51 protein-coding genes and 1 tRNA gene (2 of these 52 only partly in view) are annotated in these 57,210 nt (G+C 73.6%); 36 read left to right on the top strand and 16 right to left on the bottom strand.

Annotated features, from left to right (window positions below; genetic code table 11):
* Positions 1–760, top strand: partial view of a carbohydrate-binding protein gene (locus NFX44_RS18405; RefSeq protein ID WP_262284784.1) — the 3' portion only. Its footprint begins 665 nt before the window's first position; 760 of the gene's 1,425 nt are visible here — the last part of the coding sequence; its start codon lies beyond the left edge, outside the window; its stop codon occupies positions 758–760.
* 136 nt (positions 761–896) lie between these two features.
* The gene (locus NFX44_RS18400) at positions 897–2,462 is read left to right on the top strand and encodes a cellulose binding domain-containing protein (RefSeq protein WP_262284783.1); all 1,566 of its coding nucleotides are present in this window, start codon (positions 897–899) and stop codon (positions 2,460–2,462) included.
* Between the two features lie 13 nt (positions 2,463–2,475).
* Here the strand turns inward: NFX44_RS18400 and NFX44_RS18395 are convergent, their stop codons facing one another.
* Together NFX44_RS18395 and NFX44_RS18390 are read right to left on the bottom strand one after the other, a co-directional pair.
* Positions 2,476–3,138 (bottom strand): DedA family protein, encoded by a 663-nt coding sequence (locus NFX44_RS18395; RefSeq protein ID WP_262284782.1) that lies wholly within the window; start codon positions 3,136–3,138, stop codon positions 2,476–2,478.
* A gap of 93 nt (positions 3,139–3,231) precedes the next feature.
* Positions 3,232–3,831: a DUF1349 domain-containing protein gene (locus NFX44_RS18390; protein ID WP_262284781.1), complete on the bottom strand. Its 600-nt coding sequence runs from the start codon at positions 3,829–3,831 to the stop codon at positions 3,232–3,234.
* A 72-nt stretch (positions 3,832–3,903) separates the two neighbouring features.
* Here NFX44_RS18390 and NFX44_RS18385 point away from each other — a divergent pair, with 72 nt between their 5' ends.
* Both NFX44_RS18385 and fabG read left to right on the top strand, forming a co-directional pair.
* On the top strand, positions 3,904–5,556 hold the full coding sequence (locus tag NFX44_RS18385; RefSeq protein ID WP_262284780.1) for an alpha-amylase family protein: 1,653 nt from the start codon (positions 3,904–3,906) through the stop codon (positions 5,554–5,556).
* Between the two features lie 55 nt (positions 5,557–5,611).
* Positions 5,612–6,370: a 3-oxoacyl-ACP reductase FabG gene (fabG, locus tag NFX44_RS18380; protein ID WP_262284779.1), complete on the top strand. Its 759-nt coding sequence runs from the start codon at positions 5,612–5,614 to the stop codon at positions 6,368–6,370.
* A 28-nt stretch (positions 6,371–6,398) separates the two neighbouring features.
* On the opposite strand, the gene NFX44_RS18375 is transcribed toward fabG, so the two are convergent.
* Positions 6,399–6,803 (bottom strand): hypothetical protein, encoded by a 405-nt coding sequence (locus NFX44_RS18375; RefSeq protein ID WP_091262250.1) that lies wholly within the window; start codon positions 6,801–6,803, stop codon positions 6,399–6,401.
* Positions 6,796–7,191 carry a hypothetical protein gene (locus NFX44_RS18370; RefSeq protein WP_262284778.1) on the bottom strand — a complete coding sequence of 132 codons (396 nt, stop codon included), beginning with the start codon at positions 7,189–7,191 and terminating at the stop codon, positions 6,796–6,798. The genes NFX44_RS18375 and NFX44_RS18370 overlap by 8 nt, the downstream gene beginning before the upstream one ends.
* A gap of 168 nt (positions 7,192–7,359) precedes the next feature.
* Here NFX44_RS18370 and NFX44_RS18365 point away from each other — a divergent pair, with 168 nt between their 5' ends.
* Both NFX44_RS18365 and erm read left to right on the top strand, forming a co-directional pair.
* Positions 7,360–8,259, top strand: coding sequence for a Gfo/Idh/MocA family protein (locus NFX44_RS18365; RefSeq protein ID WP_262284894.1), 900 nt, complete (start codon positions 7,360–7,362; stop codon positions 8,257–8,259).
* A 368-nt stretch (positions 8,260–8,627) separates the two neighbouring features.
* Positions 8,628–9,446, top strand: coding sequence for an ErmE/ErmH/ErmO/ErmR family 23S rRNA (adenine(2058)-N(6))-methyltransferase (gene erm / locus NFX44_RS18360; protein WP_262284777.1), 819 nt, complete (start codon positions 8,628–8,630; stop codon positions 9,444–9,446).
* 6 nt (positions 9,447–9,452) lie between these two features.
* On the opposite strand, the gene NFX44_RS18355 is transcribed toward erm, so the two are convergent.
* On the bottom strand, positions 9,453–9,644 hold the full coding sequence (locus NFX44_RS18355; RefSeq protein ID WP_262284776.1) for a DUF2795 domain-containing protein: 192 nt from the start codon (positions 9,642–9,644) through the stop codon (positions 9,453–9,455).
* Between the two features lie 90 nt (positions 9,645–9,734).
* Between NFX44_RS18355 and NFX44_RS18350 the strand changes: the two genes are divergently transcribed.
* Positions 9,735–10,991, top strand: coding sequence for an erythromycin esterase family protein (locus tag NFX44_RS18350; RefSeq protein WP_262284775.1), 1,257 nt, complete (start codon positions 9,735–9,737; stop codon positions 10,989–10,991).
* Between the two features lie 21 nt (positions 10,992–11,012).
* Here the strand turns inward: NFX44_RS18350 and NFX44_RS18345 are convergent, their stop codons facing one another.
* The 3 genes from NFX44_RS18345 to NFX44_RS18335 all read right to left on the bottom strand — a co-directional run bounded on the left by NFX44_RS18345 (position 11,013) and on the right by NFX44_RS18335 (position 14,247).
* The gene (locus NFX44_RS18345; RefSeq protein WP_262284774.1) at positions 11,013–13,193 is read right to left on the bottom strand and encodes an MMPL family transporter; all 2,181 of its coding nucleotides are present in this window, start codon (positions 13,191–13,193) and stop codon (positions 11,013–11,015) included.
* 32 nt (positions 13,194–13,225) lie between these two features.
* The gene (locus NFX44_RS18340; protein ID WP_262284773.1) at positions 13,226–13,771 is read right to left on the bottom strand and encodes a TetR/AcrR family transcriptional regulator; all 546 of its coding nucleotides are present in this window, start codon (positions 13,769–13,771) and stop codon (positions 13,226–13,228) included.
* 80 nt (positions 13,772–13,851) lie between these two features.
* Positions 13,852–14,247, bottom strand: a complete 396-nt coding sequence (locus NFX44_RS18335) for a helix-turn-helix domain-containing protein (RefSeq protein ID WP_262284772.1) — start codon at positions 14,245–14,247, stop codon at positions 13,852–13,854.
* 81 nt (positions 14,248–14,328) lie between these two features.
* Here NFX44_RS18335 and NFX44_RS18330 point away from each other — a divergent pair, with 81 nt between their 5' ends.
* Positions 14,329–15,819 (top strand): MFS transporter, encoded by a 1,491-nt coding sequence (locus tag NFX44_RS18330; RefSeq protein WP_262284771.1) that lies wholly within the window; start codon positions 14,329–14,331, stop codon positions 15,817–15,819.
* Between the two features lie 45 nt (positions 15,820–15,864).
* Here NFX44_RS18330 and NFX44_RS18325 read toward each other — a convergent pair whose 3' ends face one another.
* On the bottom strand, positions 15,865–17,265 hold the full coding sequence (locus tag NFX44_RS18325; RefSeq protein ID WP_262284893.1) for a PLP-dependent aminotransferase family protein: 1,401 nt from the start codon (positions 17,263–17,265) through the stop codon (positions 15,865–15,867).
* Between the two features lie 53 nt (positions 17,266–17,318).
* Between NFX44_RS18325 and NFX44_RS18320 the strand changes: the two genes are divergently transcribed.
* The 3 genes from NFX44_RS18320 (at position 17,319) to ligD (ending at position 19,648) form a co-directional block, all read left to right on the top strand.
* Positions 17,319–18,107 (top strand): isocitrate lyase/phosphoenolpyruvate mutase family protein, encoded by a 789-nt coding sequence (locus NFX44_RS18320; protein ID WP_262284770.1) that lies wholly within the window; start codon positions 17,319–17,321, stop codon positions 18,105–18,107.
* On the top strand, positions 18,104–18,583 hold the full coding sequence (locus NFX44_RS18315; RefSeq protein WP_262284769.1) for a cupin domain-containing protein: 480 nt from the start codon (positions 18,104–18,106) through the stop codon (positions 18,581–18,583). The genes NFX44_RS18320 and NFX44_RS18315 overlap by 4 nt, the downstream gene beginning before the upstream one ends.
* A 105-nt stretch (positions 18,584–18,688) precedes the next feature.
* Positions 18,689–19,648 (top strand): non-homologous end-joining DNA ligase, encoded by a 960-nt coding sequence (gene ligD, locus NFX44_RS18310; RefSeq protein WP_262284768.1) that lies wholly within the window; start codon positions 18,689–18,691, stop codon positions 19,646–19,648.
* 44 nt (positions 19,649–19,692) lie between these two features.
* Here ligD and NFX44_RS18305 read toward each other — a convergent pair.
* From NFX44_RS18305 to NFX44_RS18290, 4 genes are all read right to left on the bottom strand, one after another.
* A tRNA-Arg gene (locus tag NFX44_RS18305) sits at positions 19,693–19,764 on the bottom strand.
* 60 nt (positions 19,765–19,824) lie between these two features.
* On the bottom strand, positions 19,825–20,520 hold the full coding sequence (locus NFX44_RS18300) for a winged helix-turn-helix domain-containing protein (protein ID WP_262284892.1): 696 nt from the start codon (positions 20,518–20,520) through the stop codon (positions 19,825–19,827).
* Positions 20,521–20,699: 179 nt separating this feature from the next.
* Positions 20,700–21,374 (bottom strand): DUF305 domain-containing protein, encoded by a 675-nt coding sequence (locus NFX44_RS18295; protein WP_262284767.1) that lies wholly within the window; start codon positions 21,372–21,374, stop codon positions 20,700–20,702.
* A 10-nt stretch (positions 21,375–21,384) separates the two neighbouring features.
* A complete protein-coding gene (locus NFX44_RS18290; protein ID WP_262284766.1) occupies positions 21,385–22,191 on the bottom strand; it encodes a DUF3105 domain-containing protein in 807 nt (268 codons plus the stop codon).
* Positions 22,192–22,289: 98 nt separating this feature from the next.
* Between NFX44_RS18290 and argS the strand changes: the two genes are divergently transcribed.
* From argS to NFX44_RS18240, 10 genes are all read left to right on the top strand, one after another.
* Positions 22,290–23,954, top strand: coding sequence for an arginine--tRNA ligase (gene argS / locus NFX44_RS18285; protein WP_262284765.1), 1,665 nt, complete (start codon positions 22,290–22,292; stop codon positions 23,952–23,954).
* On the top strand, positions 23,954–25,339 hold the full coding sequence (gene lysA, locus NFX44_RS18280; RefSeq protein WP_262284764.1) for a diaminopimelate decarboxylase: 1,386 nt from the start codon (positions 23,954–23,956) through the stop codon (positions 25,337–25,339). The genes argS and lysA overlap by 1 nt, the downstream gene beginning before the upstream one ends.
* Positions 25,336–26,646 (top strand): homoserine dehydrogenase, encoded by a 1,311-nt coding sequence (locus NFX44_RS18275; protein ID WP_262284763.1) that lies wholly within the window; start codon positions 25,336–25,338, stop codon positions 26,644–26,646. Before lysA ends, NFX44_RS18275 begins: the two co-directional genes overlap by 4 nt.
* 114 nt (positions 26,647–26,760) lie before the next feature.
* Entirely contained in the window at positions 26,761–27,810 is a 1,050-nt protein-coding gene (gene thrC / locus NFX44_RS18270; protein ID WP_262284762.1) for a threonine synthase, read from the top strand.
* A 121-nt stretch (positions 27,811–27,931) separates the two neighbouring features.
* Complete coding sequence (locus NFX44_RS18265) at positions 27,932–31,189, top strand: efflux RND transporter permease subunit (protein WP_262284761.1); 3,258 nt, start codon at positions 27,932–27,934, stop codon at positions 31,187–31,189.
* 169 nt (positions 31,190–31,358) lie between these two features.
* Complete coding sequence (locus tag NFX44_RS18260; RefSeq protein WP_262284760.1) at positions 31,359–32,180, top strand: polysaccharide deacetylase family protein; 822 nt, start codon at positions 31,359–31,361, stop codon at positions 32,178–32,180.
* A gap of 9 nt (positions 32,181–32,189) precedes the next feature.
* On the top strand, positions 32,190–33,434 hold the full coding sequence (locus NFX44_RS18255; protein WP_262284759.1) for an MFS transporter: 1,245 nt from the start codon (positions 32,190–32,192) through the stop codon (positions 33,432–33,434).
* 70 nt (positions 33,435–33,504) lie between these two features.
* Positions 33,505–34,449, top strand: a complete 945-nt coding sequence (gene thrB, locus NFX44_RS18250) for a homoserine kinase (protein ID WP_262284758.1) — start codon at positions 33,505–33,507, stop codon at positions 34,447–34,449.
* 294 nt (positions 34,450–34,743) lie between these two features.
* A complete protein-coding gene (rho, locus tag NFX44_RS18245; protein ID WP_262284757.1) occupies positions 34,744–36,837 on the top strand; it encodes a transcription termination factor Rho in 2,094 nt (697 codons plus the stop codon).
* Between the two features lie 139 nt (positions 36,838–36,976).
* Complete coding sequence (locus tag NFX44_RS18240) at positions 36,977–40,423, top strand: phosphodiester glycosidase family protein (RefSeq protein ID WP_262284756.1); 3,447 nt, start codon at positions 36,977–36,979, stop codon at positions 40,421–40,423.
* Positions 40,424–40,525: 102 nt separating this feature from the next.
* Here the strand turns inward: NFX44_RS18240 and NFX44_RS18235 are convergent, their stop codons facing one another.
* Positions 40,526–41,422: an AAA family ATPase gene (locus tag NFX44_RS18235; RefSeq protein WP_262284755.1), complete on the bottom strand. Its 897-nt coding sequence runs from the start codon at positions 41,420–41,422 to the stop codon at positions 40,526–40,528.
* A 240-nt stretch (positions 41,423–41,662) separates the two neighbouring features.
* Here NFX44_RS18235 and rpmE point away from each other — a divergent pair, with 240 nt between their 5' ends.
* A complete protein-coding gene (gene rpmE, locus NFX44_RS18230; RefSeq protein ID WP_091262200.1) occupies positions 41,663–41,887 on the top strand; it encodes a 50S ribosomal protein L31 in 225 nt (74 codons plus the stop codon).
* Positions 41,888–41,999: 112 nt separating this feature from the next.
* Positions 42,000–43,088 carry a peptide chain release factor 1 gene (gene prfA, locus NFX44_RS18225; RefSeq protein WP_262284754.1) on the top strand — a complete coding sequence of 363 codons (1,089 nt, stop codon included), beginning with the start codon at positions 42,000–42,002 and terminating at the stop codon, positions 43,086–43,088.
* 21 nt (positions 43,089–43,109) lie between these two features.
* Here prfA and NFX44_RS18220 read toward each other — a convergent pair whose 3' ends face one another.
* Positions 43,110–44,663: a diguanylate cyclase gene (locus tag NFX44_RS18220; protein WP_262284753.1), complete on the bottom strand. Its 1,554-nt coding sequence runs from the start codon at positions 44,661–44,663 to the stop codon at positions 43,110–43,112.
* 73 nt (positions 44,664–44,736) lie between these two features.
* On the opposite strand from NFX44_RS18220, the gene prmC reads away from it, so the two are divergent.
* The 4 genes from prmC to NFX44_RS18200 all read left to right on the top strand — a co-directional run bounded on the left by prmC (position 44,737) and on the right by NFX44_RS18200 (position 49,164).
* On the top strand, positions 44,737–45,684 hold the full coding sequence (prmC, locus tag NFX44_RS18215) for a peptide chain release factor N(5)-glutamine methyltransferase (protein WP_262284752.1): 948 nt from the start codon (positions 44,737–44,739) through the stop codon (positions 45,682–45,684).
* The gene (locus NFX44_RS18210) at positions 45,684–46,328 is read left to right on the top strand and encodes an L-threonylcarbamoyladenylate synthase (protein WP_315974608.1); all 645 of its coding nucleotides are present in this window, start codon (positions 45,684–45,686) and stop codon (positions 46,326–46,328) included. Before prmC ends, NFX44_RS18210 begins: the two co-directional genes overlap by 1 nt.
* The gene (locus NFX44_RS18205) at positions 46,329–46,940 is read left to right on the top strand and encodes a phosphotyrosine protein phosphatase (protein ID WP_262284750.1); all 612 of its coding nucleotides are present in this window, start codon (positions 46,329–46,331) and stop codon (positions 46,938–46,940) included. It begins immediately after the preceding gene.
* Positions 46,941–47,052: 112 nt separating this feature from the next.
* Positions 47,053–49,164, top strand: coding sequence for a transglycosylase domain-containing protein (locus tag NFX44_RS18200; RefSeq protein ID WP_262284749.1), 2,112 nt, complete (start codon positions 47,053–47,055; stop codon positions 49,162–49,164).
* Between the two features lie 3 nt (positions 49,165–49,167).
* On the opposite strand, the gene NFX44_RS18195 is transcribed toward NFX44_RS18200, so the two are convergent.
* Positions 49,168–50,637, bottom strand: coding sequence for an SDR family oxidoreductase (locus NFX44_RS18195; protein ID WP_262284748.1), 1,470 nt, complete (start codon positions 50,635–50,637; stop codon positions 49,168–49,170).
* A gap of 35 nt (positions 50,638–50,672) precedes the next feature.
* Here NFX44_RS18195 and glyA point away from each other — a divergent pair, with 35 nt between their 5' ends.
* From glyA to NFX44_RS18150, 9 genes are all read left to right on the top strand, one after another.
* On the top strand, positions 50,673–51,962 hold the full coding sequence (gene glyA, locus NFX44_RS18190; RefSeq protein WP_262284747.1) for a serine hydroxymethyltransferase: 1,290 nt from the start codon (positions 50,673–50,675) through the stop codon (positions 51,960–51,962).
* On the top strand, positions 51,955–52,386 hold the full coding sequence (locus tag NFX44_RS18185; protein ID WP_262284746.1) for a hypothetical protein: 432 nt from the start codon (positions 51,955–51,957) through the stop codon (positions 52,384–52,386). The genes glyA and NFX44_RS18185 overlap by 8 nt, the downstream gene beginning before the upstream one ends.
* Positions 52,387–52,561: 175 nt before the next feature.
* Positions 52,562–52,798: an AtpZ/AtpI family protein gene (locus NFX44_RS18180; RefSeq protein WP_262284745.1), complete on the top strand. Its 237-nt coding sequence runs from the start codon at positions 52,562–52,564 to the stop codon at positions 52,796–52,798.
* Positions 52,799–52,809: 11 nt separating this feature from the next.
* Entirely contained in the window at positions 52,810–53,607 is a 798-nt protein-coding gene (gene atpB, locus NFX44_RS18175; protein WP_107075721.1) for a F0F1 ATP synthase subunit A, read from the top strand.
* Positions 53,608–53,675: 68 nt separating this feature from the next.
* Positions 53,676–53,912 (top strand): F0F1 ATP synthase subunit C, encoded by a 237-nt coding sequence (locus tag NFX44_RS18170; protein WP_151461930.1) that lies wholly within the window; start codon positions 53,676–53,678, stop codon positions 53,910–53,912.
* A 28-nt stretch (positions 53,913–53,940) separates the two neighbouring features.
* On the top strand, positions 53,941–54,480 hold the full coding sequence (locus tag NFX44_RS18165) for a F0F1 ATP synthase subunit B (RefSeq protein WP_262284744.1): 540 nt from the start codon (positions 53,941–53,943) through the stop codon (positions 54,478–54,480).
* Complete coding sequence (locus NFX44_RS18160; RefSeq protein ID WP_262284743.1) at positions 54,480–55,301, top strand: F0F1 ATP synthase subunit delta; 822 nt, start codon at positions 54,480–54,482, stop codon at positions 55,299–55,301. The genes NFX44_RS18165 and NFX44_RS18160 overlap by 1 nt, the downstream gene beginning before the upstream one ends.
* An 85-nt stretch (positions 55,302–55,386) precedes the next feature.
* Positions 55,387–57,039 carry a F0F1 ATP synthase subunit alpha gene (gene atpA, locus NFX44_RS18155; RefSeq protein ID WP_262284742.1) on the top strand — a complete coding sequence of 551 codons (1,653 nt, stop codon included), beginning with the start codon at positions 55,387–55,389 and terminating at the stop codon, positions 57,037–57,039.
* A 2-nt stretch (positions 57,040–57,041) separates the two neighbouring features.
* Positions 57,042–57,210: the beginning of a F0F1 ATP synthase subunit gamma gene (locus tag NFX44_RS18150; RefSeq protein WP_262284741.1), read on the top strand. The gene runs 761 nt beyond the window's last position; the window shows 169 of its 930 coding nt (coding positions 1–169); it begins with the start codon at positions 57,042–57,044; the stop codon falls past the right edge of the window.

Below are 57,210 nucleotides of genomic sequence, written 5' to 3'. Positions count from 1 at the left end.
CGCCTGCCCGGGCAGCACCTGCCAGTCGGCGTTCCACACCTACCGCTTCGAGTGGGACGCCTCGACCAGCCCGCAGCAGTTGCGCTGGTACGTCGACGGCCAGCTGTTCCACACGGTGACCCAGAACCAGGTCGGCGAACCGTACTGGGGTCAGATGACCAACCACGCCGGTTACTTCCTGCTGCTCAACGTGGCGATGGGCGGCGGTTTCCCGGACGGGGTGGCCGGCTCCGCCACGCCCACCGCCTCGACCGTCTCCGGCCGGCCCATGGTCGTCGACTACGTGGCCGCCTACACCCGCGGTGGTGGCGGCACGCCGTCGCCGACCCCGACCACGCCCCCGCCCGGCGGAGTGGTGGACGCGTACTCGACCATCCAGGCCGAGGCGTTCACCGGGCAGAACGGGGTGCAGGTGGAGACGTGCGCCGAGGGCGGCCAGGACATCGGCTGGCTGGCCAACGGCGACTGGGCCCGCTACGACAACGTCGACTTCGGCGCCACCCCGCCGAAGGACTTCGTGGCCCGGGTCGCCTCCGGCGCGCCCGGCGGGGTGAGCGGGCTGGTCCAGGTGCGGGTGGACAGCCCGACCAACGCGCCGATCGGCAGCTTCGCGGTCGCCAACACCGGCGGCTGGCAGAGCTGGCGCTCGGTGCCCGGCAACGTCGCCGCCGTCACCGGCCGGCACACCGTCTACCTGACCTTCAGCAGCGGCCAGCCGGCCGACTTCGTCAACGTCAACTGGTTCACCTTCCGGCGCTGACCGGCCGGCCCGGGGGTCCCCGCGGGGGACCCCCGGTCTGCCTCTGGACAGAAACAGTTAACAGTCTTAATAATGAGCGCACGTCGACGGTCGTAAATGCCCACCCTCCACCACAACGGTCCCCCTGGAGGACGCCGTGAGACTCCGCTCCACCCGCCTGGCGACATTCGCCGTCGCGCTCGCCACCGCCCTGGTCGCCGGCACGGTGCTGGCCGCGCCGCCCGCCTCCGCCGCCACCGCGGCCTTCGTCCGCACCTCCAGCTGGAGCAGCGGGTACGAGGCCAAGTTCACCGTCACCAACGACAGCTCGGCCAGCATCTCCTCGTGGAACGTCCAGTTCGACCTGCCCGCCGGCAGCACCCTCGGTTCCTTCTGGGACGCCCGGCTGACCACCTCCGGCCAGCACGTCACCGCCGTGAACCAGACCTGGAACGGCGCACTCGCCCCGGGCGCCAGCACCAGCTTCGGCTTCATCGTCAGCGGCACCGGCGACCCGGTCAACTGCACGGTCAACGGTGGCTCGTGCAGCGGCGGGGGCGGCGGCAACCCGGGCGCCCCGGCCACCCCGGGCGGCCTCCGGGTCACCGGCACCACCAACACCTCGGTCGCGCTGGCCTGGAACGCCGTCTCCGGCACGGTCACCGGCTACCGGCTCTACGAGGGCGGCACCGTGAAGGCCACCGTCACCGGCACCTCGGCCACGGTCTCCGGGCTGGCCGCCTGCACCGGGCACAGCTACACGGTGGCCGCGTACAACGCCAGTGGTGAGTCGGCGAAGTCGCCGGCGGTGTCGGCGACCACCACCGGCTGCACCGGCGGCGGTGGCGGCGCCATGGCCGCCGCGCCCTACCTCTACCCGGGCTGGGGCGACCCGCCCGCGCCGTCGACCGTGATGGGCGCGACCGGGATCAAGTGGTTCACCATCGCGTTCGTGCTCTCCGGCGGCGGCTGCACGCCGGCCTGGGACGGCAGCGGCCCGCTCACCGGCGGCGCGCACGCCAGCACCATCGCCGCGATCAAGGCGGCCGGCGGCGACGTCATCCCGTCCTTCGGCGGCTGGAGCGGCAACAAGCTCGGCCCGAACTGCTCCTCGGCGAGCGCGCTGGCGGGCGCCTACCAGCAGGTCATCAACGCGTACGGCCTCAAGGCGATCGACATCGACATCGAGAACAGCGACGAGTTCGAGAACGAGGTGGTGCAGGACCGGATCCTGGACGCCCTGAAGATCGTCAAGCAGAACAACCCCGGGATCAAAACGATCGTCACCTTCGGCACCTCGACCACCGGGCCGTCGTACTACGGCACCCGGCTGATCAACCAGGCCGCCGCGAAGGGCGCCAACATCGACGTCTTCACCATCATGCCGTTCGACTTCGGCGGCGGCGCGAACATGTACCAGAGCACGGTCAACGCGGCCGAGGGCCTGAAGAACGCGCTGAAGACGGCCTTCGGCTGGTCCGACGCCACCGCCTACGCCCACATGGGCATCTCCGGCATGAACGGCCTCTCCGACCAGCAGGAGCTGACCTCCCCGGCCACCTGGACGCAGATCCGGGACTGGGCCAAGGCCCGCGGCCTCGCCCGGTTCACCTTCTGGGCGGTCAACCGCGACCGGCCCTGCCCGGGTGGCGGCGTGGTCTCCAACTGCTCCGGCATCGCCCAGAACACCTGGGAGTTCACCAGCATCACCGCGGGATTCTGATCCCGCGTCGCGGTCAGCGCCCGGCGGTCACCGACTGCCGGGCGCGCCGCCGGCGTACCTTCTTGACCACCCAGGCCGCGATGGTCACGCCGAAGACCGCGAAGATCGCGTAGTTGAACCAGTGGCTGTAGCGGTCGACCTCCTGCCAGCGGGAGCCCAGCGCGAAACCGGCCCCGACGATCAGCGCGTTCCACACTCCGCTGCCCAGCGTGGTGAGCAGGACGAACTCGCCCAGCGGCATGCGGTTGGCGCCGGCCGGCACGGAGACCAGGCTGCGCACCACCGGCACCACCCGGCCGAACAGCACCGCCCACCGGCCGTGCCGCTCGAACCACCGGTCGGCCTTCTCCAGGTCCTCCCGGTCCACCAGCGGGATGTGGTCGAGCCAGCGCTTCAGCCGTTCCTCGCCGAGCGCCGCGCCCAGCCAGTAGAGGACCAGCGCGCCGAGCAGCGAGCCGGCCGTCGCGGCCAGCACGATCAGCACCACGTTGAACCGGCCCTCGGCGGCGAGGTAACCCGCCATGGCCAGCACGACCTCGCTCGGGATCGGCGGGATGATGCTCTCCAGGGCGACCAGCAGGGCCACCCCGACCGCGCCGAACGAATCGATCACGGTCGCCACCCAGCCGGTCAGCCCGGTGAACTGATTCGGGTCGACGTCTTGGGCGAGTGCCATGGGCGTCCTTCCGTGCGGTGCCGGGGATCCGGAACAGGTACCCCGACCCGGGCCGGTCACACCTGCCGGTGATCCGCCCCACGGACCGTGGGCTCAGCCCTCCGGGTGCAGCGCGGCGTCCGCCGGCCCCCGCCGCCAACCGGTGAAGCGGACCACCAGGCCACCCCGGCTCGGCGAGCAGCAGTACGGCCCGGCCGCCGCCCCGGCCCCCGGGTCCAGCGGGGCCACGCGGACCAGCCGCCACGGCTCGGCGTCCACCCGCGCGCGGACGGTCAGCGCGTCCCCGGCCCGGCTGACCCGGACCGTCACGTCCCGCCCGGACCACTCCGGCACCGGCGCCACCGACCAGTCCGACCGCTCGTCGGTGACCACGGCGCCGACCTGCGGCTGCCCGTCACTGACCTCCACGCCGGCCTTGGTCCACCGCCGCTCGTCCACCCGGACCAGCACCCCGGCCTGGTCGAACTGGGCGGCGTAGTCGAGCCGGAAGCTCACCTCCACGGCACTGTCGACGGGGAACGGGGCGAGCAGCGCGGAGCCATCGTCGTGCACGAAGCCGTAACTGGTCCGCCGCCAGAAGTCGCTGCCGCCGCGCGGCTGCACCAGCAGCGCGTCACCGGCGGACTCGGCCCGCTCCGGCGGGTTGAGCCAGGTGCCCACGGACCAGTCGAGGACGTGCGCTTCGGCGTTCATGCGGGCACCGTACCGGCCGGGCGGCGGGCCGTGGGGTTTGCCGCAGCCGCGTACCGGAGAAGTAGACGCAGCATGGGTGACAGGTGGTACCAGGAGGCGGTCGTCTACTGCCTCGACGTGGACACGTTCGCGGACTCCGACGGCGACGGGGTGGGTGATTTCCGGGGCCTCATCGGCCGGCTGGACTACCTGGCCCGGCTCGGGGTGACCTGCCTATGGCTGCACCCGATCCACCCGTCGCCGAACCGGGACGACGGCTACGACGCCACCGACTTCTACAACGTCAGCCCGAAGCTGGGCACCCTCGGCGACTTCGCCGAACTGCTGCACCAGGCGAAGAACAAAGGCATCCACGTGATCATCGACCTGGTGGTCAACCACACCTCGGACGAGCACCCCTGGTTCCAGTCCGCCCGCTCCTCGCCCGACTCGCCGTACCGCAACTGGTACGTGTGGAGCGACGAGGCGCCGCCGGACCGCCACCAGGGCATGGTCTTCCCCGGCGAGCAGAACGAGACCTGGAGCTACGACCGGACCGCGAAGGCCTGGTACTACCACCGCTTCTACAAGTTCCAGCCGGACCTCAACGCGGCAAACCCGGAGGTTCGCGCCGAGATCAAGAAGATCATGTCGTTCTGGCTCCAGCTGGGCGTCTCCGGATTCCGGATGGACGCCGTGCCGTTCATCATCGAGCTGACCGAGCCGGGCAACCCGGACTCGCCCAAGGATCTGGACTTCCTCACCGAGCTGCGCCAGCACGTGCAGTGGCGGCGGGGCGACTCGGTCCTGCTGGCCGAGGCCAACGTCGAGCCCGACCAGCTGCCGGTCTACTTCGGTGACAGCGGCGGCTCGGCCAACCGCATCCACATGCTCTTCGACTTCATGATGAACGGCCGGCTCATGCTGGCCCTGGCCCGGCAGGACCCGGAGCCGGTCATCGAGGCGCTGCGGGACACCCCGGCCCTGCCCGAGGGCGGGCAGTGGGCCACCTTCCTGCGCAACCACGACGAGATCGACCTGTCCCGGCTCACCGCCGAGCAGCGCAACCAGGTGTACGAGCAGTTCGGCCCGGACGAGGACATGCGCCTCTACGGCCGGGGCATCCGCCGCCGGCTGGCCCCGATGCTCGGCAACGACCGCCGCCGGATCGAGCTGGCGTACGCGCTGCAGTTCTCGCTGCGGGGCACGCCGGTGCTGCGCTACGGCGAGGAGATCGGGATGGGCGAGGACCTGTCGCTGCCCGGCCGGGAGGCGATCCGCACCCCGATGCAGTGGTCGTACAAGGAGAACGCCGGCTTCTCCACGGCCGACCCGGAGAAGCTGGTCCGCCCCGTGATCGACAAGGGCGAGTACGGCTACCAGAAGGTCAACGTGACCGCCCAGCGCAAGGACCCGAGGTCGCTGCTGGGCTGGTTCGAGCGGATGATCCGTACCCTGCGGGAGGCCCCGGAGATCGGCTCGGGGAGCACCAGCCACATCGACGTGCCGATGCCGCCGGGGGTGCTCGCGCACCGGGCCGACGGGCCGACCGGGACGATGGTCTTCCTGCACAACCTCGGCACCGAGGACGCCGAGGTCGACCTGAGCGTGCTCGCCCCCGAGGCCGACCTGCCGATCGACGTGTTCACCGACCGCAACTACGAGGAGGTCGGCAAGCTGGACCGGCTGAAGCTCGCGGGCTACGGCTACCGGTGGATCCGCATCCGCCGGGGCAGCGGCCTCTGACGGCCGGCCCGGCGTTAAGCTCCTTCGATCGAGCCCAAGTTACCGGGAGGTAATCATGTCGGAGGAGCCCCGCGTCGCCATCGTGACCGGAGCCGCGCGCGGCATCGGCGCGGCCACCGCCCGCCGGCTGGCCGCCGACGGCATGGCCGTCGCCGTGGTCGACATCGAGGAGTCGGCGACCAAGGAGACCGTGGACGCCATCGCCGCCGCCGGCGGGCGGGCTCTCGGCGTCGGCGCCGACGTGTCCGACCGGGCCCAGGTGGAGGCCGCCGTGGAGCGGGTCGCCGCCGGGCTGGGCGCGCCGACCGTGCTGGTCAACAACGCCGGCGTGCTCCGCGACAACCTGCTGTTCAAGATGACCGACGCCGACTGGGACACCGTCATGGGCGTGCACCTGCGCGGGGCGTTCCTGTTCAGCCAGGCCACCCAGAAGCACATGGTCGAGCGGAAGTGGGGCCGGATCGTCAACCTCTCCAGCACCTCGGCGCTGGGCAACCGGGGCCAGGCGAACTACTCGGCGGCCAAGGCCGGCCTGCAGGGCTTCACCAAGACCCTCGCCATCGAGCTGGGCCCGTTCGGGGTGACCGTCAACGCGGTCGCGCCGGGCTTCATCGTCACCGACATGACGGCCGCCACGGCGGCCCGCATGAAGGTCGACTTCGAGGCGCTCCAGCAGCACGCCGCCGCGGAGATCCCGGTGCGCCGCACCGGCCGGCCGGAGGACGTCGCCCACACCATCTCGTTCCTGGCCAGCGAGGGCGCGTCCTTCGTCTCCGGCCAGGTCATCTACGTCGCCGGCGGTCCCAAGGACTGACCCGGGCGGGCGCGCCCGGCACGGCCCCTCAGGCGGGATCGTGCCGGGTGCGCCAGAGCCAGAACAGGCCGAGCACCGGCAGCACCAGCGGGATGTAGCCGTAGCCGCTGCCGAAGCCCGACCAGACCGTCTCGTCCGGGAACAGCTCCCGGTCGGCCAGGCTCAGGATGCCGACGCCGACCACCCCGACCAGCTCCACCGAGCAGCAGGCCAGCGCGACCCGGCGGCCGGTGTGCCCGGCCCGGGCCAGCCCGACCGCCGCCACGATGTAGATGAGCGCGGCCAGCGCGGAGAGCAGGTACGCCACCGGCGCCTCGTCGAACTTCGTGGCGATCTGGAGCCCGGCCCGCGAGGTCGCGGCGATGGCGAAGAGGATGTAGACCGCGATCAGCAACCGGCCCGGCCCCCGGTTCGTCGCCCGCTGCTCAGCCACCGACGACCTCCCAGGTCTGCTGCAACCGGACCACCACCACCGGGGTGACCAGGCAGACGGCGCAGACGATCGCCGAGCCCCACCGGGTCGGCTCCATCCGGGCCAGCACCCAGGCGAGCGGCGGCAGGCAGACCAGCGTCACCAGGTAGCCGAAGAACGCCCCCGGCTCGCCCGGCCGCTCGCCGCCGCCGAGCGCGACCAGCGCCACCACGGTGAGCGCCAGCAGGCCCACCTCCAGCACGGCCAGGCCGACGAACTGGAGCCGGTCGGGCGCGCGGTGGCGTACCGCCGCCACCAGGGCCCAGACCGCGATGAGGAGCGACAGCACGATCGAGGCCGTCGCGAGGATCCCGTCCACCGGCGAGCCCGCCGCCGCGGCGGTGGTCATCGACGCCGTTCCGGCGCAGTCGAGTTCACCGGCACAGCCTACTAATCCTCGTAGTAGCCACCGTCGCCCGGCTCTCCGGCGGGGTCGCGGCGCGCCGGGCGGGCCGGGCGACTAGCGTGGATCACGGCCACCGGCGTACGCCGTGGCGGAGGACGACAGCAGGGGGTCCTGGTGCGGTTCGGCTTGTTCGGCACGGGTCACTGGGCGGCGGAGACGCACGCCGCGGCCATCGACGCGCACCCGCGGGCCGAGCTGGCCGGGGTCTGGGGGCGTGACCGGGCGAAGGCCGCCACGCTGGCCACCCGGCACGGCGTACCGGTCTTCGAGGACGTGGACGCCCTGCTCGCCGCCTGCGACGCGATCGCCGTGGCGCTGCCGCCGGACGTCCAGGCCGAGATCGCCGTCCGGGCCGCCACCGCCGGGCGGCACCTGCTGCTGGACAAGCCGCTGGCGCTGAGCCTCGCCGACGCCGACCGGGTGGTCGCCGCCGCGCAGGCGTCCGGGGTGGCCTCGGTGGTCTTCTTCACCCAGCGGTTCCACCCGAACGTCACCGGCTTCCTCGCCTCGACGGCGGCGGCCGGCGGCTGGCAGCACGCCCGGGCGACCATGTTCGCCTCGATCTACCAGCCGGGGAACCCGTACGGGAACTCGCAGTGGCGGCGCGACCGGGGCGCGCTCTGGGACATCGGCCCGCACGCGCTGTCGCTGATCCTGCCGGTGCTCGGCCGGGTCAACCGGGTCGCCGCCATGGACGGCCCGAGCGGCCTGGTGCACCTGCTGCTCACCCATGACGGCGGCGCCACCAGCACCCTCTCCCTCACCCTCGACGCGCCGGCCGAGGCGGTCACCCGGGACTTCGTCTTCTTCGGCGAGAACGGCACCGAGACCGTCCCGCCCGGCGACGGCAGCGTGCTCCAGGCGTTCGGCACGGCCATCGACCAGCTGCTGGAGGAGGTCGACGCGGGCACCCGCGACCACCGCTGCGACGTCCGGTTCGGGCGTGAGGTGGTGGCGGTGCTGGACGCCGCCGAGACCGCCCGCAGCGAGCGGCGCACCGTCGACCTCTGAGGAATTCCGTCGCGGGCCGGCCGGGCCGCCGCTAGCCTGGCCGGCATGTTCACGCATGCCCTGATCGACGTGGCCGTCGCGCCGGCCGCGCGGGGGCTCCTCCTGGTCGCCCGCCCGCGGGTCCGGCGCCCGGCCCTGGCCGGCCGGGACGCCCACCGCGCCTGACCTGACCGTCCGCACCGCCGGCCCCTGAGCGGGCCGGCCGCCGCCGGCTGCCCGGTGCGCCGCCGTCCGCCCCGACCCGGGGTGTGGCCGCCGCGTCCCCGCCGAATCTCCAGGGTCGTCCGAGTCCCGATCCGCTCGGACAGGCCCGCCTCCGCGCCGCCTGTCCGTTCCCGTCGCCGTCCGGCGACAGACAGGACGATCCCGTGGCGCCCCGCCGATTCCGTACCACCGCACGCGACCGGTCCCGTCGCGCGCTGTCCCAGAACTTCCTCGCCGACCCGGCCGCCGTCGCGCGGGTGCTCCGGGCCGCCCGCCCCGGCCCGGACGACCTGCTGCTGGAGGTGGGCGCCGGGCGCGGCCAGCTGACCCGGCCGCTCGCCGCCCGGTGCGGCCGGCTGCTCGCGTACGAGGTGGACCCGGCCGTGCTGCCGGAGCTGGCCGCGGCCTGCGCGGACCTGCCGCACGTCGAGGTCCGGGCCGCCGACTTCCTGGCCGCCGTCCCGCCCGCCGAGCCGTTCGCGGTGGTCGGCAACATTCCCTGGTCGCTGACCGCCGCCGTGGTCCGCTGGTGCCTCGCCGCTCCCGGCCTGCGGTCGGCCACCCTGCTCACCCAGCTCGACTACGCGCGCAAGCGCACCGGCGACCACGGCCGGTGGAGCCGGCTCACCGTGCTCACCTGGCCCCAGCACCACTGGCGGCTGGCCGGCCGGGTGCCCCGGGGCGCGTTCCGGCCGGTGCCCGCCGCCGACGGCGGGCTGCTGCGTGTGGACCGCCGCCCGGAGCCGCTGCTGCCCCGGGCGGCGCTGCCCGCGTACCGGCGGATGGTGGAGCTGGGCTTCGGCGGGGTGGGCGGCTCGCTGGCCGCCTCGCTGCGCACCGGCCACCCGCGCCGGCGGGTCGACGGTGCGCTGCGGGCCGCCCGCCTCGCGCCGGACACCCCGGTCGGGCTGGTCTGGCCCGAGCAGTGGCTCGTGCTGTTCCGGCTGCTGCACGCCGGGCACCCCGGCCGGGACGGGTGGTGACCCGGCTCAGACCAGGGTGTTGAGCGCCTCGCCCAGCTCGGCGGGGGTGTCGAACTCCTCCGCCGGCAGCGCCCTGAGCATCTGCAACATCTCGGTGCTGGCGCCGTTCTCCTGGCCCCAGCGGACCAGGTCCGCGCGGGAGACCGGGTAGTCGAGCCCGGCCAGGAACTCCTGCAACTGCGCCCCGGTGACGGTCATGCCGGCGGGCTACCCGCTGTGCGGGGCGCCATGCCCGCCGGCCCGGCCGTGGCGACGGTTTGCCCGGACGGGTCCCGGGTAGCCGCTCGCATGCTGGTACAGCGGCTCGGCGCGCCGAGCGACTTCGACCCGCTGCTGGAACGCGTCCGGGACGCGCGGATCGTCATGATCGGCGAGGCGACGCACGGCAGCTACGACTACTACCGGCTACGCGAGCAACTGACCCGGCGGCTCATCGCCGAACAGGGCTTCGACTTCGTCGCGGTGGAGGGGGACTGGCCGGACTGCGACCGGGTGAACTGCTCGGTGGTGGGCGTACCGGGCGCGTCGGCCGATCCGCAGGCCGCGCTGGAGGGTTTCGAGCGCTGGCCGACCTGGATGTGGGCCAACGCCGAGGTGGCCCGGTTCTGCCGCTGGCTACGGGCGTGGAACCTGGAACGCCCCGAGGGGGAGCGGGCCGGCTTCCACGGCCTGGACGTCTACAGCCTCTGGGAGTCGATGCAGGCCATCTTCGACTACCTGGGCGAGGAGGAGCCGGCCTCCCTGGAGGCGGCGCAGGAGGCGTACCGGTGCTTCGAGCCGTACGGCAAGCGGATCGAGGACTACGCCGCGGCCAGCCGGTTCGTCTCGGCCCGGTGCGAGGAGGAGGTGGTCCGGCTGCTGGCGCGTACCCGCGAACAGGCCGCCGCCGACGGCGCGGACCGCTTCGCGGCCTGGCAGAACGCGGAGGTGGTGGCCGGCGCGGAGCGCTACTACCGGGCCATGGTCGGCGGCGGCCCGGAGTCCTGGAACATCCGCGACGTCCACATGACCGACACGCTGGACCGGCTGCTCGACCGCTACGGCCCGCAGGCGCGCGGAATCGTCTGGGCCCACAACACGCACGTCGGTGACGCCCGCGCCACCGACATGGCGGCGGACGGGTTGGTGAACATCGGCCAGCTCGGCCGGGAACGGCACGGCCGGGACGCCGTGGTGCTGGTCGGCTTCGGCAGCTACCGGGGCACGGTGGTCGCCGCGCCGCGCTGGGGTTCGCCGGCCGAGGCCATGACGGTGCCGCCGGCCCGGGAGGGCTCGGTGGAACGGCGGCTGCACGAGCTGATGCCGGAGCGGGCGGTGCTGGTCTTCGGCGGCGAGGACCAGCCGGAGTGGGTGACCGGCGAAGCCGACCACCGGGCCATCGGGGTGGTCTACGACCCGAGCTTCGAGTCCTGGGGCAACTACGTGCCGACCCGGCTGGGCGAGCGCTACGACGCGTTCATCTGGTGCGACGAGGCGACCGCGCTGCACCCGCTGCCGGCGCTGGCCACCCCGGGCGAGATGGAGACCTACCCGGCCGGCGTCTGACCGGCCGGGCAGGTCCCCGCGTCACACCTGGGCGGGCTCGCGCTCGGCGAGGTGGGCGCGCAGGCCCTCGCCCTCGACGTCCACGTTGGGCAGGATCCTGCCGAGCCAGCGCGGAAGCCACCAGGCGGCGTTGTCGAGCAGCGACATCACCGCCGGGACGATGGTCATCCGGACCACGAAGGCGTCGATGGCGACACCGATCGCGAGCGCGAAGCCCATCGACTTGATGACCGGGTCGTCCAGGAAGACGAAGCCACCGAACACCGAGATCATGATCAGCGCGGCGGCGGTGACCACCCGGGCGCCGTGGCCCATCCCGTTGATGGTGGCCTGGCGGGCGGTGTCGCCGTGGACGAAGTCCTCGCGCATCCGGGACACCAGGAAGACCTCGTAGTCCATGGCCAGGCCGAACAGGATGCCGATGAGCAGGATCGGCAGGAAGCTGACCAGCGGGCCCGGAGTGTCCAGCCCGACCAGGTCGGCCAGGTGGCCCTGCTGGAAGACCGCGACCGTGATGCCGAAGGTGGCCGCCACGGTGAGCAGGAAGCCCAGCGCGGCCTTCACCGGCACCAGGATCGACCGGAACACCAGCATGAGCAGCAGCACCGACAGGCCGACCACCAGCAGCAGGTAGACCGGCAGCGCGTCGGAGAGCTTCTCCGACACGTCGATGCCGATGGCGGTGACGCCGGTCAGCAGCACGTCGGCGTTCTGGATGTCGCCGACCTGGGCGCGGATGTCGTGCACGAGCGTCTCGGTGGCCGCGTCGGTCGGCCCGGTCTTCGGGATCACCCCGAGCAGCGCGGTGCGGCCGGTCTGGTCGAGCTGCGGCGGCGCCACCGCCAGCACCCCGTCGGTCTTCTGGATCAGCGCGGTCACCTGCGGCACGGCGGCCTGGGTGGCCTGCGGCGAGTCGGCGGTGACGACCACCGCGAGCCGGCCCGTGAAGCCCTCGCCGAAGCCCTCCCGGATGAGGTCGTTGCTGACCCGGGCCGGGCTGCCCTCGGCGGCCGTGGCCGCGTCCGGCAGGGCCAGCCGCATGTCCTGGGCGGGGATGGCGAGCAGGCCGAGGCCGAGCAGGCCGACCAGGATGACCGGGATGCGCAGCCGGGTCACCCAGTGCGCCCAGCGGAAGCCGAAGCCCGAGCGGTCCTCCGAGCCGGTGCCCGGATCCTCGACCGCCCTGCGGTCGCGCAGCTTGCGCGGAAGCACCTTCCGGCCGGCGAACCCGAGCAGCGCCGGAGCCAGGGTGATCGCCACCAGCACGGCCACGCTGACGGTGCCGGCGGCGGCGAGGCCCATGACGGTGAGGAACGGGATGCCCACCACGGCCAGGCCGGCGAGCGCGACCACCACGGTGGCGCCGGCGAAGACCACGGCGGAGCCGGCCGTGCCGACCGCCCGGCCGACCGCCTCCTCGGGGGACAGGCCGTCGAGCAGGTTCTGCCGGTGCCGGGAGGTGATGAAGAGCGAGTAGTCGATGCCGACCGCGAGGCCGAGCATCAGGGCCAGGATGGGCGCCGTGCTGGTCAGCTCGACCGCGCCGCTGAGCGCGTACAGGCCGGCCATGCCGACGCCGACGCCGATCAGCGCGTTCAGCATGGTCATGCCGGCCGCGACGAGCGAGCCGAAGGTGATGACCAGGACGATCGCCGCGACCAGCACGCCGAGCGCCTCGGTGGAGCCGACCTCCGGCTCGGAGTTGAGCACCTCGCCGCCGGGGGCGATCTGCCAGCCCTGCGCCTCGGCCTGCGCGCCGACCTTCTCGTACGCGTCGCGCTGGGCGTCGGTCACGTCGTCGGCCCGGCCCTGGAACTGCACCTGGATGAGGGCGAACCGGCCGTCCGGGGTGAGCGCCTGCGCCTGGTACGGGTCGACCGCGCCGACCACACCGGGCAGCGTGGCCGCCTCCTGGGTGACCTGCTTGACGATCGCCTGTCCCTCAGGCGTGGTGAGCTGGCCCGCCCGGGGGGCCTTGACGGCGATGGTGCCGGTGGCGCCGCTGGCCGCCGGGAACCGGTCGGCGAGCAGGTCGATCGCCTTCTGCGACTCGGTGCCCGGCATGGTGAAGTTGCTCGCCGTCGGGCCCTTCAGGGTGGCCGCGGCGAGGCCGAGGCCGACGAGTACGACGAGCCACACGACGGCGACGAGTCGCCGTCGGCGCAACGATGCCCGGCCGAGCCGGTACAGCAGGGTCGCCATGGGTTTCCTTGTCCTCGGGGTCGGAACGGGGATCAGGTGACGGGTTCGAGGGCCCGCCGGACGACGGCCAGCAGGGCGGGCCGCAGTTCGTCGTCGGGGATGTCGATGAACTCGGCGCACGTCTCGGCGATGCCGGCGAGCACCACGAGCGCGGCGATCCGCGCGGAGGGCCGGTCGGAGTGGCCGGCGAAGGCGGCGACGAGCCGTTCGGAGATCTGCTGGATGTGCGCGAACGCGGGCTGCTGGAGCAGGTCGGGGAACTCGCCCCGGAGCAGCGCGATCTGCCGGCGGAAGCGCACCGCCAGGTCGACGAAGCCCTCGCCGGCGATCTGCTGCGCCGCCGCGCCGGTGGTGCCGGCGAGGCGGGCGTCGAGCGCCTCCAGCACCGCGATGGCGGGTGCCATCAGCTCACCGAGGAGCGCTTCCTTGTTGGCGAAGTGGTAGAGCACCGTCGCCTTCGAGCAGCCCACCGCGCGGGCGATGTCCTGGAGCGAGGTGCCCTTGTAGCCGGTGACGGCGAAGCGCCGCGCCGCCGCCGCGAGGATCTCGCCGTGGGTCTCCGGTACCGCCCGTGCCATGCCCTCCAGCATGCCTGACCGATCGGTCAGTACCTGACCGATCGGTCAGACGGATCGGGTGGCCTTCGCCACGGCGGCATTCAGCCGACCGGCGCCCCGTGCTCCCGGTCGTACGCCGCCCGCGCCGCGCTGATCCCCTCGCGGTGCCGTTCCGCCCAGCTGGTGAGCGCCACGAGCGACTCGTAGAGCTCCTGGGCCATCGGGGTGGCCGTGTACTCGACCCGGGGCGGCACGGTGGGATGGACGTGCCGGTGCAGCAGGCCGTCCCGCTCCAGGTTGCGCAGGGTCAGCGTGAGCATCCGCCGGCTGATCCCCTCCACCTGGCGCTCCAGCTCGGTGAAGCGGATCGGGCCCTGGGAGGCGGCGATCAGGATGCCGATGCTCCACTTCCCGCCGACCCGGTCCAGCGCCTCCCGCACGGTGCAGGCCCGCGCCTGGTCGGCCTGGACGGACACACACCTGTTCCCCTGGGACATCAAAGTGCCTCCTTCCGCTCGGCCTCATGGTCACAGACGATGGCCTCAGTAACAAACCGTGCACCAAGGAGGCACTCCACCATGACGGGGACCAACCGCTGGCCCGCGCTGCTCGTGCTCAGCGCCGGCAGCCTGATGATCATCCTGGACGGCAGCATCGTCGCCGTCGCGCTGCCGGCCGTCCAGGCCGACCTCGGCTTCCGGGCCGCCGGGCTGGCCTGGGTGGTGAACGCGTACCTGGTCGCCTTCGGCGGGCTGCTGCTCCTGGCCGGGCGGCTGGGCGACCTGCTCGGCCGGCGGCAGGTGTTCCTGGCCGGGGTCGCCCTGTTCACCCTCGCCTCGCTGCTCTGCGCGGCCGCCACCGGCCCGGGCACCCTGGTCGCCGCCCGGTTCGCGCAGGGCGTCGGAGGCGCGCTCGCCACCGCGGTCAGCCTCGGCATGATCGTCCGGATCTTCCCCGAGCCGGCCGAGCGGGCCCGCGCCATCGCGGTGTTCAGCTTCACCGGCGCGGCCGGGGCCTCGCTCGGGCTGCTGGTCGGCGGAGTCCTCACCGACCTGACCGGGTGGCGGTCGATCTTCCTGATCAACCTGCCGATCGGCGCGGCGATCGTGGCCGGCGCCGTACGGCTGATCGCGCCGGACCGCGGCGCCGGGCTGCGGGCCGGACTGGACCTGCTCGGCGCGGTGCTGGCCACGGCCGGGCTGATGGCCGCGGTGCTGGCCATCGTTGGCGCCGGGGAGCACGGCTGGACCTCGCCGCGCACCCTCGGCGCGGGCGCGCTCGCCGCCGCGCTGCTCGCCGCCTTCGCGGCCCGGCAGCGGCGCGCCGGCACGCCGCTGCTGCCGCCCCGGGTGCTGCGCGCGCCCGGCCTGGTCGCCGCCAACGCCACCCAGTTCCTCATGGTGGCCGCCTACTTCGGCTTCCAGTTCCTGCTCGCCCTGCACCTGCAACTCGTCCTCGGGCTGGACCCGGCCGCCACCGGCTTCGCCTTCCTGCCCACCCCGCTGGTGATCGCGGCCGTCTCGCTGGGGCTCGCCGGGCGGCTGGTGGCCCGGTTCGGCGCCCGGACCGTGCTGGTCGGCGGGCTGGCGCTCGCCGTGGTCGGGTTCCTGCTGCTGGTCCGCATCCCGGTGGACGCCCGCTACGCCGCCGACGTGCTGCCCGCGATGCTGGTCTTCGGCGCCGCGGGCGGGCTCACCCTGCCGGCGGTCACCACCCTGGCCATGGCCGGTGCGGAGCCCGCCGACGCCGGGCTCGCCTCCGGGCTGGCCAACACCACCCAGCAGGTCGGCGGGGCACTTGGACTGGCCGTGCTGGCCACCCTGGCGGCGAGCCGCACCGACGCGCTGCGCGCCGCCGGCACCGACCAGATCGCGGCCCTCGCCCTCGGCTACCGGTCCGCCTTCGCGGTCGCCGCCGCCCTGGTGGCCGCCGCCCTCCTGGTCGCGCTCCTCACCGCCCGCCCCGTCCGCCCCGTCCGCGTCGACCGCTCCGACCGTGCCGCTGGCGTCGCCCGCCGTCCCGCCTCGCCTTCCACTTCCGCGGTCCCGGACACGTGCTCCGCCCGCTGACCCGCCGGGCGAGCCGCGCCGGGCGAGCCGCGTCGTCGCGCCACGTCAGGCGTCCAGGTCGTGCAGCACCCCGGCCAGGAGGTCCACGGCGGCCGGATAGGCGTGCGCCGGTGGGTGGGCGTAGCCGACCACCAGGCCGGGAGGCCCGCTCTCCGGACGGTGCCGGTGCATGGCGAGCCCGCCGACGGCGAGCCCGCGGGCGGCGGCCACGGCCAGCACCTCGGCCTCGGTCGGGCCGCCCGGTCGCAGGTGGACGGTGGCGTGCAGGCCGGCCGCCACCCCGTCGAGGGTCGACCGGCGGGCCAGCCGCTCCAGCAGCAGGTCCCGCCGCTGCCGGTAGCGGCGCCGGACGGTGCGGATCTGCCGGTCGTAGCCGTGCCCGTCGATCAGCTCGGCGAGGGCGAGCTGGCCGATCGTCTCGCTCTGCAGGTCCAGGTGGCGCTTGGCCTCCACCACCGGCTCCACGAGCCGCGCCGGCAGCACGAGCCAGGCCAGGCGGAGCGCCGGGCCCAGCGTCTTCGCCGCCGTGCCCACGTACGCGACCTGCTCCGGTGCGGTGCCCTGGACCGCGCCGACGGGCTGCCGGTCGTAGCGGAACTCGCCGTCGTAGTCGTCCTCGACCACCAGCCCGCCGGTTGCCCGGGCCCATTCCGCCAGGGCGTGCCGGCGGGCCGGGTGCAGGGTCACGCCGGTGGGGAACTGGTGCGCGGGGGTCACCACGGCCGCACCCACCCGGGCCAGCGACCCGGCGCCGAGCAGGTCGGTGCGCGCGCCGAGCCCGTCGACCGGCAGCGGCAGCACGGCGCCGCCGTGCCGGCGGACCACCTCCCGGTGGAAGGCCAGCCCGGGGTCCTCCATGGCCACCGTCGGGGTGCCGGCGTCCCGGAGCACTCCGGTGAGCAGCACGAGGGCCTGGACGTACCCGGTGGTGACCACGATCCGTTCCGGGTCGGCCAGCACGCCGCGGGCCCGGCCCAGGTAGCCGGCGAGCGCGCGGCGCAGCTCCGGGCGGCCGCGCGGGTCGCCGTAGCCGTACGCCTCGGCGGGGGCGACGGCCAGCGCCCGCCGGGTGGCCCGCAGCCAGGCGGTGACCGGGAAGAGCCCGACGTCGGGGCTGCCCGGGCGGAGGTCGTACCGGAAGGTCGCGGAGCCGGGCGGCGGCGTGGCCGGCGGCGGCGCGGCCCGGCGCAGCCCGCTGACCTCCGTGCCCGCGCCGATCCGGGCGACCAGCCAGCCCTCGGCGACCAGTTGGTCGTAGGCGGCGCTCACGGTGCCCCGGGACAGGCCCAGCTCGGCGGCGAGGACGCGGGTGGCCGGCAGCCGGGTGGCCGGCGGGAGCCGCCCGTCGCGGATGGCGTCCCGCAGCGCCCGTTCCAGGCCGGCCCGCCGGCCGCCGGTGGCGTCCAGCTCCAGGTGCAGGTCGACGCCGAAATCGGCCCAGTCCATCGGCACGGAATTGGAGCTTACGGGCGGGCCGCCGGCGCGGCGAGACTGGCCGCATGACCGAGCTGAGCCGGCGGGCCGCCGCGCTGCGCGCGCTGCACCGCCCCGGGGACCCGCTGATCCTGCCGAACGCCTGGGACCCGGGGTCCGCCCGGGCGGTGGTCGCGGCCGGCTTCCCGGCCGTCGCCACCAGCAGCGCCGCGGTCGCCGAGGCGCTCGGCCACGCGGACGGCGAGGCCACGCCGGTGGTCGAGATGTTCGCGGCGGTCGGCCGGATCGCCGCCGCCGTGCCGGTCCCGGTCACCGCCGACCTGGAACGGGGGTACGGGCTGCGCCCGGCCGAGCTGGTCGAGCGGCTGCTGGCGGCCGGGGCGGTGGGCTGCAACATCGAGGACTCCGACCCGCGTACCCGGGAGCTGTACGACGTCGAGGAGCAGGCGGACCTGCTCGCCGGCATCCGGGCGGCGGCCGGCGCGGCCGGCGTGGACCTGGTGCTCAACGCCCGGGTCGACGTGCACCTGCGGGCGTACGGGCCGGCCGAGGGGCGGCTCGCCGAGGCGGTGCGCCGGGCCCGCCGCTACCGGGCCGCCGGGGCGGACAGCGTCTACCCGATCCTGCTGGCCGACCCGGAGCAGATCCGCGATCTCGTCACCGAGGTGGACGCCCCGGTCAACGTCATGGCCCGGCCCGGCGCCCCCAGCCCGGGCGAGCTGGCCGCCCTCGGCGTGGCCCGGATCAGCTACGGCTCGGGCCTCTACGCGGCCGCCCGCGCCCGTATCGTCGGGATGCTCGCCGCGATCTCGGCGGGCCACGAGGCGTTCCCGATCGGAGAGGAGGCCCGGTGACCTACCCGCCGCCGCGCTACTCGGGCGACCTGGGCGAGCAGTCGGCCACCTACCGGCCGGCGGATCATCCCGCGGAACTGGTCTATCCGTCCGGCGGCTCGGCGCACTTCCTGGCCACCGGCGCGTCGACCAACGGGCAGTTCGGCCTCTACCGCTGGGAGATGGGACCGCAGCCGAGCGGCCCGTCGCCGCACTTCCACCGGTCCATCTCGGAGTCCTTCTTCATCCTCTCGGGGACCGTACGCATCTACGACGGCCGGCGGTGGATCGACACGGCGCCCGGGGACTTCGTGCACGTCCCCGAGGGTGGCGTCCACGCGTTCCGCAACGAGTCCGGCGAGCGGGCCTCGATGTTGCTGCACTTCGCTCCCGGTGCGCCGCGGGAGGGCTACTTCGAGGGCTTGCTGGACCTGGCCGGCAGGACCGAGGAGGAGCGGACGGAGTTCTTCCTGCGGCACGACACGTTCTGGGTCTGATCGGCACCCCGCCGGAGGCCACGCCGGCCGGGCCGGGGCGACCGCGCATCGCCGGGAACCCGTGTCGGGGTTGCCGACCCGCGCCCGGCCCGGGAAGGTGGGCGGATGGGCGCCGCTGACGAGACCCGGGCCGGGGTGTCACTGACCAACCTGGACCAACCGCTGTTCGACGGGGCCGGGGCCACCAAACGCGACCTGGTCGACTACCTGGACGCCGTCCACGAGCGGATGCTGCCCGGGCTGCGGGACCGGCCGCTGTCGGTGGTCCGGGTGCGGCCCGGCCAGGACCCGTTCATGCAGAAGAACCTGCCGAAGTACACGCCGGACTGGGTGCGCCGCGCCTCGGTATGGGCGGAGGCCTCGCACCGCGACATCTCGTACGCCCTCTGCGACGACCGGCGGACGCTGCTCTGGTTCGCCAACCAGCGGGCGGTCGAGTACCACCCGACGCTGGGCCACGCCGGCGACCCCGAGCACCCCACCCACCTGGTGCTCGACCTGGACCCGCCGCCGGGCGACTCGTTCGGCGTGGCGGTCCGCACCGCGCTGCTGGTCCGGCAGGCCCTCACCGACGCGGGGCTGGCCGGTGCGGTGAAGACCAGCGGGGCGAAGGGCCTGCACGTGATCGTGCCGGTGGACCCGGCGACCACGGCCGAGGAGGCCGCCGCGGCGACCCGGGCCCTCGCGGCCCGGGCCGAACGGCTCGACCCGGCGCTGGCCACCACCGCCTTCATCGTCGAGGACCGGGGCGGCCGGGTCTTCGTCGACTCCACCCGGTCGTACGGTGCGACCGTGGTGGCCGCGTACAGCCCGCGCATCCGGCCCGGCACGCCGGTGTCGTACCCGGTCGGCTGGGCCGATGTCGAGGCGGCGACCCCGGCCGACTTCACGGTGAAGACCGTGCCGGGGCTGCTCGGCGACCGGGACCCGTGGGCGGAGGCGCTGCCCGCGCCACAGCGGCTGCCGGAGGAGCTGGTTGCCGAGGGACGGACCATCCCGGTGGCCCGGGTGCAGGCCATGCACGAGGGCAAGCGCCGCGCGAAGGCCCGCCGCGAGGCCGGCTGAGCAGCGAAAAAGCCCGGGCCAGCGGCCCGGGCTTCTCGTGTCTGTGCCCCCGGCAGGATTCGAACCTGCGCCCCCGCCTCCGGAGGGCGGTGCTCTATCCCCTGAGCTACGGGGGCTCAGCGACCCGAGAAGAGTAGCAAACCCCTTCCCGGATCACCGAATCGGCACCCGGCGGGTCAGGCGGCGGCGACGGGGCGGCCGCAGCTCGGCAGCGGGTGCAGGACGATGCGGCGCGGCAGGCGCCGGGGCCACTCGTTGCGCGGCCAGGAACCGTCGACGATCAGGTGCACCGTGCGCTCCTCGGCGCCACTGAGCCGCAGCACGAAGTCGCGGGGGAGCGGCGGGTCCACCGACGGAGTCGTGATCATGAAGCGCACCCGGCCGCGGGACGAGACTGCGGAGATCACGTCGGCCGCCGGCATGGTGCCGCGCAGGCGTACGCGGCCGATCCAGTAGACCTCCGCGGCGTGCTCCTGGGCGGCCCGGGTGATCGACGGGTACTCGCTGCGTACCCAGCGTTCGACCGCGCCGACGCAGAGCCCGCAGGCCCGCTCCCGGGGCTCGCGCGGACCCAACCCCCAGGCCCGCAGGTACGCCCCGACCGTGCCGGCGTCCATGGTCAGCTCGAACTGGCGCTCGATGAGGGTGGTGAGGCTCTGTCGCGTCCAGAGCTCCTCGTCCAGGCCGAACTCGTCGGGGTGGACGCCCCGGAGCATGTCGATCAGTTCGAGTTCCTGTTCGCGGCTGAGCGTTCCCGGCTCGCCCTGCCGCAGTCCGCGACGGACGGCTGCCACCGCCCCGTCACCGCCGATGGTGTGACGTCGGCACCAACTGGTCACCGACCGCCCTGCGTCTCTGAGTGCAACCCCCACGTCCTGCGCAACGAGCCCGAATCGCAACTGGTCACGATATGTGTGGAGAAAAGTCTCCAAGCAGTGCAATGGGTTGTATGACCCAAACCGTTATAAACCGGCATAACGGGCAGCGCCCACCGGAGGTACGCGAAGGGCCCGTGTCGCGCACGACACGGGCCCTCCGGGACGATCAGGCGTTACACCGTGCCGCCCAGGCGCTTGAGCGCCGCCGAGAGGTTGGCCAGGTCCTTCTGCTGGGTGTTCTTCATGACCTGCGCGACCGCCAGCACGTCGTCGTCGTGCCCCTGGTCGAGGATCCCGTCGATCATGTGCACCCCGCCGACGTGGTGGCGGATCATCATCTGCAGGAAGAGCACGTCGAACTCGCGCCCGGTGGCGCCCCGCAGCTTCGCCATCTCCTCCGGCGTGGCCATGCCCGGCATGAGGCCGTTCTTCACCAGCCCGGGGCCGTCCGACATCCACGCCATCGGCGGCTGGTCGCCGGTCGGATCCAGGTTCCACGAGCGCAGCCAGGTCTGCATGGTGCCGATCTCGCCCTGCTGCCCGGTGGCGATGTCGCCGCCGATCTGGCGTACCTCCGGGTCCTGGCCCTGCCGGAACGCCAGCAGCCCCATCGCCACGGCCTGGGCGTGGTGGCTGGTCATGTCCCGGGCGAAGCCGGCCTCCGCCGAGTTCTCGCCCGGACGGGTGAGCGTCGGGGTGAGCAGACCACCCGCGTACCCGAGGAGGAGACCGACCACGACGGCCGCCGCCAGGGCCAGGACGCCGAAGCGCCGCGCGGCCCTCCGGTCACCGGAGTCGGTGACCGGGGCCTCGTCGAGGTCGGTGTCCGTGGTCGCGGCGGCGGTCATCGCGGCGTCCTCACTGGGTCGGCTGCTCGGGCATGTTGTTGCCCAGGTTGTCGCGCGGGGTGGTGCCGGTGGCGGTGACACCCTGGTCGCAGAGCGCCGTCGGGCCCTCGACGGAGGCGTTCACGCGCAGCGTCTTGATGAACTCGTCGATCCGGCCGTCGTCGGCGTTGTCGACCTTGAGCTGGAAGCCCCAGGCCTGGAGGGAGATCGGCTTGTCCAGCCCCTCGAACGGGCTGAGCATCATCTTCTCCTTGCCCTGCACCTTGGCCTTCAGCTTGGCCACCTGGTCGGCGGGCAGGTCGGGACGGTAGGTGATCCAGACCGTGCCGTGCTCCAGGCTGTGCACCGCGTGCTCGTTGGCGATCGGGGCGTCGTAGACGTCGCCCATGCAGTTCTGCCAGGCCTGGTTGTGCGGGCCGCCCACCGGCGGAAGCACGTCGTACTTGAGCGGGCCCGCCTGGTGCTGGCCGCCCTTGACCAGGTCCTTGTCCTTCTTGCGGAAGTCGACGATGCCGTTGATCGCGTCGGCCCGCTTCTCCCACGGCTGAGCGCCCTGGTAGACCGCCCACGCGCCCACGCCGATGATGCCCACCGCCAGCACGCCGACCGCGACGAAGAGCGCGATCGGACCCCACGCGCGACCCTGGCTCACCTTCACCGGGGTGACCGGCTTGCGGCCCTTGCCGCCGGTCGGCCGCGTCGTGCCCTTGCCGCCGGAGGGCTTGTCGGCAGCCGCGGGCCGGCCGGCGGCCGGCTTCTTGCCGGTGCTGACCACGGTGGGACGGCGTTCCGGGCCGCCCGGGGTGCTGATGCTCATCGTGCCTCGTCAGGTCGGTCGGTCAGGGGAGCCGCGGGGCCGTTCACATGCTGGGTCGCCGCCGCGGGGACCGAGTCTACCCCCGATAACATGGTTCGGTGACTCCCGCAGAACTCGCCGAGGTCGTCCTCGCCGCAGCCCACGCCGTCTTCGAAGACCGGGGCCTGGACCGCTCCGCGCTGCCCGCGCAGACCACCGTCGAGCGACCCCGCAGCCCCGAGCACGGCGACTACGCCTCGACGCTGGCGCTGCAGCTCAGCAAGAAGGTCGGCGTACCCCCGCGGGAGCTGGCCGCCGCCCTCGCCGACGAGCTGGCCAAGGCGTCGGGGATCAAGTCGGTGGAGATCGCCGGCCCGGGCTTCCTCAACATCCGGCTCGACGCGGCCGCCGCCGGGCAGCTCGCCAAGGTCATCGTCGAGGCCGGCCCGGCGTACGGCCGCAGCGACACCCTGGCCGGCCAGCGGATCAACCTGGAGTTCGTCTCGGCGAACCCGACCGGCCCGGTGCACATCGGCGGGGTCCGCTGGGCGGCCGTCGGCGACGCGCTCAGCCGGCTGCTCCGCGCCACCGGCGCCGACGTGGGCACCGAGTACTACTTCAACGACGCCGGCTCCCAGATCGACCGGTTCGCCCGCTCGCTGCTCGCCGCCGCGCAGGGCCAGCCGGCCCCGGAGGACGGCTACGGCGGCGCGTACATCGCGGAGATCGCCGCCGAGGTGGTCAAGCGCCGGCCCGAGGTGCTGGACCTGGCCGAGGACGCCGCCCAGGAGGTGTTCCGGGTCGAGGGTGTCCAGTTGATGTTCGCCGAGATCAAGTCGTCGCTGCGCGACTTCGGCGTGGAGTTCGACACCTACTTCAACGAGAAGGACCTGCACGACCGGGGGGAGCTGGACAAGGCGCTCGACCGGCTGCGTGAGCAGGGTCACCTCTACGAGTCCGAGGGCGCCACCTGGCTGCGCACCACCGACTTCGGCGACGACAAGGACCGGGTGCTGCGCAAGTCGAACGGCGAGTGGACCTACTTCGCCGCGGACTGCGCCTACTACCTGGACAAGCGCGAGCGCGGCTTCGAGCGCGTGGTGATCATGCTGGGCGCCGACCACCACGGCTACATCGGCCGGATGAAGGCTATGGCCGCCTGCTTCGGCGACGACCCGGACCGCAACCTGGAGATCCTCATCGGCCAGCTGGTCAACCTGCTCCGCGACGGAGCCCCGGTGCGGATGAGCAAGCGGGCCGGCACGGTGGTCACCCTGGAGGACCTGGTCGACGCGATCGGCGTGGACGCCTCCCGCTACGCGCTGGCCCGCTACTCCAGCGACTCGCCGATCGACATCGACGTGGAGCTGTGGACCCGGGCGACCCGCGACAACCCGGTCTACTACGTGCAGTACGTGGCCGCCCGCACCGCCAGCGTGGGCCGCAACGCCGCCGAGGTCGGGCTGACCCGGGGCGAGGCCGCCGGCTTCCACGCCGAGCTGCTCTCCCACGAGAAGGAGAACGAGCTGCTCAAGGCCCTCGCCGAGTTCCCCGCCGTGGTCTCCTCGGCGGCCGAGCTGCGTGGTCCGCACCTGGTGGCCCGCTACCTGGAGCGGCTGGCCGGCGCCTACCACCGGTTCTACGACAACTGCCGGATCCTGCCGCGCGGCGACGAGGAGGCCACCGACCTGCACCGGGCCCGGCTCTGGCTCAACGACGCCACCCGGGTGGTCATCGCCAACGGCCTGCGCCTGCTGGGCGTCTCGGCTCCGGAGCGGATGTAATGCGGGCGCACGAGGCCGGTGCGCTGCACGGCGACATCGGCAACCGCGGTCCGGCCTGGCTGCGTCCGCCGGTCGACGTCAACGAGCTGGTCCCGCAGCTGTGGCCGCGCAACGCGGCGCGCGGCGCGGGCGGCGCCCTGACGGTCGCGGGCCTGGACGTCCGCGACCTGGCCGCCGAGTTCGGCACCCCGGTGTACGTGCTGGACGAGGACGACCTGCGTGCCCGCGGCCGCGAGTTCCGGGACGCCTTCCCGGACGCCGACGTCTACTACGCCGGCAAGGCGTTCCTCTGCCGGGCGGTGGTCCGGATGATCGCCGAGGAGGGCCTGTTCCTCGACGTCTGCACGGGGGGTGAGCTGGCCACTGCGCTGTCGGCCGGCATGGAGCCCGCGCGGATCGGCTTCCACGGCAACAACAAGTCCGTGGCCGAGCTGACCCGGGCCGTGGACGCCGGGGTGGGCCGGATCATCGTCGACTCGTTCGCCGAGATCGACCGGCTCACCGCGATCGCCCGCGAGCGCGGGGTGCGGCCGAGGGTGCTGGTCCGGGTGACCGTCGGCGTGGAGGCACATACCCACGAGTTCATCGCCACCGCGCACGAGGACCAGAAGTTCGGCTTCTCCCTCGCCGGCGGCGCGGCCGCGGCGGCCGCCTTCAAGATCCTCGACGAGGACGTGCTGGAGCTGCGCGGTCTGCACTCGCACATCGGCTCGCAGATCTTCGACGCCAGCGGCTTCGAGGTGTCCGCCCGCCGGGTGCTGGCCCTTCAGGCGCAGATCCGCGACGCGCGCGGGGTCGAGCTGCCCGAGCTGGACCTGGGTGGCGGCTTCGGCATCGCGTACACCACGCAGGACGACCCGGCCGCGCCGCACGAGCTGGCCAAGCGGCTGCGCAAGATCGTCGACGGGGAGTGCGCGGCGGAGAACCTGGCCGTGCCGCACCTGTCCATCGAGCCCGGCCGGGCCATCGTCGGTCCGGCCGTGTTCACCCTCTACGAGGTGGGCACGGTGAAGGACGTCGATGGCATCCGCACCTACGTGAGCGTCGACGGGGGGATGAGCGACAACATCCGCACCGCGCTCTACGACGCGTCCTACTCGGCGACGGTGGCCAACCGGGCCTCGGCCGCCGAGCCCATGCTCGCCCGCGTGGTGGGAAAGCACTGTGAGTCCGGGGACATCGTGGTGAAGGATGAATTCCTGCCCGCCGACGTGCAGCCCGGAGATCTTGTCGCGGTGCCCGGCACCGGGGCGTACTGCCGGAGCATGGCCAGCAACTACAACCATGTCCCGCGGCCCCCGGTCGTCGCCGTCCGCGACGGTCGGGCCCGGCTGATCGTCCGCCGGGAGACCGAAGACGACCTGCTCGCATTGGATGTGGGATGACCTCACCCGTTCGCTTGGCGCTGCTCGGCTGCGGCACGGTCGGCAGCGACGTGGTGCGGCTGCTGCACGAGCAGTCGGCCGACCTCGCCGCCCGGATCGGCGCCCCGCTGGAGATCGCCGGCATCGCCGTCCGCCGGCTCGGCCGGGACCGCGGCGACCTGCCGGTCGACCCCGCCCTGTTCACCACCGACCCGCTCGGCCTGATCAAGCGGGACGACGTGGACGTCGTGGTCGAGGTCGTCGGCGGGATCGAGCCGGCCCGCACCTGGCTGGTCGAGGCGCTGCGCGCCGGCAAGAGCGTGGTCACCGCCAACAAGGCGCTGCTCGCCGAGGACGGCGCGACGCTGCACGACGCGGCCGCCGAGGGCGGCGCCGACCTCTACTACGAGGCCAGCGTCGCCGGAGCCATCCCGCTGCTGCGCCCGCTGCGCGAGTCGCTGCACGGCGACCGGATCAACCGGGTCACCGGCATCGTCAACGGCACCACCAACTTCATCCTCTCCGCCATGGACGCCACCGGCGCGGGCTTCGCCGAGGCCCTGGAGGAGGCCACCGAACTGGGGTATGCGGAGGCCGACCCGACGGCCGACGTCGAGGGCTTCGACGCCGCCGCGAAGGCCGCCATCCTGGCCTCGCTGGCGTTCCACACCCGGGTCACCGCCGCCGACGTGCACCGCGAGGGCATCACCGAGGTGACCGCCGCCGACGTGGCCAGCGCCAAGGCCATGGGCTGCACCATCAAGCTGCTCTGCATCGCGGCCCGGGGCACCGACGCGGCCGGGCGCGAGACGGTCAGCGTCCGGGTGCACCCGGCCATGATCCCGCTGACCCACCCCCTCGCCGGCGTCGGCGACGCGTTCAACGCGGTGTTCGTCGAGGCCGAGGCGGCCGGGCAGCTCATGTTCTACGGCCGGGGCGCGGGCGGCGCGCCGACCGCCAGCGCGGTGCTCGGCGACGTGGTGGCGGTGGCCCGCAACCGCCTCGCCGGGGTTCACGCAGCCAGCGAGTCGGCGTACGCGGACCTGCCGGTCCGGCCGATGGGCGAGGCGCTCACCCGCTACCACGTCAGCCTGGACGTGGCCGACCGCCCGGGTGTGCTGGAGGCGGTGGCGGGTGTCTTCGCCCGGCACGAGGTCTCCATCGCCACCGTGCGGCAGGGCCCGGCCGGCGGCGGCCCCGACGCCGAACTGGTCATCGTCACCCACGTGGCGCCGGACGCCGCGCTCGCCGCCACCGTGGACGAGCTGCGCGGGCTGGACATCGTCCGCTCGGTGACGAGCGTGCTGCGGGTCGAGGGCGGGGCGTAGCCGACCGTCCCGCCTGATGGTTATCAGGGGGTGTGCCGGCGGCCGGTCCGGGAGGCTGGGCCACGCTGGTAGGGGCCCCGCGGCGATCGGGGCGGCAGAGGCGAGGAGCGCGACATGTGGCGGGGTCTGATCGAGGCGTACCGCGACCGGCTGCCGGTCACCGCCGCCACTCCCGTCGTCACCCTGCACGAGGGGAACACGCCGCTGCTGCCGGCGCCGGTGCTCTCCGCCCGGGTCGGCGCCGACGTGTGGCTCAAGGTCGAGGGTGCGAACCCGACCGGCTCGTTCAAGGACCGGGGCATGACGGTCGCCGTCTCCAAGGCCGTCGAGGCCGGTGACAAGGCGATCATCTGCGCCTCCACGGGCAACACCAGCGCCTCCGCCGCCGCGTACGCGGCCCGCGCCGGGATCACCTGCGCGGTGCTCGTGCCGCAGGGCAAGATCGCGCTGGGCAAGCTGGCCCAGGCGCTGGTGCACGGGGCCAAGCTGCTCCAGGTGCAGGGCAACTTCGACGACTGCCTGGCGCTGGCCGGCAAGCTCGCCCAGGACTACCCGGTCGCGCTCGTCAACTCGGTCAACATCGATCGCCTGCACGGGCAGAAGACCGCCGCGTTCGAGATCGTCGAGGCGCTCGGCGACGCGCCCGACATCCACTGCCTGCCGGTGGGCAACGCCGGCAACATCTCCGCCTACTGGATGGGCTACTCCGAGGACCGGCGGGACGGCAACGCCACGAAGGCCCCGAAGATGTACGGCTTCCAGGCGTCCGGCGCGGCGCCGATCGTCACCGGGCAGGTGGTGCCGGAGCCGTCCACCATCGCCACCGCCATCCGGATCGGCAACCCGGCGAGCTGGACCAAGGCGATCGACGCCCGGGAGGCGTCCGAGGGTCTGATCTCCGCGGTCACCGACCGGGAGATCCTCTCCGCGTACCGGCTGCTGGCCCGCGAGGTCGGGGTCTTCGTCGAGCTGGGCAGCGCGGCCAGCGTGGCCGGCCTGCTCCAGCAGGCCGCCGCCGGTCGGGTGCCGGCGGGCGCCACCGTGGTCTGCACGGTGACCGGCCACGGCCTCAAGGACCCGGAGTGGGCCATCTCCACGGCCCCCGCCCCGCTGACGATCGCCAACGACGCCCTCGCCGCGGCGCGCTCCCTCGACCTGGTCTGACCGGCCCGCGCCGGCTGCAGCGGGCGGCGTCACGCCGGCCGGGGCCAGTGGCTGCGTGCGTGATCGCGTGCGGCAGACTCATCCCACCCCGTACACCCCTTTCCAGGAGTGCGTAACGCCCATGTCGCTGCTCGCCAGATTCAGTCTCGCCAACCGGGGCCTGATCGCCCTCATCGCGCTGGTGACCACGGCGTTCGGGGCGTTCGCCGTGCCGTCGCTGAAGCAGCAGCTGCTGCCGTCGCTGGAGTTCCCCGCCGCCTTCATCGTGGCGCCGTACCCGGGCGCCGCGCCGGAGATCGTCGAGTCCCAGGTCGCCGAGCCGATCGAGAACAGCCTCCAGGGCATCCCGGGGCTGGAGAAGGTCACCTCCACCTCGCGCGAGGGCTCCGCCACCGTCCAGGTGCAGTACGAGTTCGGCACCGACCTGGACGACGTGGTCAACAAGATGCAGACCGCGCTGAGCCGGATCGACGCCCAGCTTCCCGAGGGCGTCGACCCGCAGGTGATCGCCGGCAGCACCGACGACCTGCCGGCCGTGGTGGTCGCCGCGACCGGCGACGGCGACGAGCAGGCCCTGGCCGAGAAGCTGCGCGCCACCGTCGTACCCGACCTGGAGGGGCTGGACGGGGTCCGCACGGTCGACGTGACCGGCGCCCGCGACCAGGTCGTGACGATCGTTCCCGACCCGGCGAAGCTGGCCGCGGCCCGGCTGGCCCCGACCGCCATCGCCCAGGCGCTGAAGACCAACGGCGTGGCACTGCCGGCCGGCGCGGTGATCGACGGCGGCCGCTCGCTGCCGGTGCAGGTCGGCACCCCGATCCGCAGCGTCGACGACCTGCGCGGGATCGTGATCAGCACGACCCCCGCCGCCCCGGTGCGCCTCGGCGACGTGGCCCGGGTGGAGCAGCAGCTCGCCCCGGCCACCGGCTTCACCCGCACCAACGGCAAGCCCAGCCTCGGCATCGCCGTCACGGCCTCGCCCGACGGCAACGCGGTGGCCATCTCGCACGACATCCGGGACCGCCTGGACGAGCTCGAGGCCGCCTCCGGCGCCGACCTGACCGTGGTCTTCGACCAGGCCCCGTTCGTCGAGCGGTCCATCGAGAGCCTCACCACCGAGGGCCTGCTCGGCCTGCTCATGGCCGTCGTGGTGATCCTGGTCTTCCTGCTCTCGGTCCGCTCCACCGTGGTCACGGCGGTGTCCATCCCGCTGTCGGTGCTGGTCGCGCTGATCGTGCTGTGGGCCGGCGACTACTCGCTGAACCTGCTCACCCTCGGCGCGCTGACCATCGCCGTCGGCCGGGTGGTCGACGACTCGATCGTGGTGCTGGAGAACATCAAACGACACCTGGAGTACGGCGAGCCGAAGCGGGACGCCATCCTGGCCGCGGTCCGCGAGGTGGCCGGCGCGGTGACCGCCTCGACCCTCACCACGGTCGCCGTCTTCGCGCCGATCGCCCTGGTGGGCGGCTTCGTGGGGCAGCTCTTCGCGCCGTTCGCGATCACCGTGACGGTGGCCCTGCTCGCCTCGCTGCTGGTCTCGCTGACCGTGATCCCGGTGCTGGCGTACTGGTTCCTCAAGCCGCCGCGCGGCGGGGCCGACGAGGCCGCCGCCCGGCGCGCCGCCGCGGAGAAGGAGCTGCGCAGCCCGTTGCAGCGGGGCTACCTGCCGGTGATCGGCTTCGCCACCCGGTCCCGCGGCACCCGCTGGGCGACCGTGGCGCTGGGCCTGCTGGTGCTCTTCGGCACGTTCGGCCTGGCCCAGAAGCTGGAGACCAACTTCCTCGACGACTCCGGCCAGGACACCCTGGCCATCCAGCAGGAGCTGCCGGCGGGCACCGGGCTGACCGGCACCGACCAGGCCGCCGCCCGGGTGGAGGAGATCCTCCGGCGTACGCCGGGGGTGGAGACGTACCAGGTCAGCGCGGGCGGCGGCGACAACCCGTGGGCCGGCGGCGGCAACGACACCGCCTCCTGGTCGCTGGCGCTCAGCGACGACACCGACGCGGCCGAGGTCCGTGAGAAGCTGCGCACGGAGTTCGACGGGCTCGGCCCGGAGGCCGGTGAGCTGACCTTCGGCGGTGGCCAGAACGCCAGCGCCAACCAGCTCGAGGTGGTCGTGCAGGCCGCCGACCAGGACACGCTGACCCGGGCCGCCGAGGCCGTCCGGAACGCGATGGCCGGCACGGCGGGCGTCGAGGACGTCACCACCGGCCTGGCCACCCGGGTGCCCCGGGTGGAGGTGACCGTCGACCGGGTCGCCGCGGCGCGCGCCGGGCTGACCGAGGCGGCGGTGGGCCAGGTCGTCGCGCAGGCGTACCGGGGGGCGCCGCTCGGCCAGGTCACCCTGGACGGCACCCCGCAGGACGTGGTCCTGAGCACCGGGGCCCGGCCGCCGCTGAGCGTGGCGGAGCTGCGGGCGCTGCCGGTCGGCCCGGTGAAGCTGGACGACATCGCCGACGTCAACCAGGTCGAGGGCCCGCAGCAGGTGACCCGGATCGACGGCGAGCGGAGCGTGTCGGTGACCGGCACGGCGACCGGCTCGAATCTCGGCGCCACCACCCAGGAGCTGCAGAAGAAGCTGGACGCCCTGGACGTGCCGGGAGCGACGTTCGTCATCGGCGGGGTCAGCGCCGACCAGGCCGACGCCTTCGCCGACCTGGGGCTGGCCGTGCTGGCCGCGATCGCGATCGTCTTCCTGATCATGGTGGGTACGTTCCGCAGCCTGACCCAGGCGCTGATCCTGCTGATCTCCGTGCCGTTCGCGGCGACCGGCGCGATCGGCCTGCTGCTGCTCACCGGCACCCCGCTGGGCGTGCCGGCGCTGATCGGCGTGCTCATGCTGGTCGGCATCGTGGTGACCAACGCGATCGTGCTGCTCGACCTGATCAACCAGTACCGGGGACAGGGCATGGGCGTGACCGAGGCGGTGGTCGAGGGCGGCCGGCGCCGGCTGCGACCGATCCTGATGACCGCGGTCGCCACCGTGTTCGCGCTGCTGCCGATGGCGTTCGGCCTGACCGGTGAGGGCGGCTTCATCTCCAAGCCGCTGGCCGTCGTGGTGATCGGTGGTCTGCTCAGCTCGACGCTGCTCACGCTGATCCTGGTGCCGACCCTCTACACGATGGTGGAGCGCACCAAGGAGTCCTTCCGCGAGCGCCGGGCCCGCCGGCGGGGCGCCCCGGCGCCCGTCGAGGCGCCGGCGCCGGCGCCCGTCCCGGTGACCGTCGGGGGCGGTGAGGGCCCGGCCGAGGCCGGTGGCCCGGTCGCCGAGCAGCCGACCCGGCCGGTGCCGTCGGCCGCGCTTGTCGACGGTACGGACCAGTTCGAGGTGCTGCGCCTGCCGAAGAGCCGCCGGTCCCCGCTCCCGCCGGAGTAACCCCCGGAGCCCCGAGAGGTGGCCGTCCCCCGCCGGGGACGGTCACCTCTCCCCTTCGGGGGACGGTGGAAACCCTCCCGCCGGCGGTACGGTGAGTGAGCCGTATCTCACCGTGAGTGTCGGCCCGTCCCGCCGAGCCGGGGCGGCCGGGCGGACCGGGAGCGGGGCGATGGCGGACGGCGTGGCCCGGTGGGGCAGGCGCAGGGTGCTGCGCCGCACCGCGCTGCTGGCCGGGGGCGCCGCGCTGGGTGTCGCCGCCACCGTGCAGACCACCTGGGTCGCCGACCGCCGGCTCCCGCTCGCCGGCGGACCGGCCAGCGCCACCCTGGGTAGCCGCTACCAGCAGGTGGGCGGCGGTGGGGTCGAGGTCGTCTGGGCGGTCCGCACCGGCGACCCGCTGGTCGCGCTGACGTTCGACGACGGGCCGCAGCCACAGTGGACCCCCATGGTGCTGGACACCCTGGCCGAGCACCGGGTGCCGGCCACCTTCTTCCTGGTCGGGGAGCGGGCTCGCCGGCACGCCGCGCTGGTCCGCGACCGGCTGGGTGGGCACGAGGTGGGCAACCACAGCTGGGCGCACCACGACCTGGCCCGGATGGACGCCCACGCCGCGTACGACGACCTGCGTCGCAGCCACGAGGCGATCGCGGCGGCCACCGGGGTGGCGCCCCGGCTGCTGCGTCCGCCCTGGGGGCACCTGGGCGGCGCGGTGCTCCACGCCGCCGCCCGGCTCAACTACCGGCTGGTCCTCTGGACCCTCCAGATGGTCGAGGCGGAATACCCGCACGACCCGGCCGGACACGCCCGGCGGATCGTGGCCGACGTGCGGCCCGGCACCATCCTGCTCGGTCACGACGTCGGCCCCGAGCGGCGGCTCGTCGCACTCGGGGGCCTGCCCGACATGATCACCGGGCTGCGCGCCCGCGGCTACACCTTCGTCACCGTCTCCGAACTGCTGCGCCGCGCCGCCGTCCTGGGAGCGGCCCGATAGGGTTCCGGCGTGTCACCCACCGTCTCGGTCCTCGTCCGCAACCGCGACTTCCGCAACCTCTTCCTCGCCGAGCTGGTGGTCTTCGGCGCCGACTGGTTCGTCATGGTGCCGCTGCTGGTGCTGCTGCCGGAACTGACCGGCAGCGGGGTGTGGGGGGCGCTGGTGCTCGCCGTGGACACCGGCATGACCGCCCTGCTGCTCCCGTACACCGGCACCATCGCCGACCGGTTCGACCGCCGGAAGATCATGATGGCTGCCAACCTGGCCGCGCTGGCCGGCATCCTGCTCCTGCTCGGCGTCCGGAGCGCCGGCACCGCCTGGCTGGCCCTGGTGTCGATCGCCGCCGTGGCGGTGGCGAAGGCGTTCTACTCGCCGGCCGCCCAGGCCGCCCTGCCCAACGTGCTCGACCCGGACGACCTGGCCGCCGGCAACGCGATCGCCGGCTCGGCCTGGGGCACCATGACCGTGGTCGGCGCCTCGCTGGGCGGCATGCTCAGCGCCGCCGCCGGCCCGTACGCCAGCTTCTGGGTGGCGGCGGTCGGCCTGGCCGGGGCGGCGGCCCTGGCCGCGCGGATCCGCCGGCCGTTGCAGGCGCCCCGCGACCCGGCGGTGGCCGTCCCGCGCACCTGGGCGGCGATCCGCGAGGCGCTGGGCTACATCGCGCACCGGCCGCGGGTGCTCGCCCTGGTCACCGTGAAGTCGGCGGTGGGCCTGGGCAACGGCGTGCTCACCGTCTTCCCGCTGCTCGCCGGGCTGTACGGGGTCGGCGCGATCGGCACCGGCCTGCTCTTCGCCTTCCGCGGCGCCGGGGCGCTGGTCGGTCCGATCCTCATGCGGCGGGTGCTCAGCAACCGCGCCTGGTTGCTCACCGGCCTGGCGCTGTCGATGTCCCTCTACGGCCTGGCCTACGTCGGGGTGTCGGTGGTGAACTGGTTCCCGCTGGCGCTGATGCTGGTCTTCCTGGCGCACCTGGGCGGTGGCAGCAACTGGGTGCTCTCCAACTACGCGCTGCAGGGCGAGGTGCCGGACCGGTTGCGCGGCCGGGTCTTCGCCACCGACATGATGCTGGCTACGCTCGCCATCTCGGTCAGCCAGCTGGTCGTGGCGCTCGTGGTCGACACGATCGACGAGCGCGTCGTCCTGGCCGGCTGCGGCCTGGTCACGGTGGTCTACGCGGTGGGCTGGCGGCTCGCCACCCGGCGGCTGTCGCTCACCGACCCGGTCGAGGAGTCGGAGCCCTCCCGCACCCCCTGAGCGGGGGACCGCCCTTCCCACGGTCCGGGCGATCCGGCGGGCTGTCGGCGCCGGGACCTAGCATGAGCCCGTGCCGACGACTTTCACCTCCGGTCCGGTCCGGGTCCGGGTGCCCGCGACCAGCGCCAACCTCGGCCCGGGCTTCGATTCGCTCGGGCTGGCCCTCGGGCTGCACGACGACGTGGCGGCCGAGGTGGCCGCCGGCGGCGTACGGGTCGCGGTGACCGGGGAGGGCGCCGGCGAGCTGCCCGGCGACGAACGGCACCTGGTGGTGACCGCCATGCGGGCGGCCTTCGACGTGCTCGGCGCGCAGCCGGCCGGGCTGGCGCTGGAGTGCGTCAACCGGATCCCGCAGGCGCGCGGCCTCGGGTCCTCCTCGGCGGCCATCGTGGCCGGGGTCCTGCTGGCCCGGGCGCTGGTCGCCGACGGTGCCGCGCGGCTGGACGACGCCGCCGCGCTCCGGCTCGCCTCCGAGCTGGAGGGGCACCCCGACAACGTGGCGCCGTGCCTGCTCGGCGGCTTCACGGTCGCCTGGACGGAGCCGGCCGGCGCGCGGGCGGTCACCCTGCCAGTGGCCGAGGCGGTCCGGCCCACCGTCTTCGTCCCGGGCGAGCGCGGCCTGACCTCGGTCGCCCGGGCGGCGCTGCCGGCCACCGTGCCGCACGGCGACGCGGCGCTGAACGCGGGCCGGGCCGCGCTGCTGGTGCATGCACTGACCGCCGACCCGACGCTGCTGCTTCCCGGCACCGTCGACCGGCTGCACCAGGACTACCGGGCCGAGGGGATGCCGGCCACCGCCGCCCTCGTGGCCGCGCTCCGTGCGGCCGGTGTGGCGGCTGTGGTCAGTGGTGCGGGGCCGACCGTGTTGGCGTTGTCCCAGGTCCCCGCGGGATTCGAGGCGGGAACAGATTGGCGCCGGTGGGAGTTGCCGATAGACGTCAGCGGTGCCCGGGTCACCCGGGGTAGACTGGGACACGCCGAGCGGGACCCTGTTGCCGCAGGTCGGAAGAGTTGATTACGCTCTACACCTAGCACAGCCGCGAAGCATGCGATCTCCTGCGGGTCGGCGCACCCCCGAAGCTCTCGGCGGTCAGCCCGTCACCCCTGCCAAAGGCCCACGCCGCGCCGCAGTTTCCACAGGTCGCCGCAGACGGCGAGACCTGCTCACCGATGTTGGTGAGTCGGGATACCGACCGGCTGCTGTGTCACAGACTCCCGCGACGCGTCCATGCGAGGCGGGTGCACCGAGGCCGCCCGGCCACCTGTTCTCGACTCCGGGCAGCCCCGGCCTATCGAGGGAAGGAATCCATTGAGCGACACCACCGACGTGACGTCGGATGTTTCCAACGTCGCTGGCGATGCCACCACTGCCGCCCCCACACGCCGTCGGCGCAGCGGCACCGGCCTGTCGGCGATGCTGCTGCCTGAGCTTCAGAGCCTGGCCGCGTCGCTCGGTATCTCCGGTACGGCTCGCATGCGCAAGGGCGAGCTGATCAGCGCGATCACCGAGCGGCAGGGCGGCGCCGCCGCCGGAACCCCTCGACCGCGGGCCGAGGTCGCGGCCGCGGCCGCGACCGCCCGTGAGGAGGTGCACGCCGAGGTCCGCGAGGAGCGGGCCGAGACCGAGCGTCGCACCGCCGAGCCGGCTCCGGCCGCCGAGGCGACCGAGGGCCGCACCCGCGGCCGCCGGACCCGTGCGGCCGCCGCGACCACCGAGGCGCGACCGGCCGAGACGCGGACCGAGGAGGCTCCCGCCGAGACCGGCGAGCGTGCCGATCGGGCCGAGCGGCCGGAGCGTGGCGAGCGTGGCGAGGGCCGGGGCCGTGAGCGCGCCGAGCGTGGCGGCGAGCGGACCGAGCGTGCCGAGCGTGGCGGCGAGCGTGCCGAGCGCGGTGGCGAGCGTGCCGAGCGGGGCGACCGTGCCGAGCGGGGCGAGCGCACCGACCGGGGCGAGCGCACCGACCGGGGCGAGCGCAACGAGCGGGGCGAGCGTGCCGAGCGCACCGACCGGGGTGAGCGCAACGAGCGGGGCGAGCGTGCCGAGCGGGGCGAGCGTGCCGACCGGGGCGAGCGCAACGAGCGCAATGACCGGGGCGACCGCAACGACCGCGGGCAGCGCGCCGAGCGCAACGACGAGGGTGACGACGACGGCGAGGGCGGCGGCCGGCGCGGCCGGCGCAGCCGGTTCCGGGACCGCCGGCGCGGCCGCGGCGACCGCCCCGAGGGCGGCGACGGTGGCGGCCGCGAGCCGCAGGTCGGCGAGGACGACGTGCTCGTCCCGGTCGCCGGCATCATCGACGTGCTCGACAACTACGCCTTCGTCCGGACCACCGGCTACCTGGCCGGCCCGAACGACGTGTACGTCTCGATGTCCCAGATCAAGAAGTACGGCCTGCGCCGCGGTGACGCGATCACCGGTGCGGTCCGGGCCGCCCGCGACGGTGGCAGCGAGCAGCGGCGCGACAAGTACAACCCGCTGGTCCGGCTCGACACCATCAACGGGATGGAGCCGGACGAGGCGAAGCGCCGGCCGGAGTTCTACAAGCTCACTCCGCTGTACCCGCAGGAGCGGCTGCGGCTGGAGACCGAGCCGCACATCCTCACCACCCGGGTGATCGACCTGGTGATGCCGATCGGCAAGGGTCAGCGGGCGCTGATCGTCTCGCCGCCGAAGGCGGGTAAGACGATGGTGCTGCAGGCGATCGCGAACGCGATCACCCGCAACAACCCGGAGTGCCACCTCATGGTGGTGCTGGTCGACGAGCGGCCGGAAGAGGTCACCGACATGCAGCGGTCGGTGAAGGGCGAGGTCATCGCGGCCACGTTCGACCGTCCGCCGCAGGACCACACCACGGTGGCGGAGCTGGCGATCGAGCGGGCGAAGCGCCTGGTCGAGCTGGGCCACGACGTTGTCGTGCTGCTCGACTCGGTCACCCGGCTGGGCCGGTCGTACAACCTGGCGGCGCCGGCCAGCGGCCGGATCATGTCGGGTGGTATCGACTCCACCGCGCTCTACCCGCCGAAGCGCTTCCTGGGCGCGGCGCGGAACATCGAGAACGGTGGCTCGCTGACCATCCTCGCGACGGCGCTGGTGGAGACCGGCTCGATGGCCGACACGGTCATCTTCGAGGAGTTCAAGGGCACCGGCAACGCCGAGCTGAAGCTGGACCGGAAGATCGCCGACAAGCGGGTCTTCCCGGCGATCGACATCAACCCCTCCGGCACCCGCAAGGAGGAGGTCCTGCTCGCGCCGGAGGAGCTGGCGATCATCCACAAGCTCCGCAAGGTGCTGCACTCGCTGGACTCGCAGGCGGCGCTCGACCTCCTGCTGGACCGGCTCAAGCAGTCCCGCACGAACATCGAGTTCCTGATGCAGATCGCGAAGTCCACCCCGGGCGAGTGACCTGACGGACCTCCGGAGAGGGGCACGGCCTGCGGGCCGTGCCCCTCTTCGCGTCCACGGTCGACGGGTGCTGAAGTTTTTCTTCGGTTCAGCCGGAGGGTATTGAAACTTCTGTTCAGTCTCGGGTTGACTGTGGTCCATGCGAATCCGCAGTCGATCCGCCCGTCTCGCCGGCGTCCTGCTGCTGACGCCGCTGCTCACCCTCACCGCTCCGGTCCCGCCCGGTGTGGCGGCGGCGGCCCAGCCGCGTACCCCGGCCGAGGACGCGCCGGCCGCCTCCTCCCGTCCCGACTCCGCGGTCGCCCTCGCCGGCCAGGCCGGTGTGGAGCCGGCCGACGGCCTGGAGACCGCGAAGACCACCCGTCCGGTCGCCCCCGGACTCGATCTGACCTCCTTCGACCGCTACGACGCCGACGGCTGGCTGCGGGCCGACGCCCTCACCGCCGACCTCTCCGGCGGCCTCGCCGTCGACTACGTCAACTCCGGCGCCGTCACCCGCGACGAGCCGCTGCGCGCGGCGGTGGACCGCTCCCGGGCGGTGGCCGCGGTCAACGGTGACTTCTTCGACATCAACGCCTCCGGCGCCGCCCAGGGCATCGGCATCCGCTCCGGCGAGCTGGTCCAGTCGCCGGTGGCCGGCCACACCAACGCCGCCGCGGTCAGCGCCGAGGGGATCGGCCGGGTCATCCAGGTCGGCTTCGAGGGCACCGCCACCCTGCCCGCCGGGCCGGTGCCGCTCACCCAGTTCAACAACATGGTGCAGCGCGACGGCCTTGGCGTCTTCACCCCGCTCTGGGGGTCGTACACCCGCAAGCGGGCCGTCGAGGGCGCCGCGCGGGTGGTCGAGGTGACGGTGACCGGCGGTCGGGTCGCCACCGTGGCCACCACGGCGGGGGAGGGCCCGATCCCGGCCGGGACCACCGTGGTCCTCGGCCGCGAGGCCGGCGCCGACGCGCTCGCCGCGCTGCGCCCCGGCGATCCGGTCGACCTGACCTGGCGGCCGAAGGCGTCCGACGGGAGCAGCCCGCGCGCCGCGGTCGGCGGCGGCAGTGTGCTGGTCCGCGACGGCGTGGTGCAGACCATCGCCGACGACAGCCTGGCGCCGCGCACCTCGGTCGGCTTCTCCGCCGACGGCCGCCGGATGGTCATGCTGACGGTGGACGGCCGGCAGGTGGACAGCCGGGGCGTCACCCAGACCGAGATGGGCCGGATGATGGTCGAGCTGGGCGCGTGGAACGCGCTCAACCTCGACGGCGGCGGCTCCTCCACGCTGCTGGCCCGGGAGCCGGGCGCGGCGGCGGTCCAGGTGGAGAACAGCCCCTCCGACGGCAGCGAGCGGCCGGTGCCGAACGGCCTGGCCATCTACGCCCCGCAGGGCAGCGGCCGGCTCACCGGCTACTGGCTGGAGACCGCGAGCGACCCGACCGCCGCGCCGGGCGTCGCCCCGATCCGCGGCGGCCGCCCCGACCGGGTCTTCCCCGGCCTGACCCGCCGGCTCACCGCGGCGGGCTACGACGAGACGTACGGTCCGGCCGCCGGCGCGCCGCACTGGCGGGCCGACCCGGCCGCCCAGGGCACCGTCGACGACGGCGTGTTCCGGGCCGGTAGGGCCGGGCGCAGCACCGTCACGGCCTGGCGCGGATCGGCGCGCGGCACCCTCGACCTGACCGTCCTCGGCCCGCTGCAGCGCGTCGACTCCACGGTGGACCGGCTCGGCCTCAACCAGCAGGGCGACAGCGGCCTGTTCGGCGTGGTCGGCTACGACGCGGAAGGCAACACCGCGCCGATCGAGCCGGCCGACCTGAAGCTCGAGTACGACCACGACCTGCTCAGCGTCACCCCCACGGCCGACGGCAACCTGGCGGTCACCGCGCTCGGCGGCACCGGCTCGGCGCTGGTCACCGTGCGGGTCGGCGCGAAGACCACCGTGCTCCCGGTCACCGTCGGGCTCACCGACGTGCCCGTGGCCGGCTTCGACGACGCCGCCTCCTGGAAGTTCAGCCAGGCGCGGGCCAGCGGGGCGGTCGCCCCGGCCGAGGGGCACACCGGCACCGGCCTCAGGATGTCGTACGACTTCGGCCAGTCCACCGGCACGCGCGCCGCGTACGCGGACCCGCCGGCCTGGATCGACGTGCCCGGTCAGCCGCAGGCGTTCGGCATGTGGATCAAGGCCAACGGCACCGGCGAGTGGCCCAGCCTGCACCTGCACGACGCCCAGGACACCCAGTTCGTGCTGCGCGGTCCCTACCTGACCTGGACCGGCTGGCGGTACGTCGAGTTCACCGTCCCGCCCGGCGTGCAGTACCCGGTGCGGGTGCGCCGGTTCTACGTGGCCGAGACCGACCCGGCCAAGCAGTACAAGAGCGAGGTCGTCATCGACGACCTGGTGGCCCGGGTGCCCCCGACGGTGCAGGCGCCGGAGGAGCCGAACATCACCGACCGGGTGGTGCTGCGCGACGGCACGGTCGACGGGGCGCCCTGGCGTTTCGCCGTCATGTCCGACGCCCAGTTCGTGGCCGAGAACCCGGACAGCGACCTGGTCGCCCAGGCCCGCCGTACGCTCCGCGAGATCCGCGCGGCGAAGCCCGACTTCCTGGTCATCGACGGGGACTTTGTGGACACCGCCTATCCGGCGGACTTCGCGCTGGCCAAGCGGATCCTGGACGAGGAGCTGGGCGGCGAGCTGCCCTACTACTACGTCCCCGGCAACCACGAGATGATGGGCGCGCCGATCGACAACTTCCGGAGCGTGTTCGGGGACACCTCACGGGTCTTCGATCACGGGGGCACCCGCTTCCTCACCCTGAGCACCGCAACGGGGTCCCTGCGAGGCGGCGGGTTCGACCAGGTGGAGCTGCTGCGGAAGACGCTCGACGCGGCGGCCGCCGACCCGGCGGTCGGCTCGGTCACCGTGCTCTTCCACCACCCGCCCCGCGATCCCAGCCCGGCCAAGGCCAGCCAGCTCGGCGACCGGAAGGAAGCCGCCCTGGTGGAGCAGTGGCTGGCCGACTTCCAGCACCGCACCGGCAAGGGTGCGCTCCTGGTCAACGGGCACGTCGGCACCTTCCACGCCGACCGGGTGGACGGCGTGCCGTACGTGATCAACGGCAACTCGGGCAAGGACCCGTCCACCCCGCCGCAGCTCGGCGGCTTCACCGGCTGGACCGAGTTCGGCGTCGACCCGGTGACCCGCCAGGAGGCGGAGCAGGCCCGCCGGGACCCGCTCGCCGAGGGTCCGCGCTGGATCGCGGCGGAGTTCCACGCCCACGTCGACCGGCTCACCCTGGCCGCCCCGGCCGAGGTCGCGGTCGGCGCCCCGGCCGCCGTCACGGCCACGCTCACCCAGCCCGGTGGCCGTACCGTCCCGGTGGCCGCCCCGGTCAGCGCCGACTGGTCCGGCTCGCCGAACCTGCTGATCGGCGACGCCGGCGGGGTGAAGCCCTGGCACGTGGCCCGGTTCGACCCGGAGACCGGCCGGCTGACCGCGCTGCGTCCCGGCGGGCGGGTGCTGCTCGTGGTCACCGTCAACGGCGTCCGCGCCGAGGCGGCGGTGACCCTCACGGCGGCGGAGGCGCCCGCCGCCTGACCGCCCCGCCGGCGGGCTCCTCGACCTGGGGGAGGAGCCCCCGGCGGGCGCGGCGGTCAGGAGGGGCCCCCGGGCGTTGGCCCGGGGGCCCCTCCTCGCCTTTCAGAAGTCACCCTCGGCGACCTGGAAGACGGTCAGGCCGAGCGAGCGCCACATCCGGACCACCTGCTGCCGGTCGTCGAAGACCCCCACCACCCGGTAGCGGTCGCGGATCTCCCGCTCGTAAATCTCCCGCTTGACGACGGCGTCCTTACGCTGGTCGCCGACCGCCCGCAGGTGCAGCGCCAGGTAGGGGACCCGGACGTGCCGGGCCAGCCACGCCTCGGTGTCCGCCCGGGCCGTGGCGTCCCGGCCGGAGCAGAAGACCACCGCGTGCCCGGCCGCGTGCATGGCCCGGACCGCCGCGATCACCGCCTCGTTCGGCGCGTCCTCGCCGACCCGGGTCATGTCGTACGGGCTGCGCGACACGTTCAACGCCACCGTGCCGTCGATGTCGACCAGCACGATGTCGGGGCGCTCGGCGGCCTCCCGCTCGACGCGGGCCGGGCCGCCGGTCCGGGCGGTCGGCACCGGCAGCGGTAACGGGCGGTTCGCCAGGTAGCGCTCGTGCAGCCGGCGGATCGCGGCCTCGCCGACCCGGTCCACCTCGGGGCGCGCGGCGTCCCGGCGCAGGCACTCCTCCAGCGGCACGTCGGTGAAGTCGTGCACCTCGAACGCCGCGCCGTACCGGTCGGCCAGCTCGGCCCAGTCCCGCAGGGTGCGTGAGCGCAGGTTGGTGTCGTCGACGCAGACGCTCACCCGGGCCGCCAGCAGGGCCTCCACCTGGGCCCGCTGCACGCGGGTGACCTGCCCCTCGGCCCACTGGGTGAAGAGCCGCTCGCCGTGCATCATCCGGCGCAGGTCGTCCCGGTTGATCCGGACCACGCCCGGCTGGAGCCGGCGGGCGAAGGTGCTCTTGCCGGAGGCGGGCAACCCGCGGGTGGCGATCAGGCGGAACATCCCGTACCTCCCGTTCGTGCCTCTGCAGTCTCCACGAATGCCCGCGGGACGGGCGGGAATGCGTACCGGGAGGTGAGCGTTGCGTCTGCCGGACCTGGTGTGCGGCCCGCTCGACGGGTCGGCGGAAGCCCATGGCACACTGGTCAATCGGCCACCGGTTCCGGTTCACGCCCGAGCCCGTCGTGACGACGGGGAGCACGACGGCGACCCGGCGACCACCGACGAAAGGACCGAGGCGACATGAAGCCCAACATCCACCCGGAGTACGTGACCACCGAGGTCCGCTGCTCCTGCGGCAACACCTTCACGACCCGCAGCACCGCCAAGGGCGGTTCGATCAGCGTCGAGACCTGCAGCGCCTGCCACCCGTTCTACACGGGCAAGCAGCGCGTGCTGGACACCGCCGGTCGGGTCGCGAAGTTCCAGCAGAAGTACGCCAAGGTTCAGGCCAAGAAGGCCAAGTAGCTCCGTCGACGACGCCCGTGTCCGGCTCCGTGCCGGGCACGGGCGTTCGTCCGTTTGTGCCCGTTTCCGCCCACTCCCGCCCGGTCGTCGTCGTCGAAGGAGCACCCGCAGCATGAGCAGTGAGCGCCTGGCCGCCCTCCTCGACGAGTACGCCGAGCTGGAGCGGCGGCTGGCCGACCCCGCGATCCACGCCGACCAGGGCACCGCCCGCCGCGTCGGCCGGCGCTACGCGGAGCTGGTCCCGCTGCACAAGGCCGCCGGTGAGCTGGAGCAGGCGCGGGCCGACCTGGCCGCCGCCCGCGAGCTGGCCGCCGAGGACCCGGCCTTCGCCAGCGAGGCCGAGGCGATCGCGTCGTCCCTGCCGGCGCTGGAGGAGCGGCTGGCCGAGCTGCTCATCCCGCGCGACCCGCACGACGCCAAGGACGTCATCGTCGAGATCAAGGCCGGCGAGGGCGGCGAGGAGTCGGCGCTGTTCGCCGGCGACCTGCTGCGGATGTACACCCGCTACGCCGAGCGGCGCGGCTGGGTCACCGAGGTGATCGACGCGCAGGACTCCGACCTCGGCGGGGTCAAGGACGTCTCCCTGGCGATCAAGACCAAGGGCGTGCCGGAGGGCGGCAACGGCGTCTGGTCCCGGCTCAAGTGGGAGGGCGGCGTGCACCGGGTGCAGCGCGTCCCGGTCACCGAGTCGCAGGGCCGGATCCACACCAGCGCCGCCGGCGTCCTGGTGTTGCCCGAGGCCGAGGACGTGGACGTCACCATCGACCCGAACGACCTGCGGATCGACGTGTTCCGCTCGTCCGGGCCGGGCGGCCAGTCGGTCAACACCACCGACTCGGCGGTGCGGATCACCCACGTACCCACCGGCATCGTGGTGTCCTGCCAGAACGAGAAGTCGCAGCTGCAGAACCGCGAGCAGGCCATGCGCATCCTGCGGGCTCGGCTGCTCGCCGCGGCCCAGGAGCAGGCCGACGCGGCCGCCTCGGACGCCCGCAAGGCGCAGGTGCGCACGGTGGACCGGTCGGAGCGGATCCGCACCTACAACTTCCCGCAGAACCGGATCACCGACCACCGGATCGGCTACACCGCCTACAACCTGGACCTGGCGCTGGCCGGCGAACTGGACGGGGTGCTCGACGCCCTGGGTGAGGCCGACCGCGCGGCCCGGCTGGCCGGCGAGACGGAGCTGGCCCGGCGCTGACCCGCGGCCGGGCGCCCCCGCTCAGGAGGCGCGGAGGCGGTCCTTGGCGCGCAGCATCTCCCGGTCGGCCAGCTCGAACGCGGCGCCCAGCGCCTCCCGGACGCTCACGCCGGCGCTCCCGTCGACCTCGGCGAAGCCGATGCTCACGCCGACCGGGGTGCCGGGGACCAGCGACTCCCAGTCCTCGGTGTGCACGGCGGCCTGGATCCGCCGGGCCACCTCGGCCGCCTCCGCCATGCCGGTCTCCGGCAGCACCACGACGAACTCGTCCCCGCCGTAGCGGGACACGAAGTCGCCCCGCCGCATCACCCGGTTGATCACCCCGGCGATCCGTTGCAGCACCAGGTCGCCGGAGTGGTGCCCGTGCCGGGTGTTGACGGCCTTGAATCCGTCGAGGTCGCAGACGCCGATCACCACCCGTTCGCCCCGGGCCACCACCGCGCCGATGTAGCGCTCCAGCCGGCGCCGGTTGGGCAGCCCGGTGAGCGGATCGGTGAGGGCCTCGCCCTCGTAGCGCGCGGCCTCGCGGCGCATCTCCTCGTGGTCGATCCGGGCGGCGATGCCGTCGATGTAGACGTCCCGCAGCCGGTCGCTGCGCTGCGCGGCCAGCCGGAAGGCGTGCCGGTCGGCCCGGTGCGCGGCGGCGTGGTCACCGGCCCGGGCGAGCGCGACGCTGCGCAGCCGGGGCGCCTCGGCGGCGCCCAGCGTCTCGTCGGAGACCCGGATGGTGTCCAGCCGGGTGACCGCCTCGATCGGCCGGCCCTCGGCGACGGCCAGGCAGACCTGGCCGAGCTGGCGCAGGTCACGGGCGCGGGCGCTGTCCCCGCCGTGCGCGAGCAGCCGGGCCGGGTCGGCGTCCCCGCCGGAGTCCACCCGGTCGCCGAGCGCCGCCCGGCGGGTCGCGGCGTAGCCGTAGGCGGCCAGGCTGCTCGGCCGCAGGCTGCCGGCGCGCCCCCGGCGCAGGAACCGGGCCAGGTCGCCGGCCACGTCGCGGAGCACCCGCAGGCAGCCGTCGCTGTCGCCGTTGTGGTCCAGCGCCACCGCGTTGCGCAGCCGGATGCCGGGCGCGGCGAAGGTCTCCTCCGGGATGCCGGCGGTCAGGCCCACCTGCCGGGCGCGTTCGATCGCGCCGAGGGCGTGGCCGTGGAAGCTCAGGTAGGAGTAGGCCATCGCCAGGTCGTGCCAGCCCCAGGCGGTGTCCCGGTCGGGGTCGTCGTCGGCGCCCAGTGCCCGGGCGGCCCGGACCAGGTGGCTGACGCAGCGGTCCAGCGCGCCCTGGTGGTGCGCGGCGAGCGCGGCGAGGGCGTGGAGGTGCCCGTGCAGGTAGGGCTCGGCCAGGTCCCGGACGGCGGCGGAGGCGTCCTCGATGGCCCGGGTGAATTCCGCCGTCCGACCGAGATTGATCAGTGCGGAGAGGCGCTGCACCAGGGCGTCCGCCCGCGCGCACGGGTCGTCGGTGGTGCGGATGACCCGGTCCAGCAGCGCGCACGCCTCCGCCGAGCGGCTGACCTCCTGCAACGCCCGGGCGCGCCGGAGGGCGTCAACCTGGTCCTCGACCCGGTCGAGCCAGCCCACTCGCGACCTCCTGTCGGTGTGCTCCCGGACGCACCCGCTCGTGAGGTGACCCGCGACGCTTCATGATTATGTCGTGACCTCCCTCCCGCAACACCCGTCCAAAGGGTCAGAACGCGAGCGCCCCTCACTGGTGGTCGCCCGGGCGGCCCGAGCCCTGGCCGCGGCGGGGGTGGAGGCGGCCCGCGCCGAGGCCGAGCAGCTGGCCGCGTACGTGCTGAACGTGCCGCGCGGCCGGCTGGCGCTGGCCGACGGCTTCACCCCGGAGCAGCGGGACCGCCTCGACACGCTTGTCGACCGGCGGGTGGCTCGGGAACCCCTGCAGCACCTCACCGGCGTCGCCGGCTTCCGTCACCTGGAGCTGGCGGTCGGCCCGGGCGTCTTCGTGCCCCGCCCGGAGACCGAACTGCTCGCCGGCTGGGGGATCGAGCAGGCGGGCCGGCGGGCCGCGCCGGTGGTCGTCGACCTGTGCAGCGGGTCCGGCGCGATCGCCCTGGCGGTCGCCCAGGAACTGCCGTCGGCCCGGGTGGTGGCCGTGGAGCGGTCCCCGGCGGCGCTGGACTGGCTGCGCCGCAACGCCGCCGCGCGGGCCGCCGCGGGGGACCGGCCGATCGAGGTGGTCGCCGCCGACGTCACCGACCCGGCGCTCCTCGCCGACCTGGTGGGCCGGGTCGACGTGCTGCTGTGCAACCCGCCGTACGTGCCCCGGTCGGTGGTGGTGCCGCCCGAGGTGGCCCGCCACGACCCGGACGAGGCGGTGTTCGGCGGCGCGGACGGGCTGGACGTGATCCGCCCGGTGGTGGGCCGTGCCGCCGCACTGCTGCGCCCCGGCGGGGTGCTCGGCGTCGAGCACGACGACACCCACGCCACGGCGGTGCCCGCGCTGCTCGCCGCCGACGGCCGGTACGAGCGGGTCGAGGAGCACCGTGACCTGGTCGGCCGGCCCCGCTGGGCGACCGCGTCCCGCCGGGCGGACGGCCAGCACGCCGATGCCGCCCCGGCGTGGCAGACTGGCTCCTCGTGATGCTCTACGACTGTCGGTCGCCGGCAGACCGGGACCGCGGCGTCGAGGCGGCCATCGAGGCGGTCAAGAACGGTGAACTCGTCGTCCTGCCGACCGACACGGTCTACGGCATCGGGGCCGACGCCTTCACCCCGTACGCCGTGAAGGCCCTCGCGGACGCCAAGGGTGGCGCGCGGCAGGCGCCGCCGGTGCTTATCGGTTCCCGGCACACCCTCGACGGCCTGGTCTTCTCGCTGCCCCGCTCGGCCCGCGAGCTGGTCGAGGCGTTCTGGCCGGGCGCGCTGACCATCGTGGTGGAGCACTCGCCGAGCCTGGCCTGGGACCTGGGCGACTCCAGCGGCACGGTGGCGGTGCGGATGCCGCTGCACCCGGTGGCGCTGGAGGTGCTGCGGGAGACCGGCCCCATGGCGGTGGCCTCGGCCAACAAGGTCGGCCAGCCCGCGGCCCTCACCGCGGAGGAGGCCCGCGACCAGCTCGGCTACGGCGTCCGCGCCTACCTGGAGGCCGGCCCGGCGCTCGACCCGGTGCCGAGCACGATCGTCGACCTGACCGGCGAGGTGCCCCGGGTGCTGCGCCAGGGCGCGGTGCCGCTGGAGAAGCTGCGCGACGTGGTGCCGGACATCCTCGACGAGCGGGGGGTCTGAGTGCCGCCGTTCACCGTGCTGCACGTCTGCATGGGCAACATCTGCCGGTCCCCGATGGCGGAGCGCCTGCTGGTGGTCGCCGTCCGGGAGCGGTTGGGCCGGCTGGGCGTCGACCCGGCCCGCTCCGACGAGCTGGTGCACAGCCACAGCGCCGGCACCGGCGGCTGGCACGCCGGCGAGGAGATGAACCCGCCGGCCGCCCGGCAGGTGGTTTCGCGCGGTGGTGCGGTCGACGGGTTCGCCGCCCGCCGGCTCCGCTCCGACCTGATCGACGCCGCCGACCTGGTCCTCACCGCCACCGCCGACCAGCAGGAGTACGTGGTGGCGCTGCGCCCGGACGCGGCCGCGCGCACCTTCGTGCTGGGCGAGTTCGGCCGGCTGCTCGGCGCGCTGGACCGGGCCGGGCTGCCCCCGGTGGAGGCCACCCCCGACGCCGTGTACGCCCGGGGCGTGGCGCTGGTGGCGGCGGCGGACGCGGCCCGCCAGGGCAGCACCGCGCTGCCCACCGACGACCTCGACGACCCGTGGGGTCGCGGCGACCAGTGCTTCAGCCGGGTGGCCGACGAGATCGAGGAGACCGTCCAGCCGCTGGCCGCCGCGCTGCTGCCCTGAGGTTCATCCTTCCTCGCGAACTTCCTGCGCATTTCGCTGAAGATGGCGGTGAAACCGCCGATTCCGGTCATTCTGAACGGGTCCGTACGGCCGGCTCCTGCGGGGAGAGCTGATGAACCGGGCCCATCTCGACAAGCTGTTCACCGTCCTGCTCGCCGGCGTACTCGCCGGGCTGGCCCTGGCCGCCGCCGCGCTGCCGGCCGCGCTGGTCTTCGGGCTCGGCTTCAAGAACCTCATGCCCTACGCCGCGCTGCCGGAGTCGTTGAAATCGCCGCAGCCGGCCCAGCGTTCCAACCTCTACGCCAGCGACGGCCGCACGCTGATCACCTCGTTCTACACCGAGGACCGCGTGGACGTGCCGATCGGGGAGGTGGCGCCGGTGATGCGGCAGGCCATCGTGGCCGCCGAGGACGTCCGGTTCTACCAGCACCACGGGGTCGACGTGCGCGGCGTGGCGCGGGCCTTCACGGCCAACCGGCGGGAGGGCACCCGGCAGGGCGCGTCCACGCTGACCATGCAGTACGTGCGCAACGCGCTGGCCGGTGACCCCCGGCTCACCGAGGAGCAGCGGGCCAGGGCCACCGAGATCACCGTCGGTCGCAAGATCCGCGAGATGCGGTACGCGCTGGCCCTGGAACGCCGGATCAGCAAGGACGAGATCCTCGGGCGCTACCTGAACATCGCCTACTTCGGCGCCGGCGCGTACGGCATCGCGGCGGCCAGCAAGCGCTACTTCTCCACCACGCCCGACAAGCTCACCCTGGCCCAGTCGGCGCTGCTCGCCGGTCTGGTCCGGTCACCCGACACCGACGACCCGATCAACGGCGACGCCGACTCGGCGCTGGGCCGCCGGACGTACGTGCTGGACCGGATGGTCGAGACCGGCCAGGTGACCGAGGCGGACGCCGCCCGGGCCAAGGGCGAGCAGCTCAGCCTCAAGCCCAGCGCCACCCCCAACGACTGCACCGCGGTGCCCGCCGCGCACAACGACTGGGGCTTCTTCTGCGACTGGTTCACCCAGTGGTGGAACGCCCAGCCCGCCTTCGGCAAGACCGCCGACGAGCGGCAGCGCACGCTGCGCCGGGGCGGCTGGTCGATCGTCACCTCGCTCGACGCGGACGTGCAGGCCAAGGCCACCGAGCAGGTGCAGCGGATCTATCCGAACACCAACCAGCGGGCCGCGCCGACCGCGGTGGTGCAGCCGGGCACCGGCCGGGTGCTGGCCATGGCGGTGAACCGTGCCTACAGCGTGGCCCCGAACCCGACGGCCGGGCAGAACTACCCGAACACGGTCAACCAGCTGGTCGCCGGCGGCGCGGGCATCGAGGGCTACCAGGCCGGCTCGACCTTCAAGCTCTTCGCCCTCCTGGCCGCCCTGGAGTCCGGTCTGCCGCTGAGCACCGAGTTCGACGCCCCCAGCGTCTTCGTCACCAAATACCCGATCGATGGTGGCCCGGCGAGCTGCGCCGGCCACTGGTGCCCGGAGAACGCCAACCCGGTGTGGATGGACGGCGACCGCACCATGTGGGACGCGTTCGGCCGCTCGGTGAACACCTACTTCGCCTGGCTGACCGAGCGGGTCGGCGCGGACCGGGTGGTGGAGATGGCCGAGCGGCTGGGCATCGTGTTCCGCTCGCCGGAGGACGCCAAGCTGGCCCGGGACGGCGCGAAGAACTGGGGGCCGTTCACCCTCGGGGTCTCCTCCACCACCCCGCTCGACCTGGCCAACGCGTACGCCACGGTGGCCGCCGAGGGCACCTGGTGCCGGCCCACCCCGATCACCTCGATCAGCGACCCGACCGGCCGGAAGGTGGCCGCCGGCGACCCGGACTGCCGGCAGGTGCTCGACACCGAGGTGGCCCGGGCGGCGGCGGACGCGGCCCGCTGCCCGGTCGGTGACCAGTCGATGTACCGCCGCTGCGACGGCGGCACCGCCGAGGAGCTCCAGCCCGGGCTGCGCCGGCCGCTGGCCGGCAAGACCGGCAGTTCCGAGCGGAACGCCACCGAGACCGTGGTCGCCTTCACGCCCCAGCTCTCCGTGGCCACGATCGCCGCGAACCCGGACAACCCCCGGGACGCCGTGGGCGGCGGGGTCCAGGTCCGCCAGATCGAGGCCGTGGGCCGCCTCCTCGCGTGGGCGTTGCGCGACCAGCCCGTCCTGGACTTCGTCCCGCCGAGCCAGACGGTGGCCTTCGAGCAGACCAGCCCGCGCACGGGCAACTGACAGTCAGCGGGGGCCGGGCCGCTCGGCGCCGCGGGCGATGTTGCGGGCCATGCCGCCGAAGACGACGGCGTGGAACGGGGCGACCGAGGCCCAGTAGAGGTGGCCGGGAAGGCCGTGGGGGAGGAAGACGGCGCGCTGGACGTACCGGCTGCTGCCGTCGCCGGCCGGCTCGACCCGCATCTCCAGCCAGGCGCGGCCGGGCAGCCGCATCTCGGCGCGCAGCCGCAGCAGCTCACCGGGGACGATCTCCTCGACCCGCCAGAAGTCCAGCGCCTCGCCGACCTGGAGGTGGTGCGGGTCGCGCCGGCCCCGGCGCAGCCCCACCCCGCCGATGAGCCGGTCCAGCCAGCCCCGCACCGACCAGGCCAGTGGGAACGAGTACCAGCCGTGCTCGCCGCCGACCCCCTCGACGACCCGCCACAGGGCCGCCGCCGGGGCGCCCACCATCCGTTCCCGCACATCGGTGTACGCCGTCCCGCCGGACCACTGCGGATCGCTGGGCAGCGGCTCGGCCGGTGCGTCCGGCCCGCTCGCGGTCGACCACCGGGTCTCGACCTGGCCGTCGCGGACCTTCGACAGCGCCAGGGCCACCGCCTCGTCGAAGCCGGTCAGCCCACCGGGCGGGTCGGGCACGTACCGGGCGATGTCGTGCTCGTGGGCGACGGCCTCGTGGACCAGGCTCTCCACCAGCGGCCGGGCGATCGAGTTCGGCACCGGGGTCACCCAGCCGACCCAGTGCGAGGAGAGCGAGGGGGTCAGCGGCCGCACCGGCAGGATGACCCGTCGGCGCAGCCCGGCGACCCGCGCGTACCGCTGCATCATCTGCTGGAAGGTGAGCACCTCCGGGCCGCCGATGTCGAACCCCCGGTTCACGTCGGGCGGCAGGTCGGCGCAGCCGACCAGGTAGCGCAGCACGTCGCGGACGGCGATCGGCTGGATCCGGTTGCGCACCCAGCGCGGGGTGACCATCGCCGGCAGCCGCTCGGTCAGGTGCCGCAGCATCTCGAACGAGGCCGAGCCGGAACCGATGATCACCGCGGCCCGCAGCACGGCCGTCGGCACCCCGCTGTCCAGGAGGATCCGGCCGACCTCCGCCCGGGACCGCAGGTGCGGCGACGGGACCTCCTGGTCCGGCGCCGGCTCCGGCCCGCCCAGATAGACGATCCGGCGTACGCCCGCGGCGCGGGCCGCGGCGGCGAAGTTGACCGCGGCCTCCCGGTCGGCCGCCTCGAAGCCGCGCTGGCCGAGCGAGTGGACCAGGTAGTACGCGACGTCCACGCCCTCGAACGCGGCCGACAGCGTCTCCGGTCGGCGCAGGTCCCCCTCGGCGATCTCCGCCCGGGACGCCCACGGCACGTCGCGCAGCCGCCCGGCCTTGCGGGCCAGGCAGCGGACGGTGTGCCCGTCGGCCAGCAGCCGGGGCGCGAGGCGGCCACCGATGTAACCCGTGGCGCCGGTGACGAGGCATCTCACGGCTTCCAGTCTGCGGCTCCGTAGACTCCTTCGCTGTGGAGAACGCGAGGAACACCTTCTGGGGGCCGGACTTCCAGCAGCTCAGCACCGTCGATCCGGAGATCGCCGAGGTGGTGCTGGGGGAGCTGGCGCGGCTGCGCGGCGGGCTGCAACTGATCGCCAGCGAGAACCTCACCTCGCCCGCGGTGCTGGCCGCCCTCGGCTCCACGCTGACCAACAAGTACGCCGAGGGCTACCCGGGCCGGCGCTACTACGGCGGCTGCGCCGAGGTGGACCGCGCCGAGGAGCTCGGCATCGCCCGGGCGAAGGAGCTGTTCGGCGCCGAGCACGCCAACCTCCAGCCGCACTCCGGCGCGAGCGCCAACCTGGCCGCGTACGCCGCCCTGGTGCAGCCGGGCGACACCGTGCTGGCCATGGACCTGCCGCACGGCGGGCACCTCACCCACGGCAGCCGGGTGAACTTCTCCGGGAAGTGGTTCCACCCGGTCGGCTACACCGTCCGGCGGGACACCGAGCTGATCGACTACGACGAGGTCCGCGACCTGGCCCTGGCCCACCGGCCGAAGCTCATCATCTGCGGCGCGACGGCGTACCCGCGGCTCATCGACTTCGCCCGGTTCCGGGAGATCGCCGACGAGGTCGAGGCCTACCTGATGGTGGACGCGGCGCACTTCATCGGGCTGGTCGCCGGCCGGGCGATCCCGTCCCCGGTCCCGCACGCCGACGTGGTCACCTGCACCACGCACAAGGTGCTGCGCGGCCCGCGCGGCGGCATGATCCTCTGCCGGGAGTCGCTGGCCGCCCGGATCGACAAGGCCGTCTTCCCGTTCACCCAGGGCGGTCCGCTGATGCACGCGGTCGCCGCCAAGGCGGTCGCCCTGCGCGAGGCCGCCCAGCCGGAGTTCCGGGCGTACGCCTCGCAGGTGGTCAGCAACGCCCAGGCGCTCGTCGACGGGCTGGCCGCCGAGGACATGCGGCCGGTCTCCGGCGGCACCGACACCCACCTGGCCCTGATCGACCTGCGCGACACCGGGGTGACCGGGGCGGCGGCCGAGGCGCGCTGCGACGCCGCCGGCATCACCCTGAACAAGAACGCCATCCCGTACGACCCGCAGAAGCCGATGGTCGCCTCCGGCATCCGGGTCGGCACGCCGAGCGTCACCACCCAGGGCATGCGCGAGGGGGAGATGCGCCGGATCGCCACGCTGATCGCGCGGGCGGTGCGCACCGACCCGGAGTCGGCCGGGGGCGCCGACGAGCTGGGCCGGATCGCCGGCGACGTGACCGAGCTGGTCGGGGCCTTCCCGGCGTACCCCCGTGGCTGAGCCGGGGACGCGCGCGGCGGAGGCGGTGGCGGACCGGGGGTGGCGACTGCGCCACCTGCCGGTGCTGGTGGTCGCCTCGGTGCTGATGGCCGCCGTGGCGGCGGTGGCCGGCGGGCTGGCCCGTGGCGCGGACGGCGCGCTCGGTGCGGCCGCCGGGGTGGCCGTCACGGCGGTCAGCTACACGCTCACCACGGTGGTGCTGGCCTGGGCCGACGCCCGGGATCCGCAGCTCGTGCTGCCGTTCGGGCTGGGCGTCTACATCGCCAAGATGACGCTGCTCGGCGGTGTGATGGTGCTTGTCGCGTCGACGGGCTGGCCGGGGCTGGTCCCGTTCGCCCTGGGCATCGCCGCGGGCGTCGTGGTCTGGACCGGGGTGCACATCTGGTGGCTGGCCACTGTGCACTCGCGCCGGTCGCCACGCTGATCCGTCCCATTCTCCGGACGGCACGCCGTGCTGTCCGCGATCGGTCATTCTCTCAGTGGCGGGAGGGGAGTAGCGTGCCCTCCAGACGACTTCGCCCACCCGTGTCCCACACAACCAGGTTGTGCGGGGGGTGAGGCACAGCCTCTTCGGCTCGACTGATATCGTTCGCCCCGTCATGGCCGGTGACCAGAAACCCCCCAGCGCTGGCGGCCCGGAGGACGTTCCGTCCGGTGCCGGCCAGGGTTGGACCGCGCTCAGCTACCTCATCGGAGGCATGCTCGTGTGGGGCTTCATCGGCTGGCTGGTCGACCAGTGGCTCGACCTCGGCGGCATCGCCACCGGGATCGGCGTCGTGCTCGGCATGGCCGGGGGAATCGTCCTGGTCGTCCGCCGACTCGGCACGCCTACTTAGGAAGGGACGCGGTGTTCGGACAGGCGAACGTCCTGGCAGCGGGCCAGGCGGAATTCCCACCCAGCGTGGAGGACTTCTACCTGCCCAGCATCCTGCCCTGGGGTGCGCACGACAACTACTGGTTCACCAAGATCACGGCCATGGTCTGGCTCGCCGTCGGCGTGCTGATCATCTTCTTCCTGGCCAGCTACCGGAACCCGAAGCTGGTGCCGACGAAGAAGCAGTGGTTCGCCGAGTCGATCTACGGCTTCGTGCGGAACAACATCGCGGTCGACATGATCGGGCACGCCGGGGTGCGGTTCGCGCCGTACTTCACCACGCTCTTCTGCTTCATCCTGCTGACCAACGCGTTCGCGATCATTCCGTTCTTCCAGATCTCGCCGAACTCGCACATCGCGTTCCCGGCCTTCCTGGCCGTGATCAGCTACGTGATGTTCAACTGGATTGGCATCCGGCACCACGGCTTCGTCAAGTACTTCAAGAACTCTCTGATCCCGCCGGCGCCCTGGTACATCCTGCCGCTGCTGATCCCGATCGAGTTCTTCTCGACGTTCCTGGTCCGGCCGTTCTCGCTGGCCGTTCGTCTCTTCGCCAACATGTTCGCCGGCCACATGCTCCTGCTGGTCTTCACCCTCGGCGGCTTCGCCATGATCAGCGCCAACGCCTGGCTGGCGCCGGTCTCGGTGCTGTCCTGGGTGATGACGATCGCGCTGACCTTCCTCGAGTTCCTGGTGATCTGTCTGCAGGCGTACGTCTTCACGGTGCTGACCGCCAGCTACGTGCAGGGCGCGCTCGCCGAAGAACACTGATCCACTCTTTCGCACCAACCGTTGTCGTCCCGCGTGACCGTCACGCGTGATAACCAGGAGGAACCGCAATGAGCATCCTTGCCGAGGTAACGGGCAGCACCGCTGCCATCGGTTACGGCCTGGCCGCCATCGGCCCGGGCATCGGCGTGGGCCTGGTCTTCTCGGCCTACATCCAGTCGACGGCCCGCCAGCCGGAGTCGTCCCGGATGACCCTCCCGTACGTCTGGATCGGCTTCGCCGTCATCGAGGCGCTGGCCCTGCTGGGCATCGCCTTCGGCTTCATCTGGGCCGGCACCGCCGCCTGATCCGCCCCCTCTGACCGGGAGGTTTCCCATGTACTTCCTCGCCGCTGAGGGTGGTGAAGCGGCCCACAACCCGATCATTCCCGCCTGGGAAGAGATCGTGGTCGGTGGCATCGCCTTCATCGTGCTCTGCTTCGTGCTGATGAAGTTCGTCTTCCCGCGCATGGAGCAGACGTTCCAGGCCCGGGTCGACGCGATCGAGGGCGGCATCAAGCGCGCCGAGGCCGCCCAGGCCGAGGCCAACCAGCTGCTCGAGCAGTACCGGGCCCAGCTCGCGGAGGCGCGTACCGACGCCGCCAAGATCCGCGACGACGCCCGGGCCGACGCCGAGGGCATCCGCCAGGACATCCTCGCCAAGGCGCGCGAGGAGTCCGACCGGATCATCGCGGCCGGCAAGGAGCAGCTCGCCGCGGAGCGGGCCACCATCGTGCGCGAGCTGCGCACCGAGGTGGGCACCATCGCGGTCGACCTGGCCAGCAAGATCGTCGGTGAATCGCTCGTCGACGAGGCACGTCGCAAGGGCACCGTCGACCGGTTCCTGAGCGGTCTCGAGAGCACGGGGGCCCGCTGATGCAGGCCGCCAGCCGGGAGTCGTACAAGGTCGCGGCGGACCGCCTCGACGAGTACGCCCGCGGCGCGGAGCCGTCGGCGGTGTCCACCACCGCCGACGACATCCTCTCCGTCGCCGCCCTGCTGCGGCGCGAGCCGCGGCTGCGCCGGGCGCTCTCCGACCCGGCCCGGTCCGGGTCGGATCGGGCCGGCCTGCTCGGCGAGATGCTCCGCGGCAAGATCGGCGCCGACTCGCTCGACCTGCTCGCCTCGCTGGTCTCCGGCCGCTGGTCGGCTCCGTCGGAACTGCTCGACGGCGTCGAGCGGCTGGGTGTCGAGGCGCTCCTGGCGAGCGCCGACAAGGCCGGCGAGCTGGGCGAGGTCGAGGACGAGCTGTTCCGTTTCGGGCAGGTCGTCTCCGGCTCCCCGGATTTGTCCAACGTGCTCTCCGACCAGATGGCCCCGGCCGCGCAGCGGGCCACCCTGGCCGACCAGCTGCTCGCCGGCAAGGCCCGGCCGATCACCGGTTACCTCGTCGGGGCCGCGCTCGCCGGCTTCGGGGGACGCTCCTTCACCGGAGCGCTCACCCGGCTGGTCGAGCTGGCCGCCGACCGGCGGGACCGCCAGGTCGCGTACGTGACCGTGGCGGCTCCGCTGGATGACGCGGAGGAGCGACGCCTGGGTGCCCGCCTCTCGGAGATGTACGGTCGGGAGGTGTCCGTCAAGCAGACGGTGAACCCCGACGTGCTCGGCGGGGTGAGTGTCCGGGTCGGTTCCGACCTGTACGACGGCACCGTCCTGCGCCGCCTGAACGAGACCCGCAACGCGCTCGCGAAGCGCTGATCAGCGACTGAGCAGCCCTGATTCGATGCCATCGGACCGGTCGGTACTAGGTATCCCGGGCCCCTGATACTTAAGGAAGCAGAGGATGGCCGAGCTGACCATCTCGACGGAGGAGATCCGCGGCGCCCTGGAGCGCTACGTCTCCTCCTACACGGCCGACGTCTCCCGCGAGGAGGTCGGCACCGTCGCCGACACCGGTGACGGCATCGCCCACGTCGAGGGGCTGCCCTCGACGAAGACCAACGAGCTCCTGGAGTTCGAGGACGGCACGCTCGGCGTGGCGCTGAACCTCGACGTCCGGGAGATCGGTGTCGTCGTTCTCGGTGACTCCGCCAAGCTGGAGGAGGGGCAGCGGGTCAAGCGCACCGACCGGGTGCTCTCCGTGCCGGTCGGCGACGCGTTCCTCGGCCGGGTGGTCAACGCGCTCGGCCAGCCGATCGACGGCCTCGGCGACATCGCCGACGAGGGCTACCGCGAGCTGGAGCTCCAGGCTCCGAACGTGATGTCGCGGCAGTCGGTCTTCGAGCCGCTGCAGACCGGCATCAAGGCGATCGACGCCATGACGCCGATCGGCCGGGGCCAGCGGCAGCTGATCATCGGTGACCGGAAGACCGGCAAGACCACGGTCGCCCTGGACGCCATCCTCAACCAGCGGGAGAACTGGCGCTCCGGCGACCCGAAGAAGCAGGTCCGCTGCATCTACGTCGCCATCGGCCAGAAGGCCTCCACGATCGCCTCGATCAAGGGCCAGCTGGAAGAGGCGGGCGCGATGGAGTACACCACCATCGTGGCTTCCCCGGCGTCCGACCCGGCCGGCTTCAAGTACATCGCCCCGTACACCGGCTCGTCCATCGGGCAGCACTGGATGTACGGCGGCAAGCACGTCCTGATCGTCTTCGACGACCTGAGCAAGCAGGCCGAGGCGTACCGGGCCGTGTCGCTGCTGCTGCGCCGCCCGCCGGGCCGCGAGGCCTACCCGGGTGACGTCTTCTACCTGCACTCCCGGCTGCTGGAGCGCTGCGCGAAGCTCTCCGACGAGCTGGGCGGCGGCTCGATGACCGGTCTGCCGATCATCGAGACGAAGGCGAACGACATCTCGGCCTTCATCCCGACCAACGTCATCTCCATCACCGACGGCCAGATCTTCCTCGAGACCGACCTGTTCAACCAGGGCGTCCGGCCGGCCATCAACGTCGGCACCTCGGTCTCCCGGGTCGGTGGCGCCGCGCAGGTGAAGCCGATGCGGAAGGTTGCCGGCTCGCTGCGGCTCAACCTGGCCCAGTACCGCGAGCTGGAGGCGTTCGCCGCCTTCGCCTCCGACCTGGACCGGGCCTCCCGGGCCCAGCTGGACCGCGGGTCCCGCCTGGTCGAGCTGCTCAAGCAGCCGAACTACTCGCCGTACCCGGTGCAGGAGGAGGTCGTCTCGGTCTGGGCCGGCGTCGAGGGCAAGCTGGACGACATCCCGGTGGGCGAGGTCCGGCGCTTCGAGTCGGAGTTCCTCCAGTACCTCCGGCACAAGCACGAGGGTGTCCTGGCCGGGATCGCCGACAACAAGTGGGACGACGACATCATCGGCTCGCTGGACTCGGCCATCACCGAGTTCAAGAAGGTCTTCCTGGGCAAGGAGGACGAGACCCGGCTCAACGAGGCCCCGGCCGCGCCGCTCGAGGGCGAGGAGAACCGCGAGACGGTGACCCGCTTCCGCGACGGCTCGACCGACCGCCCGGCTGAGAGCTGACGATGGCCGCGCAGGTTCGCGTTCTTCGTCAACGGATCCGCTCGGCGAAGTCGATGAAGAAGATCACCAAGGCGATGGAGCTCGTCGCGACGAGCCGCATCGCCAAGGCCCAGGCCCGGGTGGAGGCTTCGCTTCCGTACGCCAGGGCCATCACCGGCGTGCTCACGGCGC

The organism is Micromonospora sp. MA102 (assembly GCF_025460765.1).
GTDB lineage: Bacteria > Actinomycetota > Actinomycetes > Mycobacteriales > Micromonosporaceae > Micromonospora > Micromonospora halotolerans.
This window is presented reverse-complemented; position numbering and strand designations above follow the sequence as displayed.

Excerpts from the sequence above, each read along its gene's own strand:
- ligD (WP_262284768.1), top strand. The coding sequence starts at position 18,689 with ATGGGCGCCGCTGACGAGACCCGGGCCGGGGTGTCACTGACCAACCTG.
- NFX44_RS18385 (WP_262284780.1), top strand. The coding sequence starts at position 3,904 with ATGGGTGACAGGTGGTACCAGGAGGCGGTCGTCTACTGCCTCGACGTG.
- NFX44_RS18395 (WP_262284782.1), bottom strand. The coding sequence starts at position 3,138 with ATGGCACTCGCCCAAGACGTCGACCCGAATCAGTTCACCGGGCTGACC.
- NFX44_RS18265 (WP_262284761.1), top strand. The coding sequence starts at position 27,932 with ATGTCGCTGCTCGCCAGATTCAGTCTCGCCAACCGGGGCCTGATCGCC.
- NFX44_RS18240 (WP_262284756.1), top strand. The coding sequence starts at position 36,977 with ATGCGAATCCGCAGTCGATCCGCCCGTCTCGCCGGCGTCCTGCTGCTG.
- thrC (WP_262284762.1), top strand. The coding sequence starts at position 26,761 with ATGTGGCGGGGTCTGATCGAGGCGTACCGCGACCGGCTGCCGGTCACC.
- lysA (WP_262284764.1), top strand. The coding sequence starts at position 23,954 with ATGCGGGCGCACGAGGCCGGTGCGCTGCACGGCGACATCGGCAACCGC.
- NFX44_RS18355 (WP_262284776.1), bottom strand. The coding sequence starts at position 9,644 with ATGACCGTCACCGGGGCGCAGTTGCAGGAGTTCCTGGCCGGGCTCGAC.
- NFX44_RS18350 (WP_262284775.1), top strand. The coding sequence starts at position 9,735 with ATGCTGGTACAGCGGCTCGGCGCGCCGAGCGACTTCGACCCGCTGCTG.
- NFX44_RS18325 (WP_262284893.1), bottom strand. The coding sequence starts at position 17,265 with ATGGACTGGGCCGATTTCGGCGTCGACCTGCACCTGGAGCTGGACGCC.
- NFX44_RS18295 (WP_262284767.1), bottom strand. The coding sequence starts at position 21,374 with ATGACCGCCGCCGCGACCACGGACACCGACCTCGACGAGGCCCCGGTC.
- NFX44_RS18330 (WP_262284771.1), top strand. The coding sequence starts at position 14,329 with ATGACGGGGACCAACCGCTGGCCCGCGCTGCTCGTGCTCAGCGCCGGC.
- NFX44_RS18200 (WP_262284749.1), top strand. The coding sequence starts at position 47,053 with ATGAACCGGGCCCATCTCGACAAGCTGTTCACCGTCCTGCTCGCCGGC.
- rpmE (WP_091262200.1), top strand. The coding sequence starts at position 41,663 with ATGAAGCCCAACATCCACCCGGAGTACGTGACCACCGAGGTCCGCTGC.
- NFX44_RS18340 (WP_262284773.1), bottom strand. The coding sequence starts at position 13,771 with ATGGCACGGGCGGTACCGGAGACCCACGGCGAGATCCTCGCGGCGGCG.
- NFX44_RS18345 (WP_262284774.1), bottom strand. The coding sequence starts at position 13,193 with ATGGCGACCCTGCTGTACCGGCTCGGCCGGGCATCGTTGCGCCGACGG.
- NFX44_RS18165 (WP_262284744.1), top strand. The coding sequence starts at position 53,941 with ATGTACTTCCTCGCCGCTGAGGGTGGTGAAGCGGCCCACAACCCGATC.
- fabG (WP_262284779.1), top strand. The coding sequence starts at position 5,612 with ATGTCGGAGGAGCCCCGCGTCGCCATCGTGACCGGAGCCGCGCGCGGC.
- NFX44_RS18210 (WP_315974608.1), top strand. The coding sequence starts at position 45,684 with ATGCTCTACGACTGTCGGTCGCCGGCAGACCGGGACCGCGGCGTCGAG.
- NFX44_RS18160 (WP_262284743.1), top strand. The coding sequence starts at position 54,480 with ATGCAGGCCGCCAGCCGGGAGTCGTACAAGGTCGCGGCGGACCGCCTC.
- NFX44_RS18180 (WP_262284745.1), top strand. The coding sequence starts at position 52,562 with ATGGCCGGTGACCAGAAACCCCCCAGCGCTGGCGGCCCGGAGGACGTT.
- NFX44_RS18370 (WP_262284778.1), bottom strand. The coding sequence starts at position 7,191 with ATGACCACCGCCGCGGCGGCGGGCTCGCCGGTGGACGGGATCCTCGCG.
- NFX44_RS18235 (WP_262284755.1), bottom strand. The coding sequence starts at position 41,422 with ATGTTCCGCCTGATCGCCACCCGCGGGTTGCCCGCCTCCGGCAAGAGC.
- NFX44_RS18390 (WP_262284781.1), bottom strand. The coding sequence starts at position 3,831 with ATGAACGCCGAAGCGCACGTCCTCGACTGGTCCGTGGGCACCTGGCTC.
- NFX44_RS18170 (WP_151461930.1), top strand. The coding sequence starts at position 53,676 with ATGAGCATCCTTGCCGAGGTAACGGGCAGCACCGCTGCCATCGGTTAC.
- NFX44_RS18335 (WP_262284772.1), bottom strand. The coding sequence starts at position 14,247 with ATGTCCCAGGGGAACAGGTGTGTGTCCGTCCAGGCCGACCAGGCGCGG.
- atpA (WP_262284742.1), top strand. The coding sequence starts at position 55,387 with ATGGCCGAGCTGACCATCTCGACGGAGGAGATCCGCGGCGCCCTGGAG.
- prfA (WP_262284754.1), top strand. The coding sequence starts at position 42,000 with ATGAGCAGTGAGCGCCTGGCCGCCCTCCTCGACGAGTACGCCGAGCTG.
- NFX44_RS18260 (WP_262284760.1), top strand. The coding sequence starts at position 31,359 with ATGGCGGACGGCGTGGCCCGGTGGGGCAGGCGCAGGGTGCTGCGCCGC.
- NFX44_RS18275 (WP_262284763.1), top strand. The coding sequence starts at position 25,336 with ATGACCTCACCCGTTCGCTTGGCGCTGCTCGGCTGCGGCACGGTCGGC.
- NFX44_RS18290 (WP_262284766.1), bottom strand. The coding sequence starts at position 22,191 with ATGAGCATCAGCACCCCGGGCGGCCCGGAACGCCGTCCCACCGTGGTC.
- NFX44_RS18320 (WP_262284770.1), top strand. The coding sequence starts at position 17,319 with ATGACCGAGCTGAGCCGGCGGGCCGCCGCGCTGCGCGCGCTGCACCGC.